General features: G+C 72.8%; 57 protein-coding genes and 1 tRNA gene (1 of these 58 cut by a window edge). 41 read left to right on the top strand and 17 right to left on the bottom strand.

Annotation, left to right across the window (positions count from 1 at the left end; translation table 11 throughout):
• Together glgP and cofC are read left to right on the top strand one after the other, a co-directional pair.
• Positions 1–1663, top strand: partial view of an alpha-glucan family phosphorylase gene (glgP, locus tag ASG83_RS01140; protein WP_055856119.1) — the 3' portion only. It extends 890 nt beyond the left edge of the window; the window shows 1663 of its 2553 coding nt (coding positions 891–2553); the start codon falls outside the window, past its left edge; the stop codon is at positions 1661–1663.
• Positions 1664–1678: 15 nt separating this feature from the next.
• Complete coding sequence (gene cofC / locus ASG83_RS01135) at positions 1679–2350, top strand: 2-phospho-L-lactate guanylyltransferase (protein ID WP_055856116.1); 672 nt, start codon at positions 1679–1681, stop codon at positions 2348–2350.
• Positions 2351–2398: 48 nt separating this feature from the next.
• Here the strand turns inward: cofC and ASG83_RS01130 are convergent, their stop codons facing one another.
• The 3 genes from ASG83_RS01130 to cofD all read right to left on the bottom strand — a co-directional run bounded on the left by ASG83_RS01130 (position 2399) and on the right by cofD (position 6847).
• Positions 2399–5020 carry a bifunctional FO biosynthesis protein CofGH gene (locus tag ASG83_RS01130; RefSeq protein WP_055858987.1) on the bottom strand — a complete coding sequence of 874 codons (2622 nt, stop codon included), beginning with the start codon at positions 5018–5020 and terminating at the stop codon, positions 2399–2401.
• Positions 5021–5172: 152 nt separating this feature from the next.
• Positions 5173–5697 carry a hypothetical protein gene (locus ASG83_RS01125; protein ID WP_055856113.1) on the bottom strand — a complete coding sequence of 175 codons (525 nt, stop codon included), beginning with the start codon at positions 5695–5697 and terminating at the stop codon, positions 5173–5175.
• A gap of 124 nt (positions 5698–5821) precedes the next feature.
• On the bottom strand, positions 5822–6847 hold the full coding sequence (gene cofD, locus ASG83_RS01120; RefSeq protein ID WP_055856112.1) for a 2-phospho-L-lactate transferase: 1026 nt from the start codon (positions 6845–6847) through the stop codon (positions 5822–5824).
• Positions 6848–7043: 196 nt separating this feature from the next.
• Between cofD and ASG83_RS01115 the strand changes: the two genes are divergently transcribed.
• The 13 genes from ASG83_RS01115 (at position 7044) to mutM (ending at position 19495) form a co-directional block, all read left to right on the top strand.
• Positions 7044–7892 carry a nitrilase-related carbon-nitrogen hydrolase gene (locus tag ASG83_RS01115; RefSeq protein WP_055856108.1) on the top strand — a complete coding sequence of 283 codons (849 nt, stop codon included), beginning with the start codon at positions 7044–7046 and terminating at the stop codon, positions 7890–7892.
• Between the two features lie 25 nt (positions 7893–7917).
• Positions 7918–9381, top strand: coding sequence for a dihydropyrimidinase (gene hydA / locus ASG83_RS01110; RefSeq protein ID WP_055856104.1), 1464 nt, complete (start codon positions 7918–7920; stop codon positions 9379–9381).
• A gap of 29 nt (positions 9382–9410) precedes the next feature.
• Complete coding sequence (locus ASG83_RS01105) at positions 9411–10427, top strand: TIGR03842 family LLM class F420-dependent oxidoreductase (RefSeq protein WP_055856101.1); 1017 nt, start codon at positions 9411–9413, stop codon at positions 10425–10427.
• The gene (locus ASG83_RS01100; RefSeq protein WP_369813366.1) at positions 10424–11347 is read left to right on the top strand and encodes an ABC transporter permease; all 924 of its coding nucleotides are present in this window, start codon (positions 10424–10426) and stop codon (positions 11345–11347) included. The genes ASG83_RS01105 and ASG83_RS01100 overlap by 4 nt, the downstream gene beginning before the upstream one ends.
• On the top strand, positions 11344–12180 hold the full coding sequence (locus ASG83_RS01095; protein WP_055856098.1) for an ABC transporter ATP-binding protein: 837 nt from the start codon (positions 11344–11346) through the stop codon (positions 12178–12180). The genes ASG83_RS01100 and ASG83_RS01095 overlap by 4 nt, the downstream gene beginning before the upstream one ends.
• Entirely contained in the window at positions 12177–12956 is a 780-nt protein-coding gene (locus ASG83_RS01090) for an ABC transporter permease (protein WP_055856095.1), read from the top strand. Before ASG83_RS01095 ends, ASG83_RS01090 begins: the two co-directional genes overlap by 4 nt.
• 84 nt (positions 12957–13040) lie before the next feature.
• On the top strand, positions 13041–14198 hold the full coding sequence (locus tag ASG83_RS01085; RefSeq protein WP_055856091.1) for an ABC transporter substrate-binding protein: 1158 nt from the start codon (positions 13041–13043) through the stop codon (positions 14196–14198).
• Positions 14199–14295: 97 nt separating this feature from the next.
• Positions 14296–15528: an FAD-binding domain-containing protein gene (locus ASG83_RS01080; protein WP_055856087.1), complete on the top strand. Its 1233-nt coding sequence runs from the start codon at positions 14296–14298 to the stop codon at positions 15526–15528.
• A gap of 40 nt (positions 15529–15568) precedes the next feature.
• A complete protein-coding gene (locus ASG83_RS01075) occupies positions 15569–16936 on the top strand; it encodes an aspartate aminotransferase family protein (RefSeq protein ID WP_055856085.1) in 1368 nt (455 codons plus the stop codon).
• Between the two features lie 92 nt (positions 16937–17028).
• Complete coding sequence (locus ASG83_RS01070; RefSeq protein WP_235451400.1) at positions 17029–17541, top strand: DUF177 domain-containing protein; 513 nt, start codon at positions 17029–17031, stop codon at positions 17539–17541.
• 49 nt (positions 17542–17590) lie between these two features.
• Entirely contained in the window at positions 17591–17794 is a 204-nt protein-coding gene (rpmF, locus tag ASG83_RS01065; protein WP_055856078.1) for a 50S ribosomal protein L32, read from the top strand.
• Between the two features lies 1 nt (position 17795).
• Entirely contained in the window at positions 17796–18542 is a 747-nt protein-coding gene (gene rnc, locus ASG83_RS01060; RefSeq protein WP_055856076.1) for a ribonuclease III, read from the top strand.
• Positions 18542–19495, top strand: coding sequence for a bifunctional DNA-formamidopyrimidine glycosylase/DNA-(apurinic or apyrimidinic site) lyase (gene mutM / locus ASG83_RS01055; RefSeq protein WP_055856073.1), 954 nt, complete (start codon positions 18542–18544; stop codon positions 19493–19495). Before rnc ends, mutM begins: the two co-directional genes overlap by 1 nt.
• Before the next feature lie 182 nt (positions 19496–19677).
• Here mutM and ASG83_RS01050 read toward each other — a convergent pair whose 3' ends face one another.
• Together ASG83_RS01050 and ASG83_RS01045 are read right to left on the bottom strand one after the other, a co-directional pair.
• The gene (locus tag ASG83_RS01050) at positions 19678–20154 is read right to left on the bottom strand and encodes a glycosyltransferase (protein ID WP_369813380.1); all 477 of its coding nucleotides are present in this window, start codon (positions 20152–20154) and stop codon (positions 19678–19680) included.
• 127 nt (positions 20155–20281) lie between these two features.
• The gene (locus ASG83_RS01045) at positions 20282–21394 is read right to left on the bottom strand and encodes a GNAT family N-acetyltransferase (RefSeq protein ID WP_055856067.1); all 1113 of its coding nucleotides are present in this window, start codon (positions 21392–21394) and stop codon (positions 20282–20284) included.
• Positions 21395–21495: 101 nt separating this feature from the next.
• On the opposite strand from ASG83_RS01045, the gene ASG83_RS01040 reads away from it, so the two are divergent.
• Positions 21496–25215 (top strand): chromosome segregation SMC family protein, encoded by a 3720-nt coding sequence (locus ASG83_RS01040; protein ID WP_055856064.1) that lies wholly within the window; start codon positions 21496–21498, stop codon positions 25213–25215.
• A 9-nt stretch (positions 25216–25224) separates the two neighbouring features.
• Here the strand turns inward: ASG83_RS01040 and ASG83_RS01035 are convergent, their stop codons facing one another.
• The gene (locus ASG83_RS01035) at positions 25225–25662 is read right to left on the bottom strand and encodes a VOC family protein (RefSeq protein WP_055856061.1); all 438 of its coding nucleotides are present in this window, start codon (positions 25660–25662) and stop codon (positions 25225–25227) included.
• 28 nt (positions 25663–25690) lie between these two features.
• Entirely contained in the window at positions 25691–27028 is a 1338-nt protein-coding gene (locus tag ASG83_RS01030; protein WP_255357372.1) for a nicotinate phosphoribosyltransferase, read from the bottom strand.
• 30 nt (positions 27029–27058) lie between these two features.
• Here ASG83_RS01030 and ASG83_RS01025 point away from each other — a divergent pair, with 30 nt between their 5' ends.
• The 6 genes from ASG83_RS01025 (at position 27059) to ASG83_RS01000 (ending at position 32942) form a co-directional block, all read left to right on the top strand.
• On the top strand, positions 27059–28537 hold the full coding sequence (locus ASG83_RS01025; protein ID WP_055856058.1) for a cryptochrome/photolyase family protein: 1479 nt from the start codon (positions 27059–27061) through the stop codon (positions 28535–28537).
• A 170-nt stretch (positions 28538–28707) separates the two neighbouring features.
• Complete coding sequence (gene murI / locus ASG83_RS01020) at positions 28708–29547, top strand: glutamate racemase (RefSeq protein WP_055856055.1); 840 nt, start codon at positions 28708–28710, stop codon at positions 29545–29547.
• Positions 29544–30305 (top strand): ribonuclease PH, encoded by a 762-nt coding sequence (gene rph / locus ASG83_RS01015; protein ID WP_055856052.1) that lies wholly within the window; start codon positions 29544–29546, stop codon positions 30303–30305. Before murI ends, rph begins: the two co-directional genes overlap by 4 nt.
• A gap of 5 nt (positions 30306–30310) precedes the next feature.
• The gene (gene rdgB, locus ASG83_RS01010) at positions 30311–30919 is read left to right on the top strand and encodes an RdgB/HAM1 family non-canonical purine NTP pyrophosphatase (RefSeq protein ID WP_055858979.1); all 609 of its coding nucleotides are present in this window, start codon (positions 30311–30313) and stop codon (positions 30917–30919) included.
• 37 nt (positions 30920–30956) lie between these two features.
• Positions 30957–31661: a metal-dependent transcriptional regulator gene (locus ASG83_RS01005; protein WP_055856049.1), complete on the top strand. Its 705-nt coding sequence runs from the start codon at positions 30957–30959 to the stop codon at positions 31659–31661.
• A gap of 9 nt (positions 31662–31670) precedes the next feature.
• Entirely contained in the window at positions 31671–32942 is a 1272-nt protein-coding gene (locus ASG83_RS01000; protein ID WP_055856046.1) for an Nramp family divalent metal transporter, read from the top strand.
• Positions 32943–32984: 42 nt separating this feature from the next.
• Here the strand turns inward: ASG83_RS01000 and ASG83_RS00995 are convergent, their stop codons facing one another.
• The gene (locus ASG83_RS00995) at positions 32985–33845 is read right to left on the bottom strand and encodes a DedA family protein (RefSeq protein WP_082514899.1); all 861 of its coding nucleotides are present in this window, start codon (positions 33843–33845) and stop codon (positions 32985–32987) included.
• Between the two features lie 89 nt (positions 33846–33934).
• Complete coding sequence (locus ASG83_RS00990) at positions 33935–34189, bottom strand: hypothetical protein (RefSeq protein WP_055856043.1); 255 nt, start codon at positions 34187–34189, stop codon at positions 33935–33937.
• Positions 34190–34343: 154 nt separating this feature from the next.
• Between ASG83_RS00990 and ASG83_RS00985 the strand changes: the two genes are divergently transcribed.
• The gene (locus tag ASG83_RS00985) at positions 34344–34640 is read left to right on the top strand and encodes a hypothetical protein (RefSeq protein ID WP_156710900.1); all 297 of its coding nucleotides are present in this window, start codon (positions 34344–34346) and stop codon (positions 34638–34640) included.
• 24 nt (positions 34641–34664) lie between these two features.
• Here ASG83_RS00985 and ASG83_RS00980 read toward each other — a convergent pair.
• Positions 34665–34746, bottom strand: a tRNA-Leu gene (locus ASG83_RS00980).
• A 76-nt stretch (positions 34747–34822) separates the two neighbouring features.
• Here ASG83_RS00980 and ASG83_RS00975 point away from each other — a divergent pair.
• The gene (locus tag ASG83_RS00975) at positions 34823–35029 is read left to right on the top strand and encodes a hypothetical protein (protein WP_055856036.1); all 207 of its coding nucleotides are present in this window, start codon (positions 34823–34825) and stop codon (positions 35027–35029) included.
• On the opposite strand, the gene ASG83_RS00970 is transcribed toward ASG83_RS00975, so the two are convergent.
• Entirely contained in the window at positions 35030–35242 is a 213-nt protein-coding gene (locus ASG83_RS00970) for a hypothetical protein (protein ID WP_055856033.1), read from the bottom strand.
• A gap of 73 nt (positions 35243–35315) precedes the next feature.
• The gene (locus ASG83_RS00965; protein ID WP_055856031.1) at positions 35316–36839 is read right to left on the bottom strand and encodes a PucR family transcriptional regulator; all 1524 of its coding nucleotides are present in this window, start codon (positions 36837–36839) and stop codon (positions 35316–35318) included.
• A 57-nt stretch (positions 36840–36896) separates the two neighbouring features.
• On the opposite strand from ASG83_RS00965, the gene gabT reads away from it, so the two are divergent.
• From gabT to ASG83_RS00950, 3 genes are all read left to right on the top strand, one after another.
• The gene (gene gabT, locus ASG83_RS00960) at positions 36897–38258 is read left to right on the top strand and encodes a 4-aminobutyrate--2-oxoglutarate transaminase (protein WP_055856028.1); all 1362 of its coding nucleotides are present in this window, start codon (positions 36897–36899) and stop codon (positions 38256–38258) included.
• A gap of 70 nt (positions 38259–38328) precedes the next feature.
• A complete protein-coding gene (locus ASG83_RS00955) occupies positions 38329–39789 on the top strand; it encodes an NAD-dependent succinate-semialdehyde dehydrogenase (RefSeq protein ID WP_055856025.1) in 1461 nt (486 codons plus the stop codon).
• 101 nt (positions 39790–39890) lie between these two features.
• Positions 39891–40655, top strand: coding sequence for a type 1 glutamine amidotransferase (locus ASG83_RS00950; protein ID WP_055856022.1), 765 nt, complete (start codon positions 39891–39893; stop codon positions 40653–40655).
• Between the two features lie 24 nt (positions 40656–40679).
• Here the strand turns inward: ASG83_RS00950 and ASG83_RS00945 are convergent, their stop codons facing one another.
• The 3 genes from ASG83_RS00945 to ASG83_RS00935 form a co-directional block, all read right to left on the bottom strand.
• Positions 40680–41456 (bottom strand): ZIP family metal transporter, encoded by a 777-nt coding sequence (locus ASG83_RS00945; protein ID WP_055856019.1) that lies wholly within the window; start codon positions 41454–41456, stop codon positions 40680–40682.
• Positions 41457–41556: 100 nt separating this feature from the next.
• Complete coding sequence (locus ASG83_RS00940; protein WP_055856016.1) at positions 41557–41892, bottom strand: hypothetical protein; 336 nt, start codon at positions 41890–41892, stop codon at positions 41557–41559.
• A 23-nt stretch (positions 41893–41915) separates the two neighbouring features.
• Entirely contained in the window at positions 41916–42137 is a 222-nt protein-coding gene (locus ASG83_RS00935; RefSeq protein WP_156376750.1) for a hypothetical protein, read from the bottom strand.
• 165 nt (positions 42138–42302) lie between these two features.
• Between ASG83_RS00935 and ASG83_RS00930 the strand changes: the two genes are divergently transcribed.
• The 9 genes from ASG83_RS00930 (at position 42303) to ASG83_RS12840 (ending at position 48952) form a co-directional block, all read left to right on the top strand.
• Positions 42303–43529 carry a CpaF family protein gene (locus tag ASG83_RS00930; protein ID WP_082514901.1) on the top strand — a complete coding sequence of 409 codons (1227 nt, stop codon included), beginning with the start codon at positions 42303–42305 and terminating at the stop codon, positions 43527–43529.
• Complete coding sequence (locus ASG83_RS00925; RefSeq protein WP_055856007.1) at positions 43526–44386, top strand: type II secretion system F family protein; 861 nt, start codon at positions 43526–43528, stop codon at positions 44384–44386. The genes ASG83_RS00930 and ASG83_RS00925 overlap by 4 nt, the downstream gene beginning before the upstream one ends.
• A complete protein-coding gene (locus ASG83_RS00920) occupies positions 44383–45321 on the top strand; it encodes a type II secretion system F family protein (protein ID WP_055856003.1) in 939 nt (312 codons plus the stop codon). The genes ASG83_RS00925 and ASG83_RS00920 overlap by 4 nt, the downstream gene beginning before the upstream one ends.
• 90 nt (positions 45322–45411) lie before the next feature.
• The gene (locus tag ASG83_RS12845) at positions 45412–45588 is read left to right on the top strand and encodes a hypothetical protein (RefSeq protein ID WP_200932278.1); all 177 of its coding nucleotides are present in this window, start codon (positions 45412–45414) and stop codon (positions 45586–45588) included.
• Positions 45589–45623: 35 nt separating this feature from the next.
• Positions 45624–45974 carry a TadE family protein gene (locus tag ASG83_RS00915; protein WP_369813365.1) on the top strand — a complete coding sequence of 117 codons (351 nt, stop codon included), beginning with the start codon at positions 45624–45626 and terminating at the stop codon, positions 45972–45974.
• Complete coding sequence (locus tag ASG83_RS00910; RefSeq protein WP_055855998.1) at positions 45949–46398, top strand: hypothetical protein; 450 nt, start codon at positions 45949–45951, stop codon at positions 46396–46398. Before ASG83_RS00915 ends, ASG83_RS00910 begins: the two co-directional genes overlap by 26 nt.
• Entirely contained in the window at positions 46395–46877 is a 483-nt protein-coding gene (locus ASG83_RS00905) for a pilus assembly protein TadG-related protein (protein WP_235451402.1), read from the top strand. Before ASG83_RS00910 ends, ASG83_RS00905 begins: the two co-directional genes overlap by 4 nt.
• A 28-nt stretch (positions 46878–46905) precedes the next feature.
• Positions 46906–47592 carry a Type 1 glutamine amidotransferase-like domain-containing protein gene (locus ASG83_RS00900; RefSeq protein ID WP_055855995.1) on the top strand — a complete coding sequence of 229 codons (687 nt, stop codon included), beginning with the start codon at positions 46906–46908 and terminating at the stop codon, positions 47590–47592.
• A gap of 67 nt (positions 47593–47659) precedes the next feature.
• A complete protein-coding gene (locus ASG83_RS12840; protein ID WP_055855992.1) occupies positions 47660–48952 on the top strand; it encodes an SDR family oxidoreductase in 1293 nt (430 codons plus the stop codon).
• A gap of 21 nt (positions 48953–48973) precedes the next feature.
• Here ASG83_RS12840 and ASG83_RS00890 read toward each other — a convergent pair whose 3' ends face one another.
• Positions 48974–50197, bottom strand: coding sequence for an MFS transporter (locus ASG83_RS00890; RefSeq protein WP_055855989.1), 1224 nt, complete (start codon positions 50195–50197; stop codon positions 48974–48976).
• 59 nt (positions 50198–50256) lie between these two features.
• Between ASG83_RS00890 and prfB the strand changes: the two genes are divergently transcribed.
• The 5 genes from prfB to ASG83_RS00865 all read left to right on the top strand — a co-directional run bounded on the left by prfB (position 50257) and on the right by ASG83_RS00865 (position 55229).
• Positions 50257–51366, top strand: coding sequence for a peptide chain release factor 2 (gene prfB, locus ASG83_RS00885; RefSeq protein ID WP_055855986.1), 1110 nt, complete (start codon positions 50257–50259; stop codon positions 51364–51366).
• Positions 51367–51430: 64 nt separating this feature from the next.
• Positions 51431–52180: a cell division ATP-binding protein FtsE gene (gene ftsE / locus ASG83_RS00880; protein ID WP_055855983.1), complete on the top strand. Its 750-nt coding sequence runs from the start codon at positions 51431–51433 to the stop codon at positions 52178–52180.
• Positions 52177–53091, top strand: a complete 915-nt coding sequence (gene ftsX / locus ASG83_RS00875; RefSeq protein ID WP_055855981.1) for a permease-like cell division protein FtsX — start codon at positions 52177–52179, stop codon at positions 53089–53091. Before ftsE ends, ftsX begins: the two co-directional genes overlap by 4 nt.
• An 81-nt stretch (positions 53092–53172) precedes the next feature.
• On the top strand, positions 53173–53649 hold the full coding sequence (smpB, locus tag ASG83_RS00870; RefSeq protein WP_055855978.1) for an SsrA-binding protein SmpB: 477 nt from the start codon (positions 53173–53175) through the stop codon (positions 53647–53649).
• Positions 53650–53723: 74 nt separating this feature from the next.
• Positions 53724–55229: an MFS transporter gene (locus ASG83_RS00865; RefSeq protein WP_082598986.1), complete on the top strand. Its 1506-nt coding sequence runs from the start codon at positions 53724–53726 to the stop codon at positions 55227–55229.
• Here ASG83_RS00865 and ASG83_RS00860 read toward each other — a convergent pair.
• Complete coding sequence (locus ASG83_RS00860; RefSeq protein ID WP_055855975.1) at positions 55226–55897, bottom strand: SIMPL domain-containing protein; 672 nt, start codon at positions 55895–55897, stop codon at positions 55226–55228. The two genes, ASG83_RS00865 and ASG83_RS00860, sit on opposite strands and share 4 nt — an antisense overlap.
• Between the last annotated feature and the right edge of the window lie 81 nt (positions 55898–55978).

Raw genomic sequence — 55978 nt, 5'->3', positions numbered from 1 at the left:
GGGCCTGAGCTTCGACGAGGCGCTGCAGGTCGTCAGGGCCGGCACCCTCTTCACGACCCACACGCCCGTGCCCGCGGGCATCGACCGCTTCGACCTCGGCCTCATCGAGCGCTACTTCTCGACCGACCTGCTGCGCGGTGTCGACGTCGCCGACGTGCTCGCGCTCGGCGCCGAGGACTACGAGGGCGGCGACTCGGGCGTGTTCAACATGGCCGTCATGGGCCTGCGCCTCGCGCAGCGCGCCAACGGCGTCTCGCAGCTGCACGGCGACGTCTCGCGCGGCATGTTCGGCGCGCTCTGGCCGGGGTTCGACCAGGACGACGTCCCGATCACCTCGGTCACGAACGGCGTCCACGCCCCGACGTGGACGGACCCGCTCATGGTCGGGCTCGTTCGCGAGAAGCTCGGCCACTTCGAGACCTCGGCGGCCGACTTCGCGGGCCCCGCGATCACCGACGGCGACCTCTGGTCGGTCCGCCGCGCGATGCGCGAGCAGCTCGTGGCAGACGCCCGCTGCCGCGTCAAGGCTGCGTGGGAGGAGGAGAACCCCGGTATCGCCGCACCCGCGTGGATGGACTCCCTCCTCGACCCGGACGTCCTGACGATCGGCTTCGCGCGGCGCGTGCCGACGTACAAGCGCCTCACGCTCATGCTCCACGACGAGAACCGGTTGCGCGCGCTGCTCACCGACCCCGAGCGGCCCGTGCAGCTCGTGATCGCCGGCAAGTCGCACCCGGCCGACGACGGCGGCAAGGCGCTCATCCAGCGCCTCGTGCAGTTCGCGAGCGCGCCCGAGCTGCGCGAGCGCATCGTCTTCCTGCCGAACTACGACATCGCGATGGCGCGCCTGCTCTACCCGGGCACCGACATCTGGCTCAACAACCCGCTGCGCCCGCTCGAGGCGTGCGGCACGTCGGGCATGAAGGCCGCGCTCAACGGCTCCCTCAACCTGTCGATCCTCGACGGCTGGTGGAACGAGTACTACGACGGCGAGAACGGCTGGGCGATCCCGACGGCCGACGCCGCGGGCGACGGCGCCGAGCGCGACAAGCTCGAGGCCGACGCGATGTACGACCTCATCGAGCACCAGATCGCGCCGCGCTTCTACGACCGCGACGAGGAGGGCGTTCCGCGCCGCTGGGTGCAGAGCATCCGCCACACGCTGTCGACCCTGTCTCCCGAGCTCTCGGCCGACCGCATGGTGCGCGAGTACGTCGAGCGCCTCTACATGCCGGCCGCCGAGGCGCAGCGCATCATCTCGCAGCAGGACCACTACCCGGCCAAGCACCTCTCGGCCTGGAAGCAGCGCGTGCAGGCCGAGTGGCCGAGCGTCTCCGTCGCGCACGTCGAGTCCGGGGGCGTCGAGTCGCCCCAGCTCGGCGACGAGCTCGAGGTTCGCGCGTACGTCGAGCTCGCCGGCCTCACGCCCGACGACGTGCTCGTCGAGGTCGTGCACGGCCGTGCCCGCAACGGCGACGACCTCGCCGACGTGCAGCGCCAGCGCCTCGTGCTGGTGTCGCACGACCTCGGCCAGCCGGCGACCTTCGCGGGCACCGTGCGCCTCGCGCGGTCGGGCCCGTTCGGCTACACCGTGCGCGTGACGCCGCGGCACGAGCTCCTTGCCTCGCCGGCCGAGCTCGGTCTCGTCGCCGTCGCCCACTAGCGACCGGGCGGCCGCGTGTCCTCGTCGGCGCCGCCGTCGGGCAGGGATGCCCGCGGCGGCGCCGTCCGCGTCTCTCTCGTGATCCCGGTGCGCGGCGGCGATCGCGGCAAGAGCCGGCTGGACGTCGAGCAGCCGCGCCGCTCCGCGCTCGCCGCGGCGTTCGCGCTCGACACGGTCGCGGCGGCGCGCGCCGCGTCGCTCGTAGGCGAGCTCGTCGTGGTCGGCGCGCTCGCCGAGCCCCTCGACGGCGTGCGGGTCGTCCCCGACCCGGGGGAGGGGCTGCTCGCGGCGGTCGCGACGGGACTCGCGGCGCTGGGCGCGTCGACGGCGCGCACCGCTGCTGACGGTGGTGCGGGCCCCGCGCCGACGGCCGTGCTGCTCGGAGACCTCCCGGCGCTGCGCCCGGTCGAGCTCGACGACGCCCTCGCCGCGGCCGCGCGCCACGAGCGCGCGTTCGTGCCCGACGCCGAGGGCTCGGGAACCGCGCTCATCGTCGCGCGGGCCGGGGTGCCGCACGCGCCGGCGTTCGGCCCCGAGTCGGCTGAGCGGCACCGCGCGGCGGGGTACGTCGCGCTCCCGCTGCCGGCATCGTCGGGTCTGCGCCGCGACGTCGACACGCTCGAGCAGCTGCGCGCCGCGGCATCCCTCGCTCTCGGGCCGCGCACGCGCGCCCTCCTCGACGGCTGACCCGCCGGCCGCCCGCGGCCCGACCAGCCGCGCGGCGAGGGAGATCCGCTACGCCCCCGCGCGCACCTCGGCGATCGTGAGCGCGAGGCGCCTGCCGGTCGCGGCGTAGCCCTCGGCGCGGTGGGCCCGCGCGGCCGCGAGGCGATCGTCGCTCGGGGTTCCGTACGTCGTGGTCCGCTGCCGCGCCGGTCGGCCGATCGCCGCGGCGAGCTCCTCGAGCTCGGCGACGGTCTTCTCCGAGCCGTTGTCGGCGCCCGCCATGCGGCTGATGGTCTCCTCCATGAGGGTGCCGCCGACGTCGTCCGCCCCGCCCTGCAGCATGAGCTGCGTGCCGGCGGTGCCGAGCTTGACCCACGAGGTCTGGATGCGGTCGATGCGCCCGTGCAGCAGGAGGCGCGCGACGGCGTGGACGGCGCGATTCTCCTGCGCGGTCGGGCCGGGGCGCGCGACGCCGGCGAGGTAGACGGGCGAGCTCGCGTGCACGAAGGGCAGCAGCACGAACTCGGTGAAGCCGCCGGTGTCGTCCTGCAGCGCCGCGAGCGTGCGCAGGTGCCCGACCCAGTGGGTCGGGTTGTCGACGTGCCCGTACATCATCGTGCTCGACGAGCGGATGCCGAGCCGGTGCGCCGTCGACACGATCTCGACCCACGTCGCGGCGGGCAGCTTACCCTTCGTGAGAACCCAGCGCACCTCGTCGTCGAGGATCTCGGCGGCCGTGCCGGGGATCGTGTCGAGCCCGGCCTCCTTCGCCGCGGTCAGGAACTCGGCGAACGACAGGCCGGTGCGAGTGGCGCCGTTGACGATCTCCATGGGGCTGAAGGCGTGCAGGTGGATCTCGGGCTGCCGGCGCTTGACCTCGCGCGCGAGGTCGAAGTACGCGGTGCCGGGGAGGTCGGGGTGGATCCCGCCCTGCATGCAGATCTCGGTCGCGCCGAGGGCCCAGGCCTCGTCGACGCGGTCGCCGACCTGCGTCATCGACAGCGTGTAGGCATCCGCGTCGGTGCGCCGCTGCGCGAAGGCGCAGAAGCGGCAGCCGGTGTAGCAGACGTTGGTGAAGTTGATGTTGCGGTTGACGACGTAGCCGATGGGGTCGCCGACGGTGTCGCGCCGCACGTCGTCGGCGAGCGAGGCGAGCGCGTCGAGGTCGTCGCCGTCGGCCTCGAGCAGCGTGAGGTATTCGGCGTCGGTGAGGCCGGCCGGGTCGGTCTCGGCGCGGCGCAGCGCTGCGCGCACGCCCGCCGATAAGGCGGGGGATGCCGTGCGCACCCTAGTCGTGTCGCCGACGGCCTCGCGCAGCTCGTCCCAGTCGCCGTACACGGCGTCGACGTCGCTGCGAGCCGCCGTGCGCCGCCCCTCGGTGTCGATCGCGGTGTGCAGGTCGACGCGGCCGGAGCCGGCCCAGTCGGGGTCGGGCTCCTGCCACGGCAGGCCGACCGGCCGCACCGACTCGTCGGCGAGCCCGTCGGGCCCGGCGAGCGCGCGCACGTGGGGCAGCACGCGCGGGTCGAGCCAGGGCTCCTCGGCCCGCACGTAGTGGGGGTGGGCGGTGAGGCGCTCGCGCAGCGTGAAGCCGGAGAGCGCGGTGAGTCGCGTGAGCTCGTCGATCTGCGGCCAGGGGCGCTCGGGGTTGACGTGGTCCGGGGTGAGCGGGCTCACGCCGCCCCAGTCGTCGATGCCGGCGCGGATCAGCAGGCCGAGCTCCTCGGCATCGGTGAGGTTGGGCGGCGCCTGCAGGCGCGCGCCGGGCCCGAGCACGAGCCGCGAGACGGCGACGGCGGCGATGTACTCCTGCAGATCGAGGTCGTCGGTGGCGCGCATCGCCGTGCGGGGCTTGGCGCGGAAGTTCTGGATGATCACTTCCTGGATCGCCCCGAAGCGGCGCGAGGTGGCCCGCAGGGCGAAGATGCCGTCGACGCGCTCGGCGTAGGTCTCGCCGATGCCGAGCAGGAGGCCCGAGGTGAACGGCACGGAGCTGCGGCCCGCGTCTTCGAGCACCCGCAGGCGCAACTCCGGGTCCTTGTCGGGGCTGCCGAAGTGGGCGAGGCCGCGCGTCTCGAACAGGCGCCGCGAGGTCGTCTCGAGCATCATGCCCATGCTGGGCGCGACGGGCTTGAGGCGCTGGATCTCCTCCCACGTCATGACGCCGGGGTTGAGGTGGGGCAGCAGCCCGGTCTCCTCGAGCACGCGGATCGCCATCGCCCGCAGGTAGTCGATCGTCGAGTCGTAGCCGTGCGCGTCGAGCCACTCGCGCGCGGCGGGCCAGCGGTCCTCCGGCCGGTCGCCGAGCGTGAACAGCGCCTCCTTGCAGCCGAGCGCGGCGCCCTGGCGCGCCACCTCGAGCACCTCGTCGGGACTCATGAACGGCGCCTTGCCTTGCGCGGCGAGCTGGTTGGGGGTCTGCACGAACACGCAGTAGTGGCAGCGGTCGCGGCACAGGTGCGTGAGCGGGATGAACACCTTGCGCGAGTAGGTGATGACGCCGGGGCGGCCCGCGCGCTCGAGCCCCGCGTCGCGCACGCGGCCCGCGACGGCGAGCAGGCGATCGAGATCGTCGTGCCGGCAGTGCAGCAGTGTCTCGGCCTCGGTCGCGTCGAGGGCGACCCCCGTCTCGGCGCGCTTGAGCGCGCGCGACAGGGCGGATGCGGTGGGCACGAAAGCGGCGTCGGTCACGAGGTCTCCGTGGTCGGCCCGCGATCGCGGCACGGGCGGCCGCGGGCGCGAGCGGATCGGCTGCGGGCACGCCGACCCGCGGGGGAGGAGCGGGCGAGTGCCGCTCCGTCTCGAGCGCTCAAGACGGAGCGCACTGCGTGAGTGCCGCCAGCCTAGCCCCGGTGCCCGCCGTGCTGGTGCATCCCGCGGTCGCCGTCGCCCCGCTCCGGAGCCTCGCCGGTCACGCGGTCGGTGATGCGCTCCTCGACCTCGGCGAGCCGCTCGTCGGCCTCCTCCTGCGTGAGGTCGCCGTCGGCGACGTGCTCGGCGATGTGCTCCTCGGCTGCGGCGACGAGCGCGTCGACGAGGGTGTCGACGTCGACGCCCTGCGCCTCGGCGAGCTCGGCGAGCGTCAGGCCCTCTTCGCGCGCGTCGCGCAGTTCGTCGACCGTGATGCCGAGGGTCTCGAGGATGATCGCGATCGCGGCGCCGCGGTGCTCGTTGCGATCGCCGCGATCGCCGTCGTGCCCGTTGCTGGGCCGGTGGCCCGCGCCGGGGCCGCGGCGCTCGCCGTTCTCGGTCGTGCTCGTCGCGTCGTCGTCCGCGGTCGCGGCGAGCGCCGCGGGGGCGAGGGCGGCACCGCCGACGGCGAGCGCGCCGGCGGCGATGAGGGCGGTGAGGGTCGTGGACTTTCGCATGATGGGTCTCCCTGAGTCGGTCGAGGATCGATGGCAGGGTTCACGGTCGACCGTGGGTCTATGCGCGTCCTATGCGGCGTCTATGGCCGGCGAGCGAGTTCCGTCAGCGCACGCCCGGTCCGGCTCACGGCCGGCTGCGGAGCTCCACCGCGAGGTCGAGCGCGTCGTGCGCGAGATCGGCGGCGGTGTCGAGATCGCGCATCCACAGCGGCACCGCGCGGGTCTCGATCCCCTCCGACTGGAGGCCATCCGCGGCGTCGGCGTCCTCCTCGCCCACGAGCCACGCGTCGAGGAGGCCCCGGGCCCCTGTCGCCTGCCGGACGACCCGCGACCGGGCGCCGTAGTGGCGGGCGACCGCCGCGGCATCCGTCGCCACCCCGATCGCGGAGAGGCACTGATCGGCCATCCCTCGCACGGCGGCGCCGGCGATGATCGGCGAGACGCCGACGATCGTGCCGGGGGAGGCGGCGACCGCCTGCGCCATGCCGGGGATCGACAGGATCGTGCCGATCGACACGACGGGGTTCGAGGGCGCGACGAGCACGACGTCGGCGTCGAGGAGGGCGCCGAGCGCGCCGACCGAGGGGATCGCGTGGTGGAGCCCGTGCTGGTGGAAGCGCAGGGCGGGGATGCCCGCGCGGTGGCGCGTCCACCACTCCTGGAAATGCAGCTCGCGCTCGCCCGTGCCGTCGAGCGCGCCCGGGTCGGAGACCACGACGTGCGTGTCGACCTCCTGGTCGCTCGCGGGGTGGAGGGTCACGCCGAGCTCCCACCGCTCCTGCAGCCGGCGCACCACCTCTGACGGGGAGAGACCCTGTCGGAGCCAGGCGGTGCGGGCGATGTGGGTGCCGAGGTCGAGGTCGCCGAGCGTGAACCACTCGGGCGTCACGCCGTAGGCGCGCAGTTCGGCCGAGACGCGCTCGCTCTCGCCGACGCGACCCCAGCCGCGCTCCTCGTCGTTCTGCCCGCTCAGGGTGTAGAGCATCGAGTCGAGATCGGGCGTGATCCGCAGGCCCGCGAGCCACCAGTCGTCGCCCGTGTTGACGATGACATCGACGGATGCCCCGGGCCGGTTCCGGCGGACCTCCTCGCGCACGCCGCGCACGAAGCGCGCCCCTCCGACGCCGCCCGCGAGCACAGTGATCCGCATGACCCCACGGTAACCCGGGCCGTGCCGGGTCGCCCTGCACGGGCCGGCCGGGAGCGGCTCTGCTCGTTCGTGCGCCGGTCTGTCCAATCGCGCATGCGCGGGCCTAGGTTTTACCCACGCGTCATTGGGCGAAACGAGCCGGAAACGCTCGCACCGCACACTGGCCCCAGTTCAACGATGAGAAGGGGTTTCATCAATGTCAGTCATCCGCGCCGCCATCACTCAGACCACCTGGACCGGCGACAAGGAGTCGATGATCGCGAAGCACGAGCAGTTCGCTCGCGATGCCGCGGCCGATGGAGCGCAGATCATCTGCTTCCAGGAGCTCTTCTACGGCCCCTACTTCGGCATCATCGAGGACGCGAAGTACTACGACTACGCCGAGCCCGCGGACGGGCCGATCGTGCAGCGCTTCGCGAAGCTCGCGAAGGAGCTCAAGATGGTCATGGTCCTCCCGATCTACGAGGAGGACATGCCCGGCGTCTACTACAACACCGCCGTCGTGGTCGATGCCGACGGCACCGTGCTCGGCAAGTACCGCAAGCACCACATCCCGAACCTCGACCGCTTCTGGGAGAAGTTCTACTTCCGCCCCGGCAACCTCGGCTACCCCGTCTTCGACACCGCCGTCGGCAAGGTCGGCGTGTACATCTGCTACGACCGGCACTTCCCCGAGGGCTGGCGCGAGCTGGGCCTGAACGGCGCCGAGATCGTCTTCAACCCGAGCGCGACGAAGCCCGGCCTCTCGAATCGCCTGTGGGAGCTCGAGCAGCCCGCCGCGGCGGCCGCGAACCAGTACTTCATCGGTGCGAACAACCGCATCGGCACCGAGAGCGACGAGTTCGGCGACCTCGCCGTGACCTTCTACGGCTCGAGCTACTTCGTCGACCCGCGCGGCAACTACGTCGGCGAGGTCGCGAGCCAGGACGAGACCGAGATCGTCACGCGCGACATCGACCTCGGGCTCATCCGCGAGGTGCGCAACTCGTGGCAGTTCTACCGCGACCGCCGGCCGGACTCCTACGCCGCGACCACCCGCCCGTAAGCCCGCACGCACCCGAAGGAGCACCATGAGCACCATCCTCATCACGGGCGGAACGGTCGTGAGCGCCACGGGGCGCGGCGCGGCCGACGTCCTCATCGACGGCGAGCGCATCGTCGCCGTGCTCGAGCCCGGCTCGACCCTCCTCGGCCACGACCTGGCCGCATCCGTCGACGACGTCATCGACGCGACCGGCAAGTACGTCATCCCCGGCGGCATCGACGCCCACACCCACATGGAGCTGCCCTTCGGCGGCACCGCCGCGATCGACACCTTCGAGACCGGCACGATCGCCGCCGCGTGGGGCGGCACGACGAGCATCATCGACTTCGCCGTGCAGACGGCGGGCCAGAAGGTCTTCGACGGGCTGAACGCCTGGCACGAGAAGGCCGCGGGCAATTGCGCGATCGACTACGGCTTCCATCAGATCGTGGGCGGAGTCGACGACGACTCGCTGGATGCCCTGCCGAAGCTGATCGACGAGGGCATCACGAGCTACAAGATGTTCATGGCGTACCCCGGCGTCTTCTACGCCGACGACGCCCAGATCCTCCGCGCGATGCAGGTCGCCGCCGAGCACGGGCTCATGACGATGATGCACGCCGAGAACGGCCCAGCGATCGACGTGCTCGTCGCCCAGCTGCTCGCCAAGGGCAAGACCGACCCGTACTACCACGGCGTCGCGCGCGCCTGGCAGATGGAGGAGGAGGCGACGCACCGCGCGATCATGCTCGCGAACCTCACCGGTGCGCCGCTCTACGTCGTGCACGTAAGCGCCAAGCAGGCCGTCGAGCAGCTCGCCGCGGCGCGAGACATCGGGCAGAACGTGTTCGGCGAGACGTGCCCGCAGTACCTGTACCTGTCGCTCGAGGAGCAGCTGGGTGCGGTGAGCGAGAAGTACGGCGCGTTCGAGGGTTCGAAGTGGGTCTGCTCGACGCCGCTGCGCTCGCGCGCGGAGGGCCACCAGGACCACATGTGGCAGTCGCTGCGCACGAACGACATCCAGATGGTCTCGACCGACCACTGCCCGTTCTGCATGAAGGACCAGAAGGAGCTCGGCCTCGGCGACTTCTCGAAGATCCCGAACGGAATCGGCTCGGTCGAGCACCGCATGGACCTCATGTACCAGGGCGTCGTGACCGGTCAGATCACGCTCGAGCGCTGGGTCGAGATCACGAGCACGACGCCCGCGCGCATGTTCGGCCTCTACGGCAGGAAGGGCGTCATCGCCCCCGGCGCCGACGCCGACGTCGTCGTCTACGACCCGAACGGCCACACCTCGATCGGCATGCCCGTCGACGACGAGGGCCGCCCGACGGGCCGCAAGCACCACATGAACATGGACCACGCGGCGTGGGAGGGCTTCGAGATCGACGGGAAGGTCGACACGGTCATCTCGCGCGGCTCGGTCGTCATCCGCGACGACGCCTTCCACGGGCGGGCCGGGCACGGTCAGTACCTGCGCCGCGGCCTCAGCCAGTACCTCGTCTGAGCCTCCGAGACACCGAGAGAAGAGCATCCATGGATTTCGGAGCAGTACTCCAGACCAACCCGCCCGCCAGCCGCACCGTCCACCTCGCGAAGCTCGCCGAGCAGTACGGCTTCAGCCATGTGTGGACCTTCGACAGCCACATCCTGTGGCAGGAGCCGTACGTCATCTACTCGGCGATCCTCGCCGAGACGCATCGCGTGAAGGTCGGCCCCTTCGTCACGAACCCCGCCACGCGCGACTGGACGGTCACCGCGAGCGTCTTCGCGACCCTCAACGAGATGTACGGCAATCGGACGATCGTCGGCATCGGCCGCGGCGACTCGGCGGTGCGCGTCACGAACGGCAAGCCGACGACGCTCACGGAGCTGCGGGAGTCGATCCACGTCATCCGCGAGCTCGGCAACTCGCGCGCCGTCGAGTACAACGGCGCGATGCTGCAGCTGCCGTGGAGCCACGGCAGCGAGCTCGAGGTGTGGGTCGCCGCCTACGGCCCGCTCGCGCTCAAGCTCACTGGCGAGGTCGGCGACGGGTTCATCCTGCAGCTCGCCGACCTCGACATCGCGAAGTGGATGATCGAGACCGTGCGCACCGCGGCCGACAACGCCGGGCGCGACCCCATGTCGATAAAGTTCTGCGTCGCGGCGCCCATGTACGTCGGCACGGACTGGGATCACATGCGCAACCAGACCCGGTGGTTCGGCGGCATGGTCGGCAACCACGTCGCCGACATCGTCGCCAAGCACGGCGAGGGCTCGGAGGTGCCGCGGGCGCTCACCGACTACATCGCCGGGCGCGAGGGCTACGACTACAACACGCACGGCAAGGCGGGCAACGACCACGTCGACTTCGTGCCCGACGAGATCGTCGACCGGTTCTGCGTGCTCGGCTCGGCGCACGACCACATCGAGAAGCTCGAGGCGCTCCGCGACCTCGGGGTCGACCAGTTCGCCGGCTACCTCCAGCACGACAACAAGGAGGAGACGCTGCGCGTGTACGGCGAGACGATCATCCCCGCACTGCGCGGCACGAGGCGGGCCACGGCGTGACCGACGCCGCGATCGCCCTCACGCCGCCGCGCCAGCGCGCGCGCGATCGCGGCGCACGGCTGCGGCTGTGGGGCTACGGGCTGCTCGGCCTGCTGCTGCTCGCGGTCGGCTGGGAGCTCTACAAGGCGATGGGGCCGGCCGACGGCGTCGTCATCGGCGACGCGCGCGTGCTCCCTCGCACGAGCGACCTCGCGATGCCCCACGTGTGGGAGATGGCGACGCGGCTGCTCGAGCCGGTGACGCGCGCCGAGGGTGCGCGGCCGCTGTGGCTCGAGATCGTGCTCGCCGCGGCCCTCACGCTCGGCATCGCCGCGGCGGGCTGGGTCGTCGGCGTCGTCGTCGGCATCGGCCTCGCGCTCATCATGCAGCGCTGGCACCTCGCCGAGTCGGCGATGCTGCCGTGGATCGTGCTGAGCCAGACGGTGCCGCTCATCGCCTTCGCGCCGCTCGTCCGCAGCTGGGGCTCGCGCATCGAGATCGGCGCCTTCGAGTGGCAGGACTGGATGAGCGTCGCGGTCATCGCGAGCTACCTCGCGTTCTTCCCCGTCGCGGTCGGCGCGCTGCGGGGTCTGCAGGCGCCCGACGCGATCCACCTCGAGCTGCTGCGCACGTACTCGGTCGGCTGGTGGGCGACGCTGCGCAGCGTCCGCCTGCCCGCCGCCGTGCCGTACCTGCTGCCGGCGCTGCGGCTCGCCGCGGCGAACGCCGTCGTCGGCGCGATCGTCGCCGAGGTGTCGACGGGCCTCCAGGGCGGCATCGGCCGCCTCATCATCCAGTACGCCGGGCAGGCGAGCGGCGACCCGGCGAAGGCGTGGGCCCCGATCGCGGGCGCCGTCACCCTCGGCCTCATCGCCGCGGGGTCCGTCGCGATCCTCGGCCTCATCTTCCGGAACTACCGACGCGCGGAGGCGACGCAATGATCCCCACCAGCACCTCGACCCCCCCGAGCGCTGCGACCGCCGTGAGCGCGCGGGGCGTCGACAAGACGTTCTCGACCAAGCAGGGCGAGGTCGTCGCGCTCAGCGGCATCGACCTCGACGTCGCGCCCGGCGAGTTCGTCTCCCTCATCGGCCCCTCCGGCTGCGGCAAGTCGACCCTCCTGCGGCTCATCGCCGATCTCGACTCCCCGAGCGCGGGCACCGTCGAGGTCTTCGGCACGAGCGCGCACCAGGCCCGGCTCGACCAGCGGTACGGCATCGCCTTCCAGCAGGCGGGGCTGCTGCCCTGGCGCACCGTCGCGGGCAACATCGCCCTGCCGCTCGAGCTGCACGGCATGGCGCCCGCCGAGCGCACTGCTCGCGTCGACGAGCTCGTCGCGCTCGTGGGCCTCGGCGACTTCGCGCAGAAGTTCCCCGACCAGCTCTCCGGCGGCATGCAGCAGCGCGTCGCGATCGCCCGCGCCCTCGCCGAGAAGCCCGCCCTCCTGCTCATGGACGAGCCCTTCGGCGCCCTCGACGAGATGACCCGCGAGTACATGCAGACCGAGCTGCTGCGCATCGCCGCCGAGACCGGCGCCGCGGTGGTCTTCGTCACCCACTCCATCCCCGAGGCGGTGTACCTGAGCGACCGCGTCGTCGTCATGTCGCCGCGCCCCGGCCGCATCGCCGACATCGTGCCGATGCGCCTCGGCCGCGCCGCCGACCGCGCCGACGACCTGCGTGAGGACGGCGCCTTCTTCGAGATGATCACCGCGGTGCGCGAAGCGCTCCACGGCGCTCCCGTCACCGGGCCGCGCGGGGTCGAGACGCGATGAGCCGCCCCCCGGTCGTCGAGCGCGTGCCGAGCACGGCCGAGCGCCTGCTCGCGCCGGTCATCCTCGGCGTCGTCGTCATCGTGCTGTGGCAGCTGCTCGCCGGGAGCGGCCTCATCGAGGCCTACCTCCTGCCGAGCCCCGCCGCGATCGGCGCGGAGATCGCCGCGTTCCTGCCGTCGATGGCGAGCGCGGCCGGGCTCACGGGTCTCAACGCGCTCATCGGCCTCCTTGCGGGCACGATCGTGGGCATCGTCGCGGCCCTCGTCGCCTCCGCCGCCCGCATCATCGACGGGATGCTCGCGCCGATCGTCGCCGCCCTCGCGGTCGTTCCGATCGTGGCCCTCGCCCCCGTGCTCAACACGGCGTTCGGCGCCGACGCGCAGACCGGCAGGCAGCTCATCGCGGCGCTCGCCGCCTTCGTGCCGGTCTTCATCAACACCGCGCGGGGCCTGCGGCAGACGCGCCCCGTGCACCGCGACCTCATGCGCGCCTACGCCGCGACGCCGTGGCAGGTGATGCGGACCATCACGCTGCGCACCGCCGCGCCCTTCACCTTCACGGGCATCCGTCTCGCGTCGTCGCTCGCCGTGATCTCGGCGCTCGTCGCCGAGTACTTCGGCGGCCCGCGCGGCGGGCTCGGCGGGCTCATCTCGACCTCGGCGGCCTCGAGCGCGTACCCGCGCGCCTGGGCGTACGTCGTCGCCGCGATCGTGCTCGGCCTCGCCTTCTACCTCGTCGCGCTCGCCATCGAGCGCGCCGTCTCGCGCCGAGGCTGACGCGAGGGCACCGCACCCGCTCCACCGACCCGCACCTCCAGACCCCGCACCACACCACCCCGGGAAGCACTGAAAGGACACGACATGATCCACAGCACCCGTCGCCTCGCGACGATCGGCGCGCTCGGCCTGACCGCCGCGCTCGCACTCTCCGCCTGCGCCGCCGACACGGGAGGCGCCGACGGCGGCTCCGGCTCCGGCTCCGACGGCGAGCTCACCGAGGTCAAGCTGCAGCTGCAGTGGCTGCCGCAGGGCCAGTTCGCCGGCTACTTCGCCGCGCAGGAGCAGGGCTACTTCGAGGAGGCCGGCCTGGACGTCGAGATCATCCCCTCCGGCGGCGACATCGTGCCGCAGGACGCCCTCGCGAACGGCGACGTCGACTACGCGATCGCCTGGGTGCCGAAGGTGCTCGGCTCGATCGAGGCCGGCGCGAACGTCACCAACATCGCGCAGATCTTCCAGCGCTCGGGCACGCTGCAGGTCGCGTGGGCCGACAGCGGCATCGAGTCGGTCGCCGACTTCGAGGGCAAGAAGATCGGCTCGTGGGGCTTCGGCAACGAGTGGGAGATCTTCGCCGCTATGGCGGAGGAGGGCCTCGACTCCACGACGGTCGAGATCATCACGCAGGACTTCAACATGAACGCCTTCCTCTCCGGCGACATCGATGCGGCCCAGGCGATGACGTACAACGAGTACGCGCAGGTGCTCGAGACGGTGAACCCCGAGACGGGCGAGCTGTACACGCCCGACGACCTGAACGTCATCAGCTACGAGGACACCGTCGGCGCGATGCTCCAGGACGCGATCTGGGCCGACACCGAGCGACTCGAGAGCGACGAGCCGTACCAGGAGACGACGGTCGCCTTCCTCAAGGCCGTCATCAAGGGCTGGGTGTACGCCGCCGAGAACCCGGAGGACGCCGCCCAGATCACGATCGACGCGGGCTCCGGCTGGGGCCCGAGCCACGAGCTGTGGATGGTCAACGAGACCAACAAGCTCATCTGGCCGGCTCCGGACGGCATCGGCTACATCGACGAGGGCGCGTTCGACGACACCGTCGCGGCCGCGCTGAGCGCCGTCAACGAATCGGGTGCGAGCCTGATCACCGAGGAGCCCGGCGACGGCGTCTGGACGAACGAGTACATCGAGCAGGCTCTCGCCGAGCTCGATGAGGAGGGCGTCGACGTCTTCGGCGAGGGCTTCGAGCCCATCGAGGTCGAGCTCATGGAGGGCGGCAACTAGCCCCTGTCGACCGACCTGCGGGGGCGGGATGCCCGAGTCGGGCATCCCGCCCCTTCTTCGCCCCCGGCTCCCAGCCGACAGGCCGCACGATTGCCGCATGACGTTCGACGCCACGCGCGCCGCTGGCAGGGAGCGGCTCGCCGAATTCGTCCCCCGAGCCGGCCGCGCCTACGCCGCCGAGCGCAACACCGACCGAGGCCCGCACGACCGGGCGAACGTCTCGACGCTCTCGCCGTGGGTGCGTCACCGCCTCATCACCGAGCGCGAGGTCGTCGAGGCGGTGCTCGAGCGGCACTCGCTCGACGCGGCGGGGAAGTTCGTGCAGGAGGTCTACTGGCGCACCTACTGGAAGGGCTGGCTCGAGCTGCGGCCGAGCGTGTGGTCGCGGTACGGCGCGGCGATCGCGCCGGCGCTCGAGGGGCTCAGCGCCGCCGACCGCGCGACCTACGACGACGCCGTCGCCGGCCGCACCGGCATCGACGGTTTCGACGACTGGGCGCGCGAGCTCGTCGAGCTCGGCTACCTGCACAATCACGCCCGCATGTGGTTCGCGAGCATCTGGATCTTCACGCTGCGCCTGCCCTGGCAGCTCGGCGCCGACCACTTCCTGCGCCACCTGCTCGACGGCGACCCCGCCTCCAACACGCTCTCGTGGCGCTGGGTGGCCGGGCTGCAGACCGTCGGCAAGACGTACCTCGCGACGACGCAGAACATCGACGTCGCGACGGAGGGCCGCTTCCGGCCGACCGGGCTCACGGCGGAGGCTCCCGCCGTGAGCGAGGACGCGCCCGTGCCGCCTCCCGCCGCGCCGCCCGGCGCCGTCGCCCCGCCGCGCGGGCGTGTCGCGCTCCTGCTGCACGAGGACGACCTGCACGCCGAGAGCCTCGCCGCGCAGCTCGGGACGGCCGGTGCCGAGGTCGTCGCCGTCGCGAGCCCGGTGGCGGGGGAGGAGCGCTCCCCGGTCGGGGCGCGCGGCCCGCTCGTGGCCGAGTTCACCGCGCACGCGCTCGCCGATGGCCGCGATCGCGCGGCGACCGCGTTCGGAGCGCCGGCGGTCGCGATCGACGGGATGCGGGCATCCGCCCTCATCGAGTGGACGCGCGCCCACGGCGCCACGGCCATCGTGACGCCCTATGCGCCCGTCGGCCCCGCCCGCGCGCGGCTCGACGCGGCCGCCGCGGAGCTCGCCGCCGAGGGGCTGAGCCTCACGATGCTGCTGCGCGAGTGGGACGCCACGGCGTGGCCGCACGCGACGCGCGGGTTCTTCCCGTTCCGCGAGCGGATCCCTGCGCTCCTGCGCACTCAGCGAATCGGCCGGGACGGACGATAATGAGCACCATCCCGTCCCTCCGACTCAAGGACCGATAGCGATGACCGACATTCTGAACCGGTCGCACACCACCCAGCCCGACCTCGACCCGGCCGACGGCGCCCGCGCCCTCGAGCTCGATCGCCAGTACGTCTTCCACTCGTGGAGCGCGCAGGGCGCCCTCGCCCCGTTCGTCATCGCGGGCGCGGCAGGCAGCGAGGTCTGGACGTACGACGGCGCGCGCTACCTCGACTTCTCGAGCCAGCTCGTCAACACCAACATCGGCCACTCGCACCCGAAGGTCGTCGCGGCGATCCAGCAGCAGGCCGCCGAGCTCGCGACCGTCGCCCCCGCCCACGCCAATCTGGCGCGCGGCGAGGCGGCCAAGCGCATCGTCGAGAAGGCCGGCCCCGGCTTCGCGAAGGTCTTCTTCACCAACGGCGGCGCCGACGCGATCGAGAACGCCATCCGCATGGCGCGCCTGACGACGCGCAAGCACAAGGTCATCTCGACCTTCCGCAGCTACCACGGCAACACGGGCGCCGCGATCGCCGCGACGGGCGACTGGCGCCGCATGCCCAACGAGTACGCGTGGGGCCACCTGCGCGTGTTCGGGCCGTTCCTGTACCGCAGCGAGTTCCACTCCACGACCGAGGCCGAGGAGTGCGAGCGCGCCCTCCAGCACCTCGAGCGCACCATCCAGGCCGAGGGGCCCGACACGATCGCCGCGATCGTGCTCGAATCGGTGCCGGGCACCGCCGGCATCTTCTCTCCGCCCGCCGGCTACCTCGCGGGCGTGCGCGCGATCTGCGACCGCTACGGCATCGTCTGGATCGCCGACGAGGTCATGGCCGGCTTCGGCCGCACGGGCGAGTGGTTCGCCTGGCAGGGCGAGGCCGTCAACCCCGAGGGCGTCGTGCCCGACCTCATCGCCTTCGCGAAGGGCGTGAACTCCGGCTACGTGCCCGTCGGCGGCGTCGTCATCTCGCCCGACATCGCCGCGGCGTTCGACGAGCGCGTCTTCCCCGGCGGCCTCACCTACTCGGGCCACCCGCTCGCGATGGCCTCGATCGTCGCCTCGATCGACGCGATGACCGACGAGGGCATCGTCGAGAACGCGAAGATGATCGGCGAGAAGCACCTCGGCCCGGGCCTGCGGGCGCTCGCCGAGAAGCACGACATGATCGGCGAGGTGCGCGGCCTCGGCGTCTTCTGGGCGCTCGACCTCGTCACCGACCGCGCGACGCGGGAGCCCGTCGCCGCGAGCGTCATCGGGAAGCTGAAGGCGGAGCTCATGAAGCGGCACGTGCTGCCGTTCGCGGCCGACAACCGCATCCACGTCGTGCCGCCGTGCATCGTCACGCCGGAGGAGGTCGAGCGCGCGCTCGTCGCCTACGACGAGGCCTTCGCGGCCGTCGCCGCGGGCTGAGAGCCGGCGNCGGGCGGGCATCCCGAATCGGATGCCCGCCCGCCGTCGTGCGAGAATGGAGCGTTATGCCTACCTCCCCCTACCGCGTCGACGTGCGCGACCTCATGCACCGCGCCGGCGAGATGCGCGAGAAGTCGCTCGCCTTCGACGTGCCCGAGCAGCTCGGCGCCTCGGTCGTCACGGTTCCGCAGGGGACGCCCATCGAGATCGACCTGCGACTCGAGGGCCTGCACGAGGGGATCTTGGTCTCGGCGACGGTCACGACGACCGCCGTTGGCGAGTGCGTGCGCTGCCTCGACCGTGTCGAGCTGCCGCTCGAAGTCGAATTCCAGGAGGTTTTCGCGTATTCTCCTGACGACGCCTTCGACTACACGGTTCACGACAACCACGTGGATTGTGAACCTGTTGTTCGGGATGCGGTAGTGCTGTCGCTGCCGTTCCAGCCGGTGTGCCGACCTGATTGCCCCGGTCTCGACCCCGAGACCGGCGAGCGCCTGGCCGACCACCCGGAGCGGACGCCGCGCGAGATCATCGATCCGCGCTGGGCCGCTCTGCAGGGCTTTGCCGCAGAGACCACTGACAGCACCGACCAGAGCACGAACTGACGGAAGACTCCGGCGCCTCCGCGCGCTGACACGAGAGAGAGAAGAGATCATGGCTGTTCCCAAGCGGAAGAAGTCGCGCGCCAACACCCACGCGCGCCGCTCGCAGTGGAAGGCGGAGGTTCCCACCCTCGTCAAGACCATCGAGAACGGCAAGGTCGTCTACAGCCTTCCGCACCGCGCCCGCGTGGTCGAGGACTCGGCGGGCACCCCGCTGTTCCTCGAGTACAAGGGCCGCAAGGTCGCCGACGTCTAACGTGTCCGGCGCCGCGTCCTCTCCGCAGAGACGCACGCCTGCGCGCGCCCGCGAGAGCGCTCCCGATCGCTCGGAGCTCACGCGGGCGCTCGGCGTATCCGTCGACCCCGAGCTGCTCGAGGTCGCGCTGACCCACCGCTCGTGGGCGTACGAGAACAACGCTCCTCGCACCAACGAGCGGCTGGAGTTCCTGGGCGACGCCATCCTCGGGCAGGCCGTGACGGTCATGCTGTACTCGCGCTACCCCGACCTCGACGAGGGCGATCTGGCCAAGCGCCGCGCCTCGCTCGTGTCGGCGGTCGCACTCTCGGAGGTCGCCCGCTCGATCGGTCTCGGCGATCATGTGAAGCTCGGCAAGGGCGAGGAGCTCACGGGCGGCCGCGACAAGTCGTCCATCCTCGCCGACACGCTCGAGGCGCTCATCGGCGCGACATTCCTCGACCTCGGCGACGACGCCGCGACCGACCTGGTGCTGCGCCTCGTCGCCCCGCTCGTCGCCGACCCGACGCGCTTCGGTGCGGCGATGGACCCGAAGACCTCTCTCCAGGAGCTCGCCGCGCACCTCGGCCACGGCCTGCCCGTCTACGAGCTCACCGACACCGGCCCCGACCACTCGAAGCGGTTCACCGCGACGGTGCTGCTCTCGGGCGAGCCGATCGCGTCGGGCGAGGGCACGAGCAAGAAGCAGGCCGAGATGGCCGCCGCGCTCACCGCCTGGACGACGCTGCAGGGCCGCCCCTCGGCCTGATGCCCGAGCTCCCCGAAGTCGAGGTCGTGCGCCACGGCCTCGCCCCCGCCATCACGGGCGCGACGATCACCTCGGTGCGCGTGCTCGACGAGCGCTCGCTGCGCCGGCACGACGGCCCCGCCGAGGACTTCATCGATCGCCTCACGGGCGCGCGCATCGACTCGGCCGTGCGCCGCGGCAAATTCCTGTGGATGCCCGTGGCGGTCGGCGACGCCGCCCCCGCCGGCGGGACGGGAGCGTTCGGCGACCCCATCGAAGCGGTCGTCGTCCACCTCGGCATGAGCGGCCAGGTCCTGCTGCGGAGCGTCGATGAGGAGGTCGCCCCGCTCACGCGCATCGTGCTCGGCGTCGCGCATCCCCATCACGGAGACCTGCGCGTGGACTTCGTCGACCAGCGCATCTTCGGCTCGATGGCGCTCGACGCGCTCGCCCGCACCCCCGACGGCGCGCCCGGCGGATACGGCAGCACCCTGCCGCTCGTGCCGGGGCAGGTGGCGCACATCGCGCGCGACCCGCTCGACCCGGCGTTCGACGATGCGCGGTTCCTCGCCGCGCTGCGCTCCCGTCGCACAGGCATCAAGCGCGCCCTGCTCGACCAGGGGCTCATCAGCGGCATCGGCAACATCTACGCGGACGAGTCGCTGTGGGCCGCGCGCCTTCACTACGACCAGCCGACCTGGTCGATCTCGACGAGGAAGGCGCGCGAGCTGCTGGGCGAGGTGCGTGCCGTGCTGCGCCGCGCGCTCGAGGAGGGCGGCACGAGCTTCGATGCGCAGTACGTCAACGTCAACGGCGCCTCGGGGTACTTCAGCCACTCGCTGCGCGCCTACGGGCAGCACGGCACGCCGTGCTCGCGCTGCGGGCGGATGCTCGTGCGCGAGCAGTTCATGAACCGCGGGTCGCACTACTGCCCCCGCTGCCAGCGCCTGCGCGCGGTGCGCGGCGCGGCCTGAGCCGGGGTGGCGGTTCGGCCCGAGCCGCGCATTCCCTCTTCGCGCTGCCACCCTCTCGACCTATCGATCAGTCGTTGACGGGCGCGCCGGCCTTGGCCGCAATGAGTGACCGATAGACGGTGGTGAGGACCACCGGCACGGCGCACGACCGGCGCTACCGAGGTCGGCGGGCGCGGCCTCGGTCAGTGCGCGACGAGCACGGTCGCGATCGCGTCGGCGGCGCGCTGCGGGGCGCGGGCGGCGCGCTGCGGGGCGCGGGCGGCGGGGATGCCCGTCCCGAGCCGCGCGGCTCCGGCGCGGTACCCGGGCTCGCCGAGCGCGCGCCCGGCGGCCGAGGCGATCCGCGCGGACGACGCGCGCTTCGGCAGGGCCGGGCCGGCCCCGGCATCCTGCACCGCTCGCGCGACCATCGGCTGGTCGATCATCGGGTGCAGGGGCAGCATCACGAGGGGCAGCCCGTGCGCGAGGGCCGCGGTCGTCGTGCCGTACCCGCCGTGCCCGATCACGAGAGCGCTGCGGCGCATGGCCTCGGCGTGGGGGAGGACGCGGTGCACCTCGGCTCCCGCGGGGAGGCGCAGGTATGCGGGGTCGATCGCCGGACCTGTCGTGACGATGACCGGGCGGTCGAGCGCGGCGGCGCCGTCGAGGGCGCATTGCAGGACGATGCGCCGGCCGGTCAGGTTGTTGGTGCTCAGACTCGGGAGGATCGCCTCGCCGGTGGCGGGCCGCGACTCCTTTGGCGCGACCTGGTAGCCGTTGTGAAGGTCCGGTCCGCCCCGGTGGCGGCTAGACCTGCCGCAGGTCCTTCCGCCACGCGCCCTCGTAGATGAACGGCCGGAACCCGAGCGCCTCGTTGACGTCGAGCATGTGCCGGTTCTCCTCGGCGTTGTAGGTCGTGATCGACCGGCGCTCGGGGTGGTGCTCCTGCAGCAGGCGAAGGTTCTCGGCCTTGAGCAGAAGCCCGAGCCGGTGACCGCGGTGCTCGCGCAGGACGAGCGTGTCCTCCTGCCAGGGCGCGCGGTCCTGCTCGGCGGGGACGGCGATCTCGGTGAACCCGACGAGGGCTCCCGACGGGACGTGCTCGACCGCGGTCGTGAGCGCGATCCGCACGCCCGCGTTCGACTCCTCGTCGGTCAGGAGGCGCTCGATCGTCCACTCGTCCTCGGGCTCCTCGAGGCCCGCGCTCGGTGCGTCGGTGCTCATGCGGGTCAGGAGGTGCACGATGCCCTCGCGCCACTGCGGCGGGGTGCGGTCGACCCACGAGTGGAGGAGGTACTGCGCCGCCGGCGCCGACGCGCGAGCGCGAGCCGTGGCGGCAGCCAGGAGCTCGCGGTCGACGGGCAGCGGCAGGCGCGAGCCGCGCACGACCTGCTCGAGCGTGTAGCCGAGCTCGCGCAGCAACCGCACCTCGGGGTTGCCGGCGGGGACGGAGCCGAACCCGGTGGGGGCATCCACCCGCTCGCCGACCGCCACCAGCGCGACGCCCGACGGCCCGCCCGCAGCAGGGTCGGGCGAGGGAGCGTAGACGATGCCTTTGGTGCGGCCCTCGGCGATCGCGGCGGCCTCGAGCGCGAGGCTCAGCGCGCGGCCGATGCCCCGACGGCGGAACTCGGGCAGCACCTCGGCGATCATCCACGCCGTCTCGGTCTCGGTGGCGCGCCGCTCGCCCACCCCGCGCGCGACGATGCGGCCGTCGACGCGGGCGACGAGCAGGATCTTCGGCTCGTGGGGGTCGAGCCAGCCGGGCAGCAGCATCTCCGCGCTCGCCGCGACGTCATCGGTGCCGGCATCGTGGACCCGCACCGCGTTGCGCACGTCGACGCTCGCGCGGAAGTCGTCGGCTCCGGGCGCGTCGAGGCTCGGCGGGATGCTCAGCTGCTCGATCACGAACGTCGTCATCCCGCGCCTCCAGAACCGTCGGCCAGCCCGCAAGGCTACAGCGCACCGACCGGCTACGGTAGGGGTCGATCGTCCACCGACCCCCGAGACGGAGCGCGCGCGTGCACCTGAAGAGCCTGACGCTCAAGGGCTTCAAGTCGTTCGCGCAGCCGACCACCTTCCAGTTCGAGACGGGCGTCACGTGCGTCGTCGGGCCCAACGGCTCGGGCAAGTCGAACGTCGTCGACGCCCTCGCCTGGGTCATGGGCGAGCAGGGCGCGAAGACGCTCCGCGGCGGCACGATGAGCGACGTCATCTTCGCCGGCACCGCGACGCGCGGGCCGCTCGGCCGGGCCGAGGTTCAGCTGACGATCGACAACTCCGACGGGATGCTCCCGATCGAGTACACGGAGGTCACGATCTCCCGCACGCTGTTCCGCAACGGCGGCAGCGAGTACGCGATCAACGGGCAGTCGTGCCGGCTCCTCGACGTGCAGGAGCTCCTGAGCGACTCCGGTCTCGGGCGCGAGATGCACGTCATCGTCGGCCAGGGCCAGCTCGACGCCGTCCTCCACGCGAGCCCGGAGGAGCGCCGCGGCTTCATCGAGGAGGCCGCCGGAATCCTCAAGCACCGTCGCCGCAAGGAGAAGACGGTCCGCAAGCTCGAGGCGATGCAGTCGAACCTCACGCGCCTCAACGACCTCGCGGGCGAGATCCGTCGCCAGCTGACCCCGCTCGGCCGGCAGGCGGAGATCGCGCGCGAGGCGCAGACGATCGCCGCGATCGTGCGGGATGCCCGTGCCCGCCTCCTCGCGGACGAGGTCGTCGCCGTGCGCGCCTCGCTCGCCGACCACCAGCGCAGCGAGAGCGAGCGCACGAGCGAGCGCATCGTCGTGCAGGAGCAGCTCGATCAGGCGCGCATCCGCGTCTCGCGCATCGAGAGCCAGATGGTCGGCGACGCGGTCGACACCGCGCGCCGCACCTCGTTCGCGCTCGAGCAGGTGCAGGAGCGCGTGCGCTCCCTCAGCTCGCTCGCGCAGCAGAAGCTCACGCTGCTCAGTCAGCAGGCGGAGCTCCCCGGCATGCAGTCGACCGTCACGCAGGCCATGGTCGACGAGGCGCTCGCCGAGGCCGAGGCCCTGCAGTCGGGCGTCGCCGACGCCGAGCGCGCGGTCGGCGAGGCCGCGGCCCGCACGTCCACCGCACGCGCCGCGCTCGACTCGCTCGACGAGGAGATCGCGGCCCAGTCGGCCCTCGTCTCGCAGCACGACCTCGAGCTCGCCGGGCTCGCGAGCCGCGTCGACGTCGCGCGCTCGACCCTCGCCGCCGCGCGCGGCGAGCTGCTGCGCCAGGAGCACTCTCTCGAGGCCGCGCGCGCCCGCCAGGAGTCCTCCCGCGCCGAGCTCGCCGCCCTCCCGGCGCTCGAGGACGCCGCCGATGCCGACGCCGAGCTCGACTCCGCCCTGGCCGCGGCCGACGCGCGCGTCGCGGCGCTGTCGTCCACGATCGACTCCGAGCGGGATGCCCTGCACGCGCTCGAGCGCGAGCGCGACGCCCTCGCCGCTCGCGTGAGCGCCCTGTCGCAGGCGATCGACTCCGGCGACGGCGCGAGCGGCCTCATCGGCTCGGCGGGCGTGCGCGGACTCGTCGCCGACCACCTCCAGGTGAAGCCGGGCTTCGAGGCCGCGATCGCCGCGGCGCTCGGCTCGCTCGCCGAGGCCGTGCTCGTCGACGACCTCGACGCCGGTCTCGCCGCGCTCGAGCGCGCGCGCGACGCGGATGCGGGCCGCGTCGAGGTCGTGCTCGCCGAGCTGCGCACGGCCGCCGCCCCGACGACGGGCCTCCGGTCGACGGGCGGCCTCACCCCCGCGATCGACGTCGTCACCGCCCCGCCCGGCGTCGCCGACCTGCTCTCGCGCACCCTCATCGCCGACGACCTCGCCGCGGCGCGCGCCGCATGGCCCGCGATCGAGCGGCTCGGCGCCGTGACCGACGCTGTGAACGTCGTCACGCGCGAGGGCGACGTGCTCACGCGCTCCGTCCTCCGGGGCGGGTCGGGCGCCGGCCGCAGCCGCCTCGAGCTCGCCGCCGAACGCGACGCCGCCGCCGAGCGCCTCGCCGACGTCTCGACGGGCATCGAGCGCGCCCGCTTCACCCTCGACGAGTCGCGCACCGCTCTCGCCGACGCGCGTCGCACCGCGACCGAGGCGCTCGCCGCCGTCCGCGACCAGGATGCCCAGCGCGCGGCCCGCAGCGAGCAGGTCTCGCGCGCCCGCGCCCAGGCGGAGGCCGCCGAGGCCGAGGCCGCGCGCCTCGCCGCCTCGCTCGAGAAGGCGCAGGAGGTCGTCCGCGAGGCCGAGTCCGGAGTCTCGCGCGCCGAGAGCGCCCACGCCGACTTCGCCGCCCGTCCGCGCCCCATGCTCGACGCGAGCGCGCGCGACGGGCTCGTCGGCGAGCTCGAGGCCGCGCGCGCGACCGAGATGGAGCGCCGCATCGAGCTCGAGACCGCGCGCGAGCGCGTCCGCGCCGAGCGCGAGAGGGCCGTCCAGCTCGAGCGCCGCCGCGAGGCCGAGCGCGCCGCGGCGGAGGAGGCGGCCCGCCGTGCGGTGCTTCGCCAGAAGCAGGTCGAGCGCGCCGCCCGCGTCGCCGAGTCGCTTCCGGCTGTGCTCGCCGCCGTCGACCGCTCGGTCGCCGAGGCGCGGGTCGAGCTGCACCGCGCCGAGACCGAGCGCCAGCAGCAGAACGAGGAGCTCGGCGAGCTGCGCCGCTCCGAGTCGGCGCTGCGCGAGCGCCTGCACGCGATCACCGAGAACGTCCACGGCCTCGAGCTGCAGATCTACGAGAAGAAGCTGCACCTCTCGCAGCTCCTCGAGCGCGCGGGCGATGAGCTCGGCCTCGTCGAGGACGTCCTCGTCGCCGAGTACGGCCCCGCCGTCCCGGTTCCCGACGACGACGCCCTGACCGCCGCGGCGCGCGCGGTCGCCGACGCCGTCGCCGCCGAGGCGGCCTCGCGCGTCAACCCCGACCCGGATGCCCCGCTCTTCGACCCCACGACCGACGAGGAGTCGGCCCGCGTCGCCGAACTCGTCGCCGAGGGCCGCGCGCACCCGCTCGCCGCGCCCGCTGCCGATGCCGACGAGCCGGGGGCCCCCGCGGGCCGCCCGTTCGATCGGGCCGAGCAGCAGGCGCGCCTCGCGCGGGCCGAGCGCAAGCTCAGCCAGCTCGGCCGCGTGAACCCGCTCGCCCTCGAGGAGTTCGCCGCGCTCGAGCAGCGCCACAAGTTCCTCAGCGAGCAGCTCACCGACCTCGCCAACACACGACGCGATCTGCTCGCGATCATCGACGAGCTCGACGAGACGATGCAGCACATCTTCGCCGCGGCCTTCGCCGACACGAAGGACGCCTTCGACCGGGTCTTCCCGATCCTCTTCCCGGGCGGCACGGGCCAGCTGCTGCTGACCGACCCCGAGAGCATGCTCACCACCGGCATCGAGGTCACGGTGAAGCCGGCGGGCAAGAAGATCGAGCGGCTGAGCCTGCTGAGCGGCGGCGAGCGGTCGCTCGCGGCCGTCGCGCTGCTCATCGCGATCTTCAAGGCGCGCCCGAGCCCGTTCTACATCATGGACGAGGTCGAGGCGGCGCTCGACGACGCCAACCTCGGCCGCCTGCTGACGATCTTCCGCGACCTGCGCGAGACCAGCCAGCTCATCATCATCACGCACCAGAAGCGCACGATGGAGATCGCCGACGCCCTCTACGGCGTCAGCATGCGGCAGGACGGCGTGAGCGCCGTCGTCGGCCAGCGCGTGCAGGCCCCCGACCTCGAGGCCACAGCGAGCTGAGGCGGCTCATCACCCGGCGGTGAGCCACTGCGCGAGCATGACGATGATGCCGCTCGGCCCGCGCACGTAGGTGAGCGTGACGGCCCCCTGGTAGTCGGCGACCCCGCGGAGCGGGTAGCAGCCGTGCCGGGCCGCGATCTCGAGCGCGGCGTCGAGATCGTCGACCGAGAACGCTACGCGGTGCATCCCGATCTCGTTGGGCAGCGTCGGCTCGGTCTCGATCGCCTCGGGGTGGATGTACTCGAAGAGCTCGAGCTGCCCCGAGCCGTCCGGAGTCTGCAGCAGGGCGATGCGGGCGTGGTTGCCGTCGAGCCCGACGGCCGTGTCGGCCCACTCGCCGCTGATCTCGTCGCGCCCGGAGACGGTCAGCCCCAGGTCGGTGAAGAAGGCGATCGCGGCGTCGATGTCACGGACGGCGATGCCGACGTTCTCGAATGTGATGGACATGGTCGGATGCTAGACCTCGCGCCGGTCCTCAGCGAACGACGGTCGGCAGCACGGGCTCGCCGCGGCCCAGCCGGAAGGCCTCGAGCGGCAGCTCGGCGATCGCGGCCGCGTGGTGCATCCGCGCCCGGCGCACGCCCTCGGCGCCGATCCAGCGCTCGTCGGCCTCACCGCCGAGCAGCAGGGGGACGGTGAGCGGGCGCACGGTGCCGCCGTGGCTCCCCTCCGTCACTGCGGAGGCGTCCTCATCGGGCACGCCGTCGCGGTCGTCGTCGACGAGGATGTGCTCGGCGATCGCGCGCCCGTCGTGCAGGAGCCGCTCGCCCCGCTTGGCCCCGCCGAGCGACACCTTGTCCGGGCTCCTCTTCGCCACGGGCATCCACGTCTCGGAGGCGTCGGCGCGATGCGCGACGAGCTTGTAGACGAAGCCGGCCGCGGGGGAGCCGGAGCCCGTGACGACGGAGGTGCCGACCCCGAAGCTGTCGACGGGCGCCCCGCGGAGGGCCGCGATCGTGTGCTCGTCGAGGTCGTTGGTGACGGTGATGCGCGTGCCGGTCGCGCCGAGGGAGTCGAGCTGCGCGCGCACCTCGCGCACGAGGGCGGGCAGGTCGCCGGAGTCGAGGCGCACCGCGCCGAGCTGCGGACCGGCGACGCGGACGGCCGTCTCGACGCCCGCCCGCACGTCGTACGTGTCGACGAGCAGGGTCGTCCCGGCGCCGAGGGCCTCGACCTGGGCGCGGAAGGCGGCTTCCTCGGTGTCGTGAAGCAGCGTGAACGAGTGCGCGGCCGTGCCCATCGTCGGGATTCCCCAGCGTCGCCCGGCCTCGAGGTTCGAGGTCGCGCTGAAGCCGGCGATGTAGGCGGCGCGGGCGGCGGCGACGGCGGCCTCCTCGCCCGTGCGGCGGGATCCCATCTCGGCGAGGGGGCGCCCGTCGGCGGCGGCGACCATGCGGGCGGCGGCCGTCGCGACCGCGGTGTCGTGGTTCAGGATGCTCAGCACGACCGTCTCGAGCACGACCGCCTCGGCGAAGGTCCCGGTGACCGTCAGCAGCGGCGAGTTCGGGAAGTACAGCTCGCCCTCCCGGTAGCCGTGCACGCTGCCCGTGAAGCGGTAGTCGGCGAGGTACCGCAGCGTCGTCTCGTCGACGACGCGTTTGTCGCTCAGCCAGTCGAGCTCGGCCGTGCCGAAGCGGAAGTCGGCGATCGCCTCGAGCACGCGCCCCGTGCCGACGACGACGCCGAAGCGCCGGCCGCCGGGAAGCCGCCGCCCGAAGACCTCGAACACGCACGGCCGATGCGCGCGGCCCGAGCGCAGCGCGGCCTCGATCATCGTCAGCTCGTAGCGGTCGGTGAGCAGCGCTGTCGTCACCCGCTCAGCCTAGGCCTCTAGGTTTCGACCGTGACTGCCCCTACCCGCTGGCTCACCGCCGAGCAGCTCGGCCCGCACTTCGACGACGGCGGGCGCATCATCCTCATCGAGAACCACGACGTCTTCCGTCGTCGGCCGACGCACCGGCTCAAGGCGCACCTCTACTTGAGCGCGCTGCGGCATCGCGCGCGCGAGCTTGGGCTTCGGGGCGAGCTCGTCGAGGCGCCGTCGTACGCCGCCGCGCTGCGCGAGCGCGGGCTCACGCGCGAGCGGCTCGAAGTGGTCGGGGCGACCTCGTGGGCGCAGGCCCGGCTCGTCGAGCGGCTCGGGGCGAGCATCCTGCCCGATCGCGGCTTCGTGACCGATCGCGCGACGTTCGCGGCGTGGGCGGAGGGGAGGAAGCCCACCCAGCTGCTCATGGACCGCTTCTACCGCGAGGTCAGAGAACGCACCGGCATCCTCATGGAGGGCGGCGAGCCCGTCGGCGGGCAGTTCAGCTTCGACCACGACAACCGCGAGCGCCCGCCGAAAGGCGCTGTGTCGCTCGGGCTGCCCGACCCGTGGCGGCCCGTCGAGGACGACATCGATGCGAGCGTGCGCGAGACGCTGGATCGGCTCGAGGCCGACGGCGTGCGGTTTCTGGGGGCGGATGCTCCGCGCGCGTTCGCGGCGACGCGCGACGAGGCCCTCGCCGCCCTCGATGACGTCATCGGCACGAGGCTGACCGACTTCGGCCCGTTCGAGGACGCCTCGCTGCAGGGCGACGACACCATGGCCCACAGCCGCTTGAGCGTGCCGCTCAACCTGGGGCTGCTGCACCCGCTCGAGATCGTCGACCGCGTCGTGGCGGAGCACGCCGCGGGGAATGCCCCGCTCAACAGCGTCGAGGGGCTGGTGCGGCAGCTCATCGGCTGGCGCGACTGGGTGTGGCACCTGCACTGGCACCTGGGGCCCGACTACGTCGAGCGCAGCAACTTCCTCGGTGCGACGACGCCGCTGCCGGCCGAGTGGTGGGAGCTCGACGGTGCGGGGGTGCAGGCCCGCTGCCTGAGCCACGTGCTCGACGGCGTCGGCCGCACGGGCTACGCGCACCACATCCAGCGGCTCATGGTGCTCGGCAACTTCGCGCTGCAGCGCGGGTACGACCCGGCCGAGCTGACGGCGTGGTTCCAGGGCGCGTTCGTCGACGGCACGCCGTGGGTCATGCCCGCGAACGTCGTCGGCATGAGCCAGTTCGCCGACGGCGGGATGGTCGCGACGAAGCCTTATGCGAGCGGCGGGGCGTACATCGACCGCATGAGCGACTTCTGCGGGTCGTGCCGGTTCTCGCCCTCGAAGCGGCTGGGGGAGGATGCGTGCCCGTTCACCGCCGGGTACTGGGCGTTCCTCGACCGGGTCGAGCCGCGCATCCGTGGCAATCATCGCATGGCGCAGCCGCTCGCGGGGCTGCGCCGCCTCGCCGACCGCGAGGAGGTCGTCGCGCAGGAGCGCACCCGCACGACGTACTGAGCCGCACGCCGTCATGGCGCGGAGGACGAGAGGAAGTGGGTGCGAGTTCTCGCAGTGTGCCATCCGCGGCACGTGCCGCGAGCGGCGTCTCCGTGCCGTCAGCGGCACACTCGCGAAGCGCGTCCACGACACCCCGCCGGGACAACCGCGCCCCCCTCTAGACTCTCGGGGTGAGCAGCGCGCCGATCGGAGTCTTCGATTCCGGCGTCGGCGGCCTCACCGTCGCCCGCGCGATCATCGACCAGCTGCCGCACGAGCAGCTGCTCTACCTCGGCGACACGGCGAACGGCCCCTACGGCCCGCGCCCGATCGCCGAGGTGCGCGAGCACGCGCTCGCGGTGCTCGACGAGCTCGTCGATCAGGGCGTGAAGGCGCTCGTGATCGCGTGCAACACGGCGAGCGCGGCGATGTTCCGCGACGCGCGCGAGCGGTTCGAGCAGGGTCACGGCATCCCCGTCATCGAGGTCATCCAGCCGGCCGTGCGCCAGGCGGTGCGCCGCACGCGCACGAAGCGCATCGGCGTCATCGGCACCGAGGGCACGATCCGCTCGGGCGCCTACACCGACGCCTTCGTCGCCGACCCCGAGCTCGTCATCACGACCGCGGCCGCCCCGCGCTTCGTCGAGTTCGTCGAGGCCGGCATCACGACGGGCCCCGAGCTCATGGCCGTCGCCGCCGAGTACCTCGCCCCGCTGCGCGAGGCCGAGATCGACACGCTCGTGCTCGGCTGCACGCACTACCCGCTGCTCGCCGGGGCGATCCAGTACGTCGTCGGCCCCGAGGTCTCGCTCGTCTCGAGCGCCGAGGAGACCGCCTACGACGTCTACCGCCGCCTCGTCGAGCACGACCTGCTGTCGCAGGCGACGGATGCCCCGCGCCACGTCTTCGAGGCGACCGGCCCCGACACGCAGCGGTTCCGGCAGCTCGCCGCCCGCTTCCTCGGCCCGGAGGTCTCGCGCGTCGAGACCTTCGCGACCGGCACGATCCCCCTCCCGAAAGGCACCCCATGACCACGATCGCCGAATCCACGGGCCTCGGCTCGAGCAAGCGCGCCGACGGCCGCGCCGCCGACGAGCTGCGCCCCGTCACGATCGAGCGCGGCTGGAGCGCCCAGGCCGAGGGCAGCGCGCTCATCACGTTCGGCGGCACGAAGGTGCTGTGCACGGCGAGCTTCACCAACGGCGTGCCGCGCTGGCTCACCGGCAAGGGCAAGGGGTGGGTCACCGCCGAGTACGGCATGCTGCCGCGCTCGACGAACAGCCGCATGGACCGCGAGAGCGTCAAGGGCAAGGTGGGCGGCCGCACGCACGAGATCTCGCGCCTCATCGGCCGCAGCCTGCGCGCCGTCGTCGACACGAAGGCGCTCGGCGAGAACACGATCGTCATCGACTGCGACGTGCTGCAGGCCGACGGCGGCACCCGCACGGCCGCGATCACGGGCGCCTACGTCGCGCTCGCCGACGCGATCGAGTGGGGCCGCGCTCAGGGCTTCATCGGCAAGAAGTCCGTCGCGCTCAAGGACTCGGTCGCGGCGATCAGCGTCGGCATCATCGACGGCGTCCCCCTGCTCGACCTGCCCTACGTCGAGGACGTCCGCGCCGAGACCGACATGAACGTCGTCGTGACGGGGTCGGGGAAGTTCGTCGAGGTGCAGGGCACGGCCGAGGGCGCGCCCTTCGACCGCGCCGAGCTCGACGCGCTGCTCGACCTCGCGCTCGGCGGCTGCCGCACGCTCGCCGAGCACCAGCGAGAGGCGCTCGGGCTGTGAGCGCGATGCGGGTCGTCGTCGCGACGCACAACGCGCACAAGGTGCAGGAGCTCCAGCGCATCCTCGGCGCCCAGGTGCCCGACCTCGAGCTTCTCGCCTACGACGGTCCCGCGCCCGAGGAGGACGGCGACTCGTTCGCCGCTAACGCTCTCATCAAGGCCAGGGCCGCGGCCGCGCACACGGGGCTCCCCGCGATCGCGGACGACTCCGGGATCTCGGTGGATGCCCTCGGCGGCGCCCCGGGCATCCACTCGGCCTACTACTCGGGGCAGCGCGATGACGCGGCCAACGTGCGCCACCTGCTGAGCGAGCTCGCCGCCCTCGGGGCCGACGCCGATCGCACGGCGCAGTTCACGTGCGCCGCGGCGCTCGTCGACCCGACCGAGACGGTCGACGGGGCTCCGTTCGAGGCCGTCGAGCTCGGCATCTGGCCCGGCCGCGTCGCCGCCGAGGCCGCCGGCGGGGGAGGGTTCGGCTACGACCCGATCTTCGTGCCCGACGGCCTGACGGTCACGAGCGCGGAGATCACGGCCGACGAGAAGAACGCGATCAGCCACCGCGCGCTCGCCTTCGCGGCGCTCGCCGCGGTGCTGCGCGAGCGCGCCGCTCGCTAGCCCGCCCGCGCCGACGCGCTCGCCTACGCTGGGAGGCATGGTCGAATCGGGGGTGCGCGCGGCGCTCAGCGGCGCCGCCTCCACGGCCGCCGACGACTACCTCAAGACGATCTACTCGCACACCGAGTGGCAGCCCGAGCCGATCACGCCGAGCCAGCTCGCCATGCGCCTCGGCCTCGCCCCGTCGAGCGTCACCGAGATGGTGAAGAAGCTCGCCGCCGCCGGTCTCGTCGACCACCGCCCGTACTCGGCGATCTCGCTCACGGCCGACGGCGAGCGGCGCGCCCTCGCGATGCTCCGCCGGCACCGGCTCATCGAGACCTGGCTCGTGCGCGTGCACGGCTACGGCTGGGACGAGGTCGATGAGGAGGCCGAGGTGCTCGAGCACGCCATCAGCGACCGCCTGCTCGACGCGATCGACGCCCAGCTCGGGCACCCGGACCGCGACCCGCACGGCGATCTCATCCCGAGCGCCACGGGCGCGCTCACGCGGCCCGACGCCGTGCGCCTCGACGCCGCGCCGGTCGGATTCGCGGGCCGCGTCGTGCGCATCAGCGACCGCGACCCCGACACCCTGCGCGTCCTCGACCGGCTCGGCATCGCGCTCGACGCTCCGCTGCGGGTCGCCGACGAGCAGACCGCCGCGGCCGGGGTCGCGATCGTGCGCGGGCCGGGCGGCCCCGTCGTGATCTCGCCGAGCGTCGCGGCGTCCGTGTGGCTCGAGCGGAGCATCCGGGCCTAATATTTCGGAATGCCGAAAAATGCGACGGATGCCCTGCCGCGCGATCCGCGTCCGGTAAGAGCCGCGCGGGGCGGCCTGCTCGTCGCTCCGCTGCTCGGACCGGCGATGGTCGCCGGCGTCGCGTACCTCGACCCGGGCAACGTCGCCGCGAACATGACGGCGGGCGCCGCGTTCGGCTACCTGCTCGTGTGGGTCGTCGTGACGGGCAACGTCATGGCGTGGCTCATCCAGTACCTGTCGGCGAAGCTCGGCATCGTCACCGGGCAGAGCCTGCCCGAGGCTCTCGGGAGGCGCTTCCGGTCGCGGTCCACGCGCTACGGCTACTGGCTGCAGGCCGAGGGCGTCGCGATGGCGACCGACGTCGCCGAGGTCATCGGCGGCGCCGTCGCCCTGCACCTCCTGTTCGATCTGCCGCTCATCGTCGGCGGGCTCATCACGGGCGTCGTGTCGATGCTGCTGCTCGTCCTGCAGTCCGAGCGGGGGGCGAAGCCGTTCGAGCGCGTCATCACCGGGCTCATGCTCGTGATCGCCGTCGGGTTCTGCGCCGGGCTCGTCATCGGGCCGCCCGACCCCGCGGAGGCCGCGGCGGGCCTCGTGCCGATGTTCGACGGGGCGGAGTCCGTGCTGCTCGCGGCGAGCATCCTCGGGGCGACCGTCATGCCGCACGCCATCTACGCGCACTCGGCCCTCACGCGCGACCGCTTCGGGCTCGTCGAGGCCGGCGTCGAGCGCCGCCTCGTGCTGCGCGCGACGAAGGTCGACGTCACGATCGCGCTCGCGATCGCCGGAACCGTCAACGTCGTGATCCTGCTCCTCGCCGCCGCGAACCTCGAGGGCGTGGAGGGCACCGAATCGCTCGAGGGAGCGCACGCCGCGCTCGGGAGCGCGCTCGGCGAGCCCGTCGCGCTGCTGTTCGCGATCGGCCTGCTCGCCTCGGGCCTCGCCTCGACCTCGGTCGGCGCCTACGCGGGCGCCGAGATCATGCGCGGGCTTCTGCACGTGAAGATCCCGCTGCTCGTGCGGCGCGCGATCACGATCACGCCCGCGCTGCTGCTGCTCGTCATCGGCGTCGACCCGACGCTCGCGCTCGTGCTCAGCCAGGTGGTGCTGAGCTTCGGCATCCCGTTCGCGCTCATCCCGCTCGTGCGGCTCACCGCCGACCGCGCGCTCATGGGCTCGGCGGTCAACGCGCGGCTGACCACGGCGCTCGCGATCCTCGCCGCGGGGCTGCTCATCGCGCTCAACGTCACGCTGCTCGTGCTCGTCGCGACGGGCGCGTAGGCGGGCGCCGTCTGCCGCGGGCGCTGCGGGGCGGATGCCCGGCTAGAGCAGCCCGTCGGGCTTCTCGTGAGCGCCGTCGGGCTTGCCGACGAGCTTGCGCGGGTCTCCGCGTCGAGGGGCGGCCCCGTCGCCCTCGCCGTGCTGCGCGTGATCGCCGCCGTGCCGGGCGTGCGCGGAGGCCTCGTGGCGACCGTCGCGCTGGGGCTCGTCGAGGCGGACGATCTCGACCTCGACCGGAGCGCCGGCGCGCTCGGCGGCCTCCTCCTGCTTGCGCTCGTGGCGCTCCTTGAGCGCGTGGTAGCCGATGCCCGCGAGGGCCATGCCGATGACGGCGAGGAGGACGACCTCGATGTACTCGGTGACGATCTCGGAGACGCCGGGGATGTGCGCGACGCCCCATCCGAGTACGGTGAGCCCGACGGCCCACAGGAAGGCGCCGATCGTGTCGAAGACGAGGAACGTCCGGTAGTTCATCCGGCCCACGCCCGCCGCGACGGGCGCGATCGTCCGGACGACGCCGATGAAGCGAGCGATCGTGATGGCGAAGCCGCCGTACTTCGCGAAGAACGCCTCGGTGCGGGCGACGCTGCGCTTGGAGAAGAACCCGGCCGACTTCTTCTCGAAGATCGCCGGCCCCGCCTTCCGCCCGATCCAGTAGCCGAGGTTGTCTCCGCCCATCGTCGCGAGCATGATCGCCAGCGAGGCGAGCCAGATCGGCTGCGGGATGACGCCCGTGTAGGTGAGGACGCCCGTGATGACGAGGAGCGTGTCGCCCGGCAGCAGGAAGCCGACGAGCAGGCCCGTCTCGACGAACACGATCGCGCACACGACGAGCAGGGCCCAGGGGCCGGCTCCCGTGATGATCCCCTCCACGTCGAAGAGACCGATGTCGGTCGCGAGCATGGCGGCTCCGGGTTCGTCGAAGAGGGTGCGGTGATCGATGCTCAGGCTACCGCGCTGAGGCTATGCGTCGGCTTGCGGGAAGGTGACCGTTATGCGGCGGTCGAGTCGCTCGATGCGAGCTCGGAGGCGGGGTCTGATGCGGGTGCCGGCTCGGAATCGCGCGAGCGCTCGAGATGCCACGCGATCGCCCCGACGGTCAGCCACAGCAGGCCGGCCGCGGTGCCGATCGTGAGGCAGCCCGACGCGAACTCAGGGGCGCTGAACGCCAGGGCGAGAAGACCGAGGACGAGGAGCGACAGCGCGATCGTTCCGAGGGCCGTCAGGTACGAGTTGCGCGCGATCATGAGCGAAGCCTACGTCTCTGCGGGCATTGGGAGCGAGGGCTCCAGCGACCCCGGTTCGAGGGTCGCGACACCGTGGGTGGCGGGTGTCGGCGCCGGCTCGTACGCTGGTGCCGCGGTGGCCGGACTGCTCGACTCGAGTCCGGAGGGAGCCTGCGTGGTGCAGCGCGCGAACCACTGGCATCCGCTGCTCGCCGCGGTCGAGCAGGAGCCCGGGCTCTGGCATCTCGCCTCGCAGACCGGCCCGTACGCGGTCGTGCGCCTGATCGAGATCGGCGGCGAGCGCGGCTATCGCGCGACGACCTTCGCCGAGCCTCGGCGGCTCATCGGGTATCGCCGCACCCTTCGGGGCGCGTGCGAGGCGGCGCACCGCGACTGGCTGCGCCGGCACGGCCCCGACCCGGGTGCCGAGCAGTACCCGGATCTGTCCGGCGGTCGGCGGATGCCGCGGTGATGGCGGAGGCAGGGAGGACCGGCGTGCGGAAGGAGGGACTTGAACCCTCACGCCCGAAGGCACAGGAACCTAAATCCTGCGTGTCTGCCGATTTCACCACTCCCGCTGGTGCGGCGTCAGTCTATCGACGCGCATCCCTCGACCCCCTCGCCGCGGAGCGCCCGCGGGCGTACGATGCGCGCATGGACGCCAGCGAGCCGCAGAGCGGCACCACGGAGACCGGCACCACCCACGATCGTGCGCTGTGCCCGCTGTGCGCGCATCCCATGAGCGAGCACCGGATCGACCATTCGGGCCGCGACGGCATCCTGCACTGCCCCGTGGATCACCTGCCCGAGCCGGACGACCGGCGCCCGCTCAACGAGCTCGGGATGACCCGCAGCGACTGATCAGCGCGCGCCCGGAGGCAGCTTCGGCAGGCCGTCGATGTCGGGGCCCTCGTGCTGCGCGGCGGTCGCGTCGCTGATGACGTCGCGCGAGTCGGGGTGCGCGCCGTCGTCGCCCGGGTAGTGCTGGTCGGTCGTGCGGGCGTCGCCCTCCTCGCGCTCGTCGCGGGGCGGCAGGTGATCGGTGGGCTTCGTCGGTTCGGGGTGCTCGGTCATGCGCACACTGTCCTCCGAGCATCCGTCGCCGTCAACGGGGTCGTCAGCGATCGGCGGCGGGCGGATGCTCCGCTCAGGCCCGCCCGGCCGCGACGAGCGCGGCCCACAGCTCGGCCCGCGCCGGGAACGACCCGAGATCGCGCCCGAGCAGCTGCTCGGCCCGCTTGACGCGGGCGCGCAGGGTGTGGCGGTGGATGCCCAGCCGGGTCGCCGCCGCCTCGGCCACGGCGTCGGCCGCGAGCCACTCGCTGAGCGTGCGCACGAGCTCATCGCGCGACCGGGAGTCGTGCTCGTCGAGCGGCGCGAGCACCGAGGCGGCGATGCGGCGCGTGTCGTCGCCCGAGAGCGACGCGAGCACGCCGTCGTCGCGCAGCATCGCGTAGTCGACGAGCCGCTGGTCGCCGTGCGCGCGGTCGGCGGCGCGCCCGGCCTCGTCGACGGCGGTGGAGAGCGCGGCGTACCGGGCGCCGCGCACGAACCCGCCGGTGAGGCGCACGCGATCGGCGAGGTAGTCGAGCACGGGGGTCTCCGACTCGGGAACGATGACGACGACGCGCTGCCCGTCCCGGGCGTGGAACACCGCGCCCCGCGCCCGCTCGGCCCGAGATTCGAGCAGGTCGAGGAGGGCGGCCCGACGCGCTCCGCGCGCATCCACCACCGCGACGGTGAGCGGCTCGGCCGGCAGTGCGCCCCACAGCGCTCGGGAGGTCGAGGCGACGAGGTCGCGCTCGCCGCGCAGGAGGGCGGCGAGCAGGCCCGTGCGGAGGTGGTCGAGCGTGCGGGCGAGAGTGCGGTCCTGCTCGAGCGCGAGGCCGGTCATGGCGACGACGCTCGTGATGACGGCGCGCACGGCATCGTCGTGCTGGCTCGCGGCGCCGACGACGAGCACGCCGCGCAGCGCCTCCGAGCGGCCGACCGTCTGCAGGGCGACGCCGTCGGCGACGACCGCGGCGCGGCGCGCCTCGGCGAGCATGCGGCGCGCCTCCTCCTGCGCCTCCGGGGTGACGGGGCCGCCGTGCACGATCTCGGCGTCGGTGCCGAGCAGGGCGACGGGGGCGTCGACCCGGCGGGCGAGCTCGCCGATGACCTCGGCGAGGCCTCCGGGTTTGAGGGCGGCGACGGCGATCGCGCGCTGCGCCTCGAGGGTCCAGCGCAGCCGCGCGTAGCGCTCGCGCGACTGCGCGTCGGCGACCGCGCGCGCAACGGCGATGAACGGGGTGCGGTACGGCACTTCGAACAGGGCGATGCCCGCGTCGGTGCAGGCGCGCACGAGCGGCTCGGGGGTGCCGGCCCGCACCACCTCGGTTCCGAAGCCGATCGCGGGCACGCCGCGCTCGGCGAGCCGGGCGACCCACGGCGCGATCGCGTCGTCGTCGGCCCACTGCGTGCCCGTCGTGAGCAGCGCATCGCCAGGGGAGAGGAAAGGCGTCGGGTCGGCGAGATCGCTCGAGTGCACCCACGCCCACGGCCGAGCGAGCGCGGCCTCGTCGGCCCACACCGTGCGGAGGGCGAGGTCGCGCTCGTCGAGCAGCGTGCGCAGGGAGACGGGCATGCGACCCTCCAGAGGCGGGATGTCCACGATGTACAGAGCGGGCATCCGCATTGTACTGATCGGACAGCCGCGATCGCGAGCCCCCGCCCTACGCTGGCCGTCATGAGCATGACCGTCACTGCGCCCGAGTCCCTCGCCGGCGGGCCCTCGCTGCCCCAGGAGCGCCGCCTCGTCACCGCGATCCCCGGCCCCGAGTCGCAGGCCCGCATGGCGCGCAAGACCGCCGCCGTCGCCTCCGGCGTGAGCACGATGATGCCCGTCTTCGCCGTCGCCGCGGGCGGGGGAGTCGTCGTCGACGCCGACGGCAACAGCCTCATCGACCTCGGCTCCGGCATCGCCGTGACGACCGTCGGCAACGCCGACCCCTTCGTCACCGAGGCCGTCATCGAGCAGGTGCGCCGCTTCACCCACACGTGCTTCACCATCACGCCCTACGACGGCTACGTCGAGGTGGCCGAGGCGCTCAACCGGCTCACGCCGGGCGACCACGAGAAGCGCACGGCGCTGTTCAACTCCGGCGCCGAGGCCGTCGAGAACGCGATCAAGATCGCGCGCCACTACACCGGCAAGAGCGCCGTCGTCGCGTTCGACCACGGCTACCACGGCCGCACCAACCTCACCATGGCGCTCACCGCGAAGGCGATGCCCTACAAGGCCGGCTTCGGCCCCTTCGCGCCCGACGTGTACCGCGCGCCGATGTCGTACCCGTTCCGCGACGGCCTCAGCGGGGCCGAGGCGGCCGAGCGCGCCATCCACATGATGGACCGCCAGATCGGCACCGACCGCCTCGCCGCGATCATCATCGAGCCCATCCAGGGCGAGGGTGGCTTCATCGTCCCCGCGCCCGGGTTCCTCCCCGCGCTGCAGGCGTGGGCGAACGCGAACGGCGTCGTCTTCATCGCCGACGAGGTGCAGACCGGCTTCGCGCGCACCGGCGACATGCTCGCGAGCGAGCACGAGGGCATCGTGCCGGATCTCGTCGTCATGGCGAAGGGCATCGCGGGCGGCCTGCCGCTCTCGGCCGTCACCGGGCGCGCCGAGATCATGGATGCGCCGCACGCGGGCGGGCTCGGCGGCACGTACGGCGGCAACCCCATCGCCACGGCCGCGGCTCTCGGCACCCTGCGCGCCTACGACGAGCACGACCTGCTCGCGCGGGCTCGCGAGCTCGAGGGGATCATCCGCGACGAGCTCACGGCGCTGCAGTCGCGCGACGCGCGCATCGGCGACATCCGCGGTCGCGGCGCCATGATGGCGATCGAGCTCGTCGACGCCCACGGCCGCCCCGACGCCGCCCTCACCGGCCGCGTCGCCAAGCACTGCCACGCCCAGGGCGTCATCGTGCTCACGTGCGGCACCGACGGCAACGTCATCCGCCTGCTGCCGCCGCTCTCGATCAGCGACGCGCTGCTGCGGGAGGGCATCGGCGTCATCGCCGAGGCCCTTGCCGCGAACGCCGCCTAGGGCCACTCTCGAGACCGAACCGCGGATCGCCACCACCGCATCCCCCCATAAGGAAGATCAGGGAAACGACATGATCAGCGAAGCAGACCTCCTCGCCAAGGTGCCCCGCGGGCTCTACATCGACGGGCAGTGGATCGACGCCGAGGGCGGCGCGACCATGGCCGTCACCGACCCGAGCACGGGCGAGACGCTCGTCGAGATCGCGAGCGCGTCGGTCGCCGACGGCAAGCGCGCGATGGACGCCGCCGCGAACGCCCAGGCGAGCTGGGCCGCGACCGCCCCGCGCGTGCGCGGCGAGCTGCTGCGCCGCGCCTTCGACCTCGTCATCGAGCGCGCGGACGAGTTCGCGCTGCTCATGACGCTCGAGATGGGTAAGCCGCTCGCCGAGTCGCGCGGCGAGGTCACGTACGGCGCGGAGTTCCTGCGCTGGTTCAGCGAGGAGGCCGTGCGCATCACCGGCCGCTTCGGGCAGAACCCCGAGGGCACCGGCCAGATCGTCGTCTCGCACGCGCCCGTCGGCCCGTCCTTCCTCATCACGCCGTGGAACTTCCCGCTCGCGATGGCGACCCGCAAGATCGCGCCCGCGCTCGCCGCCGGCTGCACCTCGATCATCAAGCCCGCGGCGCTCACGCCGCTCACGACGATGTACTTTGTCAAGACGCTCGAGGACGCCGGGCTGCCCGCCGGAGTCGTCAACGTCGTCACGACCGCGAAGTCGGGGGCCCTGTCGGCCGAGATCATCGCCGACCCCCGCCTGCGCAAGCTGAGCTTCACCGGGTCGACCGAGGTCGGGCGCATGCTCATGAAGCAGGCCGCCGACGGGATCCTGCGCACCTCGATGGAGCTCGGCGGCAACGCCCCCTTCGTCGTGTTCGAGGATGCCGATCTCGACAAGGCGATCGATGGCGTCCTGCTGGCCAAGTTCCGCAACATCGGCCAGGCCTGCACGGCGGCGAACCGCATCCTCGTCCAGTCGTCCGTCGCGGACGAGTTCGGTCGCCGCGTCACCGAGCGCGTGGCCGCCATGCGGATGGGCCGCGGCACCGAGGAGGGCGTGCAGATCGGTCCGCTCGTCGACGACAACGCCGTGAAGGGTTCGCACGAGCTCGTCGAGGACGCCGTCGCGAAGGGCGCGACCGTCACGACCGGCGGCGTCATCCCCGACCGCGCCGGCTCGTTCTACCCCGCGACGGTGCTCACGGGCGTGCAGCCCGGCACGCGCCTGCTGAGCGAGGAGATCTTCGGGCCGGTGCTCGCGATCGTGCCGTTCGAGACGGAGGACGAGGCGGTCGAGCTCGCCAACGCGACCGAGTACGGCCTGATCAGCTACGTCTACACGCAGGATCTCGCACGCGGCATGCGCATGATCGACCGCCTCGAGACCGGCATGATGGGCCTCAACGCGGGCGTCATCTCCAACGCCGCGGCCCCCTTCGGCGGGGTCAAGCAGTCGGGCATCGGCCGCGAGGGCTCGCTCGAGGGCATCGACGAGTACCTCACGACCAAGTACACGTTCATCCCGAAGGCGTAAGCCTCCTCGCGGAATCATCGGTTTCCGCCGCCGGGCGCTGTGGTGGCCGCCCGGCGGCGGATCTCTCTCCGGCCGCCACCCGGCCCCGTACGGTGAGGAGCATGACCGTGCCCGACTCGCAGCCCGCAGCGCAGCCCGCCGTCCTCGTCATCCAGCACGACGTCGACGACAACCTCGGCGAGCTCGCACCACCCCTCGCCGAGGCGGGCATCCGCATCGTCATGTGGGATGCCGGGCGCGTCCCCGACGGCGCACCCGCGACCCTCGACGGCTTCAGCGGCCTCATCTCCCTCGGCGCCTACGCGGGGGTCCGCGACGAGGCCGAGAAGGAGTGGATGCCGGTCGAGAAGGCGCTCATGCAGCAGGCGTTAACGCGGCGGATGCCCGTCCTCGGGCTCTGCTTCGGCGCCCAGCTGCTCGCCGCCGCGGCCGGCGCCGCGTTCCGCCCGTCGCCCGTGCCCGAGCTCGGCTGGACCCGCGTGACGCCGACGCCGGAGGCCGCACTCGACCCGGTCGTCGCCCCGCTCGCGGCCGAGAGCGACGCCGACGGCGGTCTCGACGTCTTCCACTACCACTTCGACTCGTTCGAGCTCCCGGCCGGCGCGACGCTGCTCGGAGAGACCGACGGCATCATCGAGGCCTTCCGCGTGGGGGAGTGCGCGTGGGGTCTGCAGTTCCACCTCGAGGTGGGCCTCGCGACCCAGCTCGCGTGGATCGCCGGCGACCGCTCCGGCTTCGAGCGCGTCGGCGCCGACCCGGAGCGGCAGGAGGCGCTGAGCCACGAGAAGTGGCTCGCCTACCGCGAGCGCGCGCACGCGGTCGGTGCGGCCTTCGCGCGCGAGGTGCGTCGCTTCGCGGAGGCCTGAGCCGGGCATCCGACGCCCGGTCGCTCAGCCCAGCTGCGTGAGGGCGAACGAGAGCGCGAAGCCGAGCGCCGCCCACAGCCCGGTGAGCGAGCGGTCGGCGGCGAACGCCTCGGGGATCATCGTGTTCGCGACCATGGCGAGGATCCCGCCGGCGGCGACGGTCGTGACGGCGGCGATGACCTCGACCGGGGCGTTCGCGAGCAGTGCGAAGCCGAGCGCGGCGGCGATGCCGGAGGCGAGCACGATGCCGCCCCACACCCCGAAGACGTAGCGAGCGCTGCGGCCCTCGTGGCGCATGCCCGCGGCGCTCCCGAGTCCCTCCGGCAGGTTCGAGACGGCGACCGCGACGAGGATGGGCAGGCTCACCACGCCGCCCTCGGCGAGCGACAGGCCGAGCACGAGGCTCTCGGGCACGCCGTCGAGCAGGGCCCCGACGGCGACCGCCAGGCCGACGGTCGTGCTCGCCCGGGCGGCGGGGTGCGCGTGGATGCCCGGCTCGCTCTGCAGGGCGATCGATCGCTTCCGCGCGCGGGCGCCCTGCCGTGCCAGCAGCAGGTCGGCGATGACGAAGATGATCGCCCCGAGCAGGAAACCGCCGAGCGTCGCACCGAGCCCTCCCGTCTTGTGCGCCTCGAGCACGAGCTCGAAGGCGAGGGTCGAGATGAGCGCGCCGGCGCCGAACGCCATGATGCCGGCGACGACGTTCGCGGGCACGCGGGCGAACCAGCCGATCGCGGCGCCGACGAGCAGGAAGCTCGCGGCGCCGAGCCCCGCGGCCGCGGCGATGAGCACGTCGAGCATGCGGCCTCCCGGGTCCGATGGCGGTGCCCCGACGGCGAGCGCCGGCGGTGCGGAACGCGCCCAGCCTAGGGCCAGGCCGGCCGACGACGAGCGCGATCCGTCAGCGTCGCCTCGCGGCGCGCGATCGGAGGCGTGACAGCCGGTTGGACGTGACGATGGCGATGATGGTCGCGAGCCACACGAGCGCGGCCCCGATCAGCAGCAGCTCGGCCTCGAGCGAGTCGGCCGTGATCGCCTCCGCCAGCCGCGCCGGGGTGGGGGCGCCGGAGAGCCCGACGAGGGTGAGGGTGCGCCCGGTCGCGATGGCCCAGACGACGAGGGTGATCGCGGCGCCCGTGAGCCCCACGGCGAGGGCGATCGGGTACCCGCGGCGCAGGGCGGCCTCGCGGCGGCGGAACTCTTCGACGGTGAGGGTGCGCGGATCGTGCGGAGTCATGGTGTGCGGCGCCACGGCTCCGGTCAGTGCGCCGCCCTGTCGGGGACGGCCGACACGGCGGGCGAGGAGTGGTCGGTCACCGGCTCGGCGCCCGGCTCGACGGCCGATTCGAGCAGGTTCCCGATGCGCCACATCCACACCATGAGCACCACGACCCCGATGGCGAGGACGACCGCGAGCACGCTCGTGAGGCCGCTCAGATCGAGCTCGATCGCCTCCGTCGTCGTCGTCGCGAACGCGCTCATGATGTGCACCTCGGGGGAGTGGGGGCCAGCGGGGAAAAGCGGGGAATGGTCAATAACAGCACATCCGCGCGTAGAACGCACGGGTTTTCTCCATCCTGGGAGAAGACCGGAACGACTGTGGAAAAAGCGACGGATGCCCGCCTGCTTCGGGCGACCATGTCGCGCATGTCGACCGCCGTCTCCGCCATCACCGACCGGGTCCGCGAGCGAGTGCGCAGCGAGCGACTCGACCTGCATCGAGATCCCGACGCGGCCGAGCGGCTCGTCCGCGAGGAGCTCCGGTCGTACGCCGAGCGCTCGCTCGCCGGTTCCCTGCCGCAGATCGCCGACGAGGCGCACGCCTTCGGCCAGGTGCTCGCCGGCCTCACCGGCTACGGCCCGCTCCAGCCCTTCTTCGACGACCCGAGCGTGGAGGAGATCTGGATCAACCGCCCCGACGCCGTCTTCATCGCTCGCGCGGGCGTGAGCGAGCGCACCGACGTCCGGCTCACCGACGAGCAGGTGCGCACCCTCGTCGAGCGCATGCTCCAGGCCACCGGTCGCCGCGTCGACCTCAGCTCGCCGTTCGTCGACGCCTCGCTCCCCGACGGCTCGCGCCTGCACGTCGTGATCCCCGACGTGACCCGCTCGCACTGGGCGGTCAACGTCCGCAAGTTCTCGCAGCGCATCGGCGACCTCTCCCGGCTCGTCGAGCTCGGGACCCTCACGCCGCAGGCGGCGGAGTTCCTCCGGATGAGCGTCCTCGCCGGCTGCAACATCCTCGTGTCGGGGGCGACGCAGTCGGGCAAGACGACGATGCTCGGCGCGCTCCTGGCCGGTGCGCGCCCTCGGGAGCGCATCGTGACGGTCGAGGAGACCTTCGAGCTCGACCTCCACGCCCTGGACTGCGTCGCGATGCAGTGCCGCAGCCCGAATCTCGAGGGCACCGGGGAGATCTCCCTCCGTCGTCTGATCAAAGAGGCCCTGCGGATGCGCCCGGACCGCCTCGTGGTCGGCGAGGTGCGCGAGGCCGAGTCCCTCGACCTCCTGATCGCCCTCAACAGCGGCCTTCCCGGCGCCTGCAGCCTTCACGCCAACAGCGCTCGTGACGCCCTCATCAAGCTCTCCACCCTGCCGCTGCTCGCGGGCCGCAACATCGACGCGTCGTTCGTCGTGCCGACGGTCGCGAGCGCGATCGACCTCGTCGTCCACTGCGAGCTCGTGGCGGGCGGCCAGCGCCGCGTGGCGGAGATCGTCGCGCCGACCGGCGCGCTCGAGGAGGGGCGCATCGCGGTCGACACGATCTTCCACCGCGTCGGCGGGCGCCTCGAGCCGACCGGTGCCGTGCCCGCCCGCGGCGAGAAGTTCGCCGCGGTCGGCCTCGATCCGCGGCTCGTCACGGGGGCCGCATGACCCTCATCGCCGCCCTGCTCATGGCAGCAGGGGTCCTCCTCATCGCCTCGCCGTGGCTCTGGCCGGTGCGCGAGGGCGGCCCGGCCTCGCGCGGCGCGCTGCGACCGCTCGCCGAGCTCCTCGCCCGCGCGGGGCTCGTCCACGCCAGTCCGCTCGCCCTGGTCGGCATCGTCGCGCTCGTGGGGGTGGTCGGCGCCGCCGGGACCCTCCTGCTCGTGCCCGTCGCCGCGCTGGCCCCGGTCGCCGGGCTGGTCGCGGCGAGTCTGCCGATCGTCGCGCTCCGGGCGCGGGCGGCGGCGCGGCGCCGAGCGCTGCGGCAGGTCTGGCCCGATGTCGTCGACCATCTCGTGTCGGGCATCCGCGCCGGTCTCGGACTGCCGGAGGCGATCGGCTCCCTCGCGGAGTCGGCACCGGACGCCGTTCGCGCGCCGTTCCGCGACTTCCGACGCGAGTACGCCCGGACGGCGCAGTTCGGGGAGGCGCTCGACGACCTCAAGGAGGCGCTCGCCGATCCCGTCGCCGACAGGATCATCGAGACGCTGCGGATGGCGCGCGAGGTCGGCGGCACCGAGCTGCCCGGGGTGCTGCGCTCGCTCGCGCAGTACCTCCGGACCGACGCCGCGGTGCGCGCCGAGGTGGAGGCGCGGCAGTCGTGGGTGCGCAATGCCGCGCGCCTCGGCGTCGCCGCGCCGTGGGCCGTGCTCCTCCTTCTCAGCACGCGGCCGGAGGCCGCGGCCGCCTACAACTCGGCGGGCGGTGCGGCTCTTGTCCTCGTCGGACTCGGAGTGACCCTCGTCGCGTACCGGCTGATGATCGCTCTCGGGCGGCTGCCGGAGGAGGGGCGGTGGTTCCGATGACGCCGACCCTCGCGCTCGCGGCCCTCGTGGGCGCGGCTCTCGGCACCGGGCTGTGGCTGCTCGCGAGCCTCGCTCCTCGCCTCGGACGACCTCGCCTCACCGCGCGACTGGCTCCGTACCTCGTCGACGTCTCGAGCGAGGCGCGCGCGATGACGAGGCCCCGGAGCTCCGACCCGCTCCCCTTGCTCGGAGCGATGGTCGCGCCCCTCGCGGACGCCCTCGGCCGCACGCTCGACTCGGTTCTCGGCGGCGCGACGGTCATCCGCACGAGGCTGCGCCAGTCGGGTTCGGAGGCGACGCTCCAGAGCCATCGCGCCCGGCAGCTCCTCGGCGCGGCTCTGGGGGGTGCTGCCGGCGCCGGCGCCGCTCTCCTCGCCGGACGCGACGGCGGCGTCCTCATCCCCATCGGGATCGCCGGCCTGGTGGCGGGTGCCATCGCCGGCATCGGTGCGACGGATGCTCTGCTCGCGCGGGCGGCCGCTCGACGCGTCTCGCGCATGACGCAGGAGTTCCCCACGGTCGTCGAGTTCCTCGCCCTGAGCGTCTCCGCGGGGGAGTCGATCCTCGACGCGCTGCGCCGCATCGCCGCGACCGGCTCGGGGGAGCTCGCCGGTGAGTTCGCGCGGGTGGTCTCCCGCGCGGCCGCCGGTCAGCCGCTGCCCCGCGCGCTCGCCGAGCTGCGCGACGACCTCGCGATGCCCGCGGTGTCGCGGCTCGTCGACCAGATCCTCGCCGCGCTCGAACGCGGCACGCCTCTGGCGGAGGTGCTGCGGGCGCACGCCCTCGACGCGCGCGAGGAGTCCAAGCGGCACATCCTCGAGGCCGCGGGCACCCGCGAGGTCGCGATGCTCGTCCCTCTCGTGTTCCTCATCCTCCCGGTCACCGTCCTGTTCGCGGTCTGGCCGGGGCTCATGGTCCTGCAGGTGGGGCTGTGATCGCGCCCCTGCTCAGCCTGTGGACAGCCCTCGTCGCTCTCGTGCGCGGATGCGCATCCTGTCGGCGGCCATCGAACGAAAGGATCCATCATGTCCCGCTGGACGACTCTCACCTCCCGCCTGCGGTCCGAGGAGCGCGGCGACGTTCCCGGCTGGGTGCTCATCACCCTGATGACCGCGGGGCTCGTGATCGTCATCTGGGCTCTCGCTGGTCCGGCTCTGAGCGGGGTGTTCCAGCAGGCCATCGATCGGGTCACCGGCTTCTGATGCGCGCGGGGCGCGATGATCGCGGTTCGGCTCCGGTGGAGTTCGTGCTCGTCGGCACGCTCCTCACGCTCGTCGCCGTGTCCGTTCTGCAGGTCGCCCTGGCCTCGCACATCCGCTCCACCCTCATCGACGCGGCGGCCGAGGGCGCTCGGCACGCCTCCCTCGCCGACACCACGCTCGACGCCGGCGTCGATCGCACCCGCGACCTCATCTCGACCGCTCTCGGGCCCGCATACGCCCGCGCCGTGACCGCCACGACGAGCGAGTACGCGGGCGCTCCGGTGGTCGTGATCACGGTGCGCGCCCCGCTGCCGCTGCTCGGCCTGGCCGGACTCGACGAGGGGCTGGAGGTGTCGGGTCGTGCGGCGATCGAGCCCCGCGACTGACGACGCGGGCTCGGCGTCGATCGAGTTCCTCACCGCGGGCATCCTCCTGCTCGTGCCGATCGTGTACCTGGTGGTCCTCGTCGCGACCGTGCAGTCCGCCGCTCTCGCGACGGAGGGCGCCGCGCGCCAGGCCGCCCGTGTCTTCGTCCAGGCGCCGTCGGTGGAGGCGGGGGAGGAGGGCGCCGCGCGAGCGCTCGAACTCGCCCTCGCGGACCACGGCGTGAGCGCCGAGACGCGCGTGACGATCACCTGCACGCCCGCGCCCGCCGACTGCCTCGCCCGCCGCAGCTGGGTGACCGTGCGCATCGATGCCCGCGTGCCGCTCCCGCTCGTGCCGCCGCTGCTGGATGTCCGCGCCCCGCTCGCCGTGCCGCTCGAGGCGTCGGCCACCCAGCAGGTGTCGCGATTCGGGGGACGACCGTGAGCGCGCCGCGGGTCCGCGCGAACGAGCGCACCGCGGTCATCCGGGCTCTGCGGCGCTGTGACGACGGCTCGATACTCCCGCTCATCGCCGGCTTCGCGAGCCTCGGTCTGGTCGTCGTGCTGCTCGTGACGGCCGCCACCTCCCTCTATCTGGAGCGCAAGCGACTGCTCTCGCTCGCGGATGGAGCCGCGCTCGTCGGCGCCGAGTCGTTCGCCCTCGACGACGTCCAGCTCGTGGGGGAGGAGCTGCGGCCGCGCCTCACCTCCGCGGCCGTCGCGCGCGACGTGGTCGCCTACCTGCGCGAGGCGCCGCTGGGCGGGCTCGAGGATGTGCGGCTCGAGCGCGCCGCGACCGACGACGGGGCGACCGCCGTCGTGAGTCTGTCGTCGTACTGGAGGCCGCCGATCGTCACGCTGTTCGTCCCGGAGGGGATTCGCATCGACGTGTCCGCCGAGGCCAGGAGCGTCGTGGCACGATGATCACCACGCCGACGAGAAACGGTCTCCCATGAAGTTCCTCCTCACGTCCTCCGGCATCAGGAATGCGAGCATCGCGGACGCGCTGACCGACCTGCTCGGCAAGCCGGTCTCCGAGTCGCGCGCCCTCGTCGTGCCGACCGGGGTGCACCCCTTCCCGGGCGGGACGGCGAGCGCGTGGGAGGCGATCACCGGCAAGGAGGGCGTCCCGCTGACCGCCCTGGGCTGGAAGTCGATGGGTGTGCTCGAGCTCACGGCGCTCCCGACCATCCGGAGGGAGAACTGGGTCCCCGCCGTCGAGGAGGCCGACGCCCTCCTCGTCTGGGGCGGCGACGTCCTCTACCTCACGCACTGGATGCGCGAGTCCGGCCTCGCGGACCTGCTCCCCGCTCTCGACCTCGTCTACGTCGGCGTGAGCGCCGGCAGCATCACCGTCACTCCCTACAACTGCGATGCCGAGTTCGACCGGGAGTTCGTCCCCGACGGCAGCGACATGGCGCAGGGCGCCGACCGCGCGCTCGGTCTCGTCGACTTCACCCTGTATCCGCACCTGAACGACCCGGACATGGAGGACACGGCGCTCGCGAACATCGAGAAGTGGGCCTCCATGATCCCCGTCCCGACGTACGCGATCGACGACGAGACCGCGATCGTCGTCGTCGACGGGAACGAGCGCGTCGTCTCCGAAGGCGACTGGGTGCTCCTGAACGCCGGCTGAGCCCCCGTCCGCCCCCCCCGAACCGATCGGCGCGCGCCCCCCGGAATGGTGTGGTTAGGTTGCTTCCATGGCTGAACTGGCTGGCTCTTCGATCCTCATCCTCGGCGCGACCGGGGGATTGGGTCGGCACCTCGCTCGACAGCTCGCCGAGGCGGGCGCGAACCTCGTCCTCAGCGGTCGCTCGCAGGAGGCCCTCGACGAGCTCGGCGTCAGCGCGATCTCCATCGCCGGCGACCTGCGCGACCCCGAGCTGCCCCGCACGCTCGTCGCGACCGCCGTCATGGCCTACGGCCGCCTCGACGGCGTCATCAACGCCTCCGGCGTCGTCGCGTTCGGCCCCATCGCCGACACGAGCGACGACGTGCTCGACGAGCTCTGGCAGGTCAACGCCCTCGCCCCCATGCGCATCGTCCGCGCCGCGGCCCCCGCGCTCGCCGAGGCGAAGACCGAGGGCTCCACGCCCTTCATCGTCAACTTCAGCGGGCTCGTGAGCGAGTCGCCCACGTCCGGCCTCGGCGCCTACTCCGCGGTGAAGTCGGCGCTCGCCGTCTACCAGCAGGTCGCCGCCCGCGAGCTGCGCCGGCAGGGCATCCGTGTTCTGGATGCCCGTCCCGGCCACACCGAGACCGAGCTCTCCCGGCACCCCATCGCCGGCGATGCCCCCAAGCTCCCCACGGGCTACGAGCCCGAGGGCGTCGCGCGACGCGTCATCGCCGCGATCGTCACCGACGAGAAGGACCTCCCCTCGAGCGCCTTCACCGAGGTACCGGCCGCCGAGTCCGAGATGATCCCCGTCGAGCCCGCCGATGTGAACACCGGTGCGCACCCCGCCGTGCGCATGGCCGCGCAGATGCCGCTCGAGGCATCCGCTCCCGTGAACAGCTCGTCGGAGCCCTCCTCCGCGACGGAGACCGGCGCCGCCGAGGGCGAGCAGGCCGCTCCCGAACCGGCCGCCGACGACCAGCCCACGCTCGAGCAGCCCGCCGCCGAGCAGGCGAGCAGCGCGCCGGCTGACAGTCCCGCATCCGTCGACAGCGCCGCGTCCGTCGACAGCGCCGCGTCCGTCGGGAGCCCCGCGTCGGTGGAGAGCGCCGATTCGGCGGAGAGCGCGGAGTCCGTGCCCAGCCCGCCGACGGGGGAGGACGACGACTCCGAGGTCATCCACGCCGAGGCCGTCGAGTACGTCGCCCCCGAGCCGTTCGTCGAGCCGGGCCACGAGGGAGAGTCGTCCGATGCCCCGCAGGAGGGCGAGGCCCACGAGCCGCACGACGGCGAGCAGCACGAGCAGCACGACGGCGAGCAGCACGACGGCGAGCAGCACGACGAGGGCCAGCAGCCCGAGCACGCCGAGCACCGCTGAGCCGGACGGCCAGCGCCCGCCTCAGCCCTCATCGCGCGGCAGCTGGCGCGGGATGTAGCGGGCGAGCAGCACCGCTCCGCCGAGCCCGACGACGCCGAGGGCGGCCGCAGCGACGGAGAGGCTCGCGACGGCGGTGATCGCCGACAGCAGCAGCGGGGCCGACGCGCCCCCGGCATCCATCGTGAACCGCCACGCGCTGAGGAACGGCGCAGGGTTCTCGCGGCCCGCGAGGTCGGAGCCCATCGTCATCACGACGCCGGCGCCGATGCCGTTCGCGAGCGACAGCCACAGCGCGACCGCGACGAACCAGGCGACGGGGTCGGAGCTCCCCGCCGAGAGAGCCAGGCCGATGAGCCCGAGCCCGAGGCCGATCATCGAGGGCACCGCGGTGTAGAGGCGGCCGAAGCGGTCCATGAGCCAGCCGCCGAGGTAGAACAGGGCGAAGTCGACGCCGCCCGCGACGCCGATGATGAGCGCCGTCTCGCCGCCGCCGAGTCCGATGCTCGCCGCCCACAGGGGCAGGATCACCTGCCGCGCCGACCGCGTCGCCGCGATGGTGAGCGCGCTGACGCCGAGGCGCGCGAGCACCGAGCGTCGCGCCGCGATGGTGCGGAACACGGCCCCGAGCCCGAGCTCGGCCCCCTCGGGCGTCGAGCGGTGGTGGAGCATGCCCTCCGGGTCGGGCAGCAGCAGGATGCTCGCCGCGACGACCGCGCACATCACGAGCGAGAACCACAGCACCGAGGTGAGCTCCCCGGTCAGGGCGATGACGCCCGCCGCGACGAACGGACCGATGAGCAGGCCGAGCCGGAAGGACCCGCCGAGGGTCGAGAGCGCCCGAGCGCGGAAGGCGGCGGGGACCACGCTCGTGAGCAGCGCGTGGCGCGCGAGACCGAAGACGGCGGCCGCGAAGCCGATCATCGCCATGGCTGCGCCGAGAGCGACGGCGTTCGGGGCGATGATCGCGAGCAGCACGCCCGTCGCCGCGAGCGCCGAGGCCCCGAGCATCGTCGCGCGCTCGCCGAGGCGGCCGACGATCCAGCCGGCGGGGATGTCGCCGAGCAGGACTCCGACGACGACCATCCCGGCGACGAGCCCCGCGCCGGCGAGGTCGGCGCCGACGCGCCCGGCGAGGGCCGGGATGACGGGGAGGATGGCGCCCTCGCCGATGACGAAGAGCGTCGACGGCACGAACACGGGTGCGGCCATCGTCCTCCAGCGGAAGGCGGGCTCGTCGGTCGACATCTCGAGCCCGATGCTACGCCCGCTTCCGCCCGCGTCCCCGCGGGTAGGCTGGGTGCGACATGATCGAACTCGACATCGCCGAGCGCATCGCCGCCGCCCGCTCCACCTTCCGCGACATCAAGTCGGTCGTCAACGTCGAGGGCCTCGCGGCCGCCGTCGCCGAGCTGAGCGAGCAGGCGAGCGCCCCCGACCTCTGGGACGACACCGAGAAGGCGCAGAAGATCACGAGCGCCCTCAGCCACCGCCAGACCGAGCTGCGCCGCATCACCGAGCTCGAGCAGCGCCTCGACGACCTCGACGTCCTGCTCGAGATGGCGAAGGAGGCCGACGACGAGGACGCGACGGCCGAGGTCGCGAGCGAGCTCGACGCGATCGAGAAGACCCTCGGCGACATGGAGGTGCAGACCCTCCTCGACGGCGAGTACGACGACCGCCCTGCCGTCGTCACGATCCGCTCCGGCGCGGGCGGCGTCGACGCCGCCGACTTCGCCGAGATGCTCATGCGCATGTACCTGCGCTGGGCCGAGAAGCACGGCTACTCCGCGACCGTCATGGACACCTCCTACGCGGAGGAGGCCGGCATCAAGAGCGCCACCTTCCAGATCGACGCGCCCTACGCCTTCGGCACGCTCAGCGTCGAGGCCGGCACGCACCGCCTCGTGCGCATGAGCCCGTTCGGCGCCGCCGGAAAGAGGCAGACGAGCTTCGCCGCGGTCGAGGTCATCCCCCTCATGGAGGAGACCGCCGAGATCGACATCCCCGAGTCGGACATCCGCGTCGACGTCTTCCGCTCCTCCGGGCCCGGCGGTCAGAGCGTCAACACGACCGACTCGGCCGTCCGCATCACCCACCTCCCGACGGGGACCGTGGTGTCGATGCAGAACGAGAAGAGCCAGATCCAGAACCGGGCCGCCGCGATGCGCGTCCTCCAGTCGCGCCTGCTGCTCATCCAGAAGGAGCAGGAGGCGGCCACGAAGAAGGAGCTCGCCGGCACGATCACGGCGAGCTGGGGCGACCAGATGCGCTCGTACGTGCTCGCGCCCTACCAGATGGTGAAGGACCTGCGCACCGAGTACGAGGAGGGCAACCCCTCGAAGGTGTTCGACGGCGACCTCGACGGCTTCATCGCCGCGGGCATCAAGTGGCGCAAGCGCCCGCAGGACGACTAGGAGCCCTCCCGCTTCCGGGTGTCGCTCCTCGCGGCCTCGTGGCCCCGGCCTAGGCTGACGCGCGATGATTCGATTCGACGAGGTCACCAAGGTCTACCGCGGAACCGCGAAGCCGGCGCTCAACAGCGTCAGCCTCGAGGTGCTCAGCGGCGAGTTCGTCTTCATGGTCGGCGCCTCCGGCTCCGGCAAGTCGAGCATGCTGCGCCTCGTGCTGAAGGAGGACCGCCCCTCCTCGGGTTCGATCCACGTCCTCGGCCAGGATCTGAACCGCATCTCCAGCCGGAAGATCCCGTACTTCCGCCGCAACCTCGGCGTCGTCTTCCAGGACTTCCGGCTCCTGCCGAACAAGACCGTCTTCGCGAACGTCGCCTTCACCCTGCAGGTGATCGGCAAGAGCAAGGGCTTCATCCACGAGGCCGTCCCCGACGTCCTCGCGATGGTCGGGCTCGAGGGCAAGGCAGAGCGCTTCCCGCACGAGCTCTCCGGCGGCGAGCAGCAGCGCGTCGCGATCGCGCGCGCCGTCGTCAACAAGCCGTCCATCCTCCTCGCGGACGAGCCGACCGGAAACCTCGACCCCACGACGAGCATGGGCATCATGACGCTCCTCGAGCGCATCAACGCCAACGGGACGACCGTGCTCATGGCGACCCACGACGCCGGCATCGTCGACCGCCTCCAGCGCCGCGTCGTCGAGCTCGTCGGCGGCCGCGTCGTGCGCGACGAGCGCGGGGGCGGCTACGTGACGCAGGCGATCCCGCAGGTGCAGCCCGACATCGTCATCCCCGCCGCCGGCCCGAGGGAGGGGCTGCGATGAGGCTCGCGCTCGTCCTCAGCGAGGTCGGCCAGGGCCTCCGCCGCAACCTCTCGATGGTCGTCTCCGTCGTGCTCGTGACGTTCATCTCGCTCACCTTCGTCGGAACCGCGATCCTCCTGCAGGCGCAGATCAACCAGATGAAGTCGTACTGGTACGACCGCGCCCAGGTGGCCGTCTACTTCTGCACGGACTTCTCGAGCGTCGGCACATGCGATCAGACCGCTGCGACGCCCGAGCAGGTCGCCGCCGTCGAGGCGCAGCTCGAGTCGGAGACCCTCGCGCCCTTCATCGACGCGTACTACTTCGAGGACCGCCAGCAGGCGTTCGAGAACTTCCAGGACCAGTTCGAGGGCAACGCGATCGCCTCCCTCGTCACGCCCGAGCTCATGACCGAGGCGTACTGGGTGAACCTCGTCGACCCGACCCAGAGCCAGATCCTGGCGGATGCCCTCTCCGGGCTCGCGGGCGTCGAGAGCGTCGTCGACCAGCGCTCCTACCTCGACCAGATCTTCGACATCCTCAACGCCTCCAGCTTCACCGCGATCGGGATCGCTGCGCTCATGCTCGTCGCGGCCGCCCTCCTGATCGCCACGACCATCCGGCTCTCGGCGTTCTCGCGGCGGCGCGAGCTCGGCATCATGCGGCTCGTGGGCGCCTCGAACCGGTTCATCCAGACGCCGTTCGTGATCGAGGGCGTCGTCGCGGCGCTCATCGGCTCGGTGCTCGCCGCCGGCGCGATGGTCGCGATCGTGCAGTTCTTCGTCCAGGGCTATCTCTCCGAGACCCTGCCCCAGACTTCCTTCGTCGGGCTCGACGACGCGCTGCTCGTCGTCCCCGTCCTGCTCGGGGTCGGCGCGCTGCTCGCGGCCCTGTCGGCGAACGTCGCCATCTCGCGCTACCTGCGCGTGTAGCGCGCGACCCTCGCCGGGTATGCTGGAGGGCTGCCCCGCACCCGCGGTGAGCATCCGACAGCCGAACCGGAGGTGATGGCAATGCCCAAGGAGCAGGGTCGCAAGGTCGTCGCCACCAATCGCAAGGCGCGCCACGACTACACGATCGAGGACACGTTCGAGGCCGGTCTCGTGCTGAGCGGCACCGAGGTCAAGTCGCTGCGCATGGGCCGCGCGAGCCTCGTCGACGGCTACGGGTTCATCGACGGCGGCGAGGCGTGGCTCGACGCCGTGCACATCCCCGAGTACTCGCAGGGCACGTGGACGAACCACCCGCCGCGCCGCAAGCGGAAGATGCTGCTGCACAAGGCGCAGATCATCAAGATCAGCCAGAAGACGAAGGAGGGCGGCTACACGCTCGTCCCTCTCAGCATCTACTTCAGCGACGGCCGCGCGAAGGTCGAGCTCGCCGTCGCGAAGGGCAAGCGCGAGTACGACAAGCGCCACGCGCTGCGCGAGCGGCAGGACAAGCGCGAGGCCGAGCGCGCGATGTCGAGCCGTAAGAACCTCGGCGACTGAGCCGGCGCGAGCGGTGCGGCTCCTGGCCGCTCCCTGAGCGTCGGGCCCGAGAGGCGGGCGTAGGCTCGACGCTCGTGACCGCACGATCCGACGCCCCCGCTCCCGCAGACGCATCCGAGACCGGCGGTGAGGCGGTCGGGGCGGATGGCGTGAGCGAGCGCACCCGCTGGCAGGCCTTCGCGGTCGCGGTCGCCGTCGCCTCGCTCACGATCCTCGACCTGTCGAAGGTCAACGTGGGAATCCCCGCCATCGAGCAGGCGTTCGGAGCGGGCCCCACGCAGATCCAGCTCATCGTCGCCGGCTACGTGCTCGCCTTCGGCATCGTGCTCGTCCCCTCCGGCCGGTTCGGCGACCTGCACTCGCGGCGGCGCATGTTCCTCGTCGGCCTCGCCGTGTTCCTCATCGCGAGCCTGCTGTGCGCGATCGCGCCGACCGTCGAGCTGCTCGCCGCCTCGCGCATCCTGCAGGGGGTCTCGGCGGGTCTGCTCATGCCGCAGGTGCTCGGGCTCACCCAGCAGCTCTTCACGGGCGCCGCGCGCGGGCGCGCCTTCGGCATCTTCGGCGCCGTCATCGGGCTCTCGACGGCCTTCGGGCCGACGCTCGGCGGCCTGCTCATCGGCGTCGGCGGGCCCGAGCTCGGCTGGCGCCTCATCTTCTGGATGAACGTGCCGCTCGTCATCGGCCTCTTCCCCTTCGCGTACAGGCTCCTGCCCCGCACGCAGCCCGACGCGCACGGCCCGCGCGACCTCGACCTGTTCGGCACCGCGCTGCTCGGCGGCACGGTGCTGAGCCTCATGCTGCCGTTCGTGCTCACGACCGGCTCGCCCGATGACGACCCCGCCCGCTGGTGGTGGCTCGCGGCCTTCGTCGTGCTCGCCGCCGCGTTCGTCGCATGGGAGCGCCGCTACACCTCCCGCGGTCGCGCTGCGATCGTCGACTTCGCGCTCTTCCGCATCGGCGCGTACCGCAACGGCACGCTCATCGCGACGACCTACTTCGCCGCCCTCCCGGCCACCTTCCTCACCCTCTCGCTCTTCCTGCAGTTCGGCCTCGCCCTCGAGCCGGTCTACGCGGGCATGGTGACGATCCCGTTCGCCCTCGCCTCCGCCGTCACATCCTGGTACAGCGGCCGCGTCGCGACGACGATCGGCCGCCCCGTCGTCGTCTGGGGCCTCCTCGGCGTCGTCGCGGGCCTCGCGGGCACGATCGCGTCGGCGTTCCTGCTCCCCGCAGGCGTCTCTCCGTGGGCGATCGCGGGCTTCATGGCGCTCGCCGGCGCGGGCGGCGGCGCCGTCATCGCCCCCAACCAGACGTTGACCCTGGCGGATGTCCCGCTCACCTCCGCGGGCGTCGCCGGCTCCATCGGGCAGGTCGGCCAGCGCGCCGGCACGGCGGTCGGCATCGCGGCGGCCACCGCCGCCTTCTACGCCACGATCTACGCCGAGGAGGGGATGGGCGGCCGGGTCGACATCTACCAGGACGCCTTCCTGCACGCGGCCCTCGTCATCCTCGGCTTCGTCGGCGCCGCGCTGGCGCTCGCGCTGCTCGACCTGCGGGAGCGACGCACCGGCTCGCTCTAGCGGGCGACGAACCTGGCGTCGACGGCGACCTCGACCACGATCGGTTCGGGGCGAAGCGAGAAGGCGCCGCCCCGGGCATCCGACGCCATCATCGCGACGCGCTCCATGCGCGGCTGCGGGCCGCTGCCGGCGCCCGGGTCGCCGAGCATGCCGGGGTCGGCGAGGGCGACGGCGTGGACGCTGCCGAGCCCGATGCTCTGCGCGTAGATCGTCGCCTTCGTCACGGCGTCCTTCACGGCGCGCGAGCGCACCTCGGTGAGCACCGACGTGCGACGGCCCTCCGTGAGCGACCACTCGAGGCCGTCGATCATCGCGAGCTCCTCCGCGGCGATCGCCTCGACGAGCTCGGGCAGGGCGTCGAGACCGGTGATGGTCGCGCGGCCCGAGACCGCGGCGCGGTGCACGATCGGGGCGACGGAGCCGTCGTTCGTCCAGGGGCGCCCCGCGGTGACCGAGACGCGGTCGGCCGACCACGCCGACACGGGCCCGGCCGTCGCGTCGTGACGGTCGGCGATCGCGGCGCTCACCCGGTCGAGCGCCGCCGTGACGCGCTCGACCGCGTCGGCGCGGTCGGGGCCGTCGGCGGCGATCGTGAAGCTCAGGATGCTGCGCTCGGGGGAGTACTCGGCGCGAGCCGTGCCCTGCACGGTGATGACGGTCTCGGTCACGGGCTCCTCCTCGATGCGGCCGCACCCGCCTCTGGGCGGAACGTCAGCGGTGAGCTATACTGTAGGGCTGCGCCATCACCG

Source organism: Yonghaparkia sp. Soil809, assembly GCF_001429705.1.
Lineage (GTDB): Bacteria > Actinomycetota > Actinomycetes > Actinomycetales > Microbacteriaceae > Microcella.
The sequence above is the reverse complement of the archived record's forward strand: the minus strand, read 5'-3'. Positions and strand labels throughout refer to the sequence as shown.

Excerpts from the sequence above, each read along its gene's own strand:
- ASG83_RS00950 (WP_055856022.1), top strand. The coding sequence starts at position 39,891 with ATGACCGTGCCCGACTCGCAGCCCGCAGCGCAGCCCGCCGTCCTCGTC.
- ASG83_RS12840 (WP_055855992.1), top strand. The coding sequence starts at position 47,660 with ATGGCTGAACTGGCTGGCTCTTCGATCCTCATCCTCGGCGCGACCGGG.
- ASG83_RS01125 (WP_055856113.1), bottom strand. The coding sequence starts at position 5,697 with ATGCGAAAGTCCACGACCCTCACCGCCCTCATCGCCGCCGGCGCGCTC.
- ASG83_RS01115 (WP_055856108.1), top strand. The coding sequence starts at position 7,044 with ATGTCAGTCATCCGCGCCGCCATCACTCAGACCACCTGGACCGGCGAC.
- ASG83_RS01090 (WP_055856095.1), top strand. The coding sequence starts at position 12,177 with ATGAGCCGCCCCCCGGTCGTCGAGCGCGTGCCGAGCACGGCCGAGCGC.
- ASG83_RS00945 (WP_055856019.1), bottom strand. The coding sequence starts at position 41,456 with ATGCTCGACGTGCTCATCGCCGCGGCCGCGGGGCTCGGCGCCGCGAGC.
- ASG83_RS01035 (WP_055856061.1), bottom strand. The coding sequence starts at position 25,662 with ATGTCCATCACATTCGAGAACGTCGGCATCGCCGTCCGTGACATCGAC.
- smpB (WP_055855978.1), top strand. The coding sequence starts at position 53,173 with ATGCCCAAGGAGCAGGGTCGCAAGGTCGTCGCCACCAATCGCAAGGCG.
- ASG83_RS01105 (WP_055856101.1), top strand. The coding sequence starts at position 9,411 with ATGGATTTCGGAGCAGTACTCCAGACCAACCCGCCCGCCAGCCGCACC.
- ASG83_RS00925 (WP_055856007.1), top strand. The coding sequence starts at position 43,526 with ATGACCCTCATCGCCGCCCTGCTCATGGCAGCAGGGGTCCTCCTCATC.
- rpmF (WP_055856078.1), top strand. The coding sequence starts at position 17,591 with ATGGCTGTTCCCAAGCGGAAGAAGTCGCGCGCCAACACCCACGCGCGC.
- ASG83_RS01075 (WP_055856085.1), top strand. The coding sequence starts at position 15,569 with ATGACCGACATTCTGAACCGGTCGCACACCACCCAGCCCGACCTCGAC.
- ASG83_RS00920 (WP_055856003.1), top strand. The coding sequence starts at position 44,383 with ATGACGCCGACCCTCGCGCTCGCGGCCCTCGTGGGCGCGGCTCTCGGC.
- rph (WP_055856052.1), top strand. The coding sequence starts at position 29,544 with ATGACCACGATCGCCGAATCCACGGGCCTCGGCTCGAGCAAGCGCGCC.
- ftsX (WP_055855981.1), top strand. The coding sequence starts at position 52,177 with ATGAGGCTCGCGCTCGTCCTCAGCGAGGTCGGCCAGGGCCTCCGCCGC.
- ASG83_RS00970 (WP_055856033.1), bottom strand. The coding sequence starts at position 35,242 with ATGACCGAGCACCCCGAACCGACGAAGCCCACCGATCACCTGCCGCCC.
- hydA (WP_055856104.1), top strand. The coding sequence starts at position 7,918 with ATGAGCACCATCCTCATCACGGGCGGAACGGTCGTGAGCGCCACGGGG.
- ASG83_RS01000 (WP_055856046.1), top strand. The coding sequence starts at position 31,671 with ATGCCGAAAAATGCGACGGATGCCCTGCCGCGCGATCCGCGTCCGGTA.
- ASG83_RS01080 (WP_055856087.1), top strand. The coding sequence starts at position 14,296 with ATGACGTTCGACGCCACGCGCGCCGCTGGCAGGGAGCGGCTCGCCGAA.
- ASG83_RS00965 (WP_055856031.1), bottom strand. The coding sequence starts at position 36,839 with ATGCCCGCTCTGTACATCGTGGACATCCCGCCTCTGGAGGGTCGCATG.
- rdgB (WP_055858979.1), top strand. The coding sequence starts at position 30,311 with ATGCGGGTCGTCGTCGCGACGCACAACGCGCACAAGGTGCAGGAGCTC.
- ASG83_RS00930 (WP_082514901.1), top strand. The coding sequence starts at position 42,303 with ATGTCGACCGCCGTCTCCGCCATCACCGACCGGGTCCGCGAGCGAGTG.
- ASG83_RS01095 (WP_055856098.1), top strand. The coding sequence starts at position 11,344 with ATGATCCCCACCAGCACCTCGACCCCCCCGAGCGCTGCGACCGCCGTG.
- cofD (WP_055856112.1), bottom strand. The coding sequence starts at position 6,847 with ATGCGGATCACTGTGCTCGCGGGCGGCGTCGGAGGGGCGCGCTTCGTG.
- mutM (WP_055856073.1), top strand. The coding sequence starts at position 18,542 with ATGCCCGAGCTCCCCGAAGTCGAGGTCGTGCGCCACGGCCTCGCCCCC.
- ASG83_RS01005 (WP_055856049.1), top strand. The coding sequence starts at position 30,957 with ATGGTCGAATCGGGGGTGCGCGCGGCGCTCAGCGGCGCCGCCTCCACG.
- ftsE (WP_055855983.1), top strand. The coding sequence starts at position 51,431 with ATGATTCGATTCGACGAGGTCACCAAGGTCTACCGCGGAACCGCGAAG.
- ASG83_RS00990 (WP_055856043.1), bottom strand. The coding sequence starts at position 34,189 with ATGATCGCGCGCAACTCGTACCTGACGGCCCTCGGAACGATCGCGCTG.
- gabT (WP_055856028.1), top strand. The coding sequence starts at position 36,897 with ATGAGCATGACCGTCACTGCGCCCGAGTCCCTCGCCGGCGGGCCCTCG.
- ASG83_RS00995 (WP_082514899.1), bottom strand. The coding sequence starts at position 33,845 with ATGCTCGCGACCGACATCGGTCTCTTCGACGTGGAGGGGATCATCACG.
- ASG83_RS00955 (WP_055856025.1), top strand. The coding sequence starts at position 38,329 with ATGATCAGCGAAGCAGACCTCCTCGCCAAGGTGCCCCGCGGGCTCTAC.
- ASG83_RS00900 (WP_055855995.1), top strand. The coding sequence starts at position 46,906 with ATGAAGTTCCTCCTCACGTCCTCCGGCATCAGGAATGCGAGCATCGCG.
- prfB (WP_055855986.1), top strand. The coding sequence starts at position 50,257 with ATGATCGAACTCGACATCGCCGAGCGCATCGCCGCCGCCCGCTCCACC.
- ASG83_RS01085 (WP_055856091.1), top strand. The coding sequence starts at position 13,041 with ATGATCCACAGCACCCGTCGCCTCGCGACGATCGGCGCGCTCGGCCTG.
- ASG83_RS01045 (WP_055856067.1), bottom strand. The coding sequence starts at position 21,394 with ATGACGACGTTCGTGATCGAGCAGCTGAGCATCCCGCCGAGCCTCGAC.
- ASG83_RS00940 (WP_055856016.1), bottom strand. The coding sequence starts at position 41,892 with ATGACTCCGCACGATCCGCGCACCCTCACCGTCGAAGAGTTCCGCCGC.
- ASG83_RS12845 (WP_200932278.1), top strand. The coding sequence starts at position 45,412 with ATGTCCCGCTGGACGACTCTCACCTCCCGCCTGCGGTCCGAGGAGCGC.
- ASG83_RS00975 (WP_055856036.1), top strand. The coding sequence starts at position 34,823 with ATGGACGCCAGCGAGCCGCAGAGCGGCACCACGGAGACCGGCACCACC.
- ASG83_RS00890 (WP_055855989.1), bottom strand. The coding sequence starts at position 50,197 with ATGTCGACCGACGAGCCCGCCTTCCGCTGGAGGACGATGGCCGCACCC.
- ASG83_RS00935 (WP_156376750.1), bottom strand. The coding sequence starts at position 42,137 with ATGAGCGCGTTCGCGACGACGACGACGGAGGCGATCGAGCTCGATCTG.